Consider the following 56,148-nt stretch of genomic DNA (forward strand, 5'->3'; position numbering starts at 1 on the left):
GCGCAAGCCCGATTGTTCCAGGATGGTTGCGAGGATCATTTCGCCCCAGGCGCCTTGCGTCTGGGAATTGCCCTTAAGCGCCCGGGTCAGGTTCTGCGCTTCGGTGGTGATCTGCAGATTGCTTTCCGCCAAGGCGCGGATGCGCTCGGCCATGGCGGAGCGATCCTCGATCAGGCCGCGATGAAATTCGCCGATCTTTTCCTGCAACGGCTTGAGCAGCACATCGACCTGTTCGCGGTTCTGCTTGCTGAAGGTCTCGCTGTGAGAGCGCAGGACGTCGCCGGCAATGGCCTTGAATTCGTCGGTCATCTGCTGGCGCGCCTCGAGGAAGCGCTTAAGATTGAGCTCGTTCTGCCGCCCCTGTTCGTCAAGCCGGGTGCGCATGGCGGCCAGTTCGGATTGCAGCTCGGCACTCTTGTCGCGCTCGCTGCCGAGCAGGTCGGCGGCGCGCTCGCGCTCCCGTTCGAGCTGCATTTCGAGATCGCGAATGCGCCCGTCGCGCAGGGCGACCTGCTCCTGGAAACTGCTCCGCAGATTGTCGGTCGCTTCCCGGGCGGCCGCGTCGGCCCGCCTGGCACTGGCCCGCGCCGCGGCCACCAGCAGCCCGACCAGACCGGCCAGGATCAGCGCCCCGCCGATCAGCAGGGCCAGGGCGAGGCTGACGGGGATGTCGCCCAGCGTGAAAAGGGTGCGGTCGAGTTCATTCATTCCTCCAGTCTAACCCGATTCTGATGTTCGCAAAATGTTCTTGTTCAAACCGGATTGAAACCGGCCGGAGTTGACCGGAAGGCCGGAAATCGCCATATCGGGGGCAAATCCTTTCCTCGCCGGACTTTCTGCCATGGCTATCCGCCCGATTCTCATCATTCCCGATGCCCGCCTGCGCGCCGTTGCCGACCCGATCATCGAGGTCGACGACGAGATCAAGACGCTGGCCAAGGACATGCTGGACACCATGTACGACGCCCCCGGCATCGGCCTGGCCGCGCCGCAGATCGGGGTGATGAAGCGCATCGTGGTGATGGACCTGGCCGGCGAAGGCGAGCCCCCGGCGCCGCTGGTGATGATCAATCCCGAAATCACCCATTTCGGTGAACAGATGCAGGTGACCGAGGAAGGATGCCTGTCCATTCCCGAGCTCTATTACGAGGTCGAGCGGCCCAATGAGGTCACGGTGAAATATACCGATCTCGACGGCAAGGACGTGACCAAGGCGGCCGAGGGCAAGCTCGCCGTCTGCATCCAGCACGAACTCGATCACCTCGATGGCGTACTCTATATCGACTATCTCAGCCGGTTGAAGCGCGACCGGGTGATCAAGAAGTTCGACAAGGCCGCCAAGCGGGCGGCTGGTTGATACCGCACATTACGTCTTCCCGCTCCTTCGTCATCACCGGGCTTGTCCCGGTGATCCATGCGATGCCCAGAGTGGATTGCCCGGACAAGCCGGGCAATGACGATCATAGGGGCATCCAGACTTAGCGAGGCTCCACATGCGCGTCGTCTTCATGGGTACGCCCGAATTTTCCGTCCCGACGCTGACCGAGATCGTTTCGGCCGGCCATGACGTGGTGGCCGTCTATACGCGCGCACCCAAGCCGGCGGGGCGCGGGCAGGCCGAGCGCAAGAGCCCGGTGCATGAAGCGGCGGAAGCTTTCGGCATTCCGGTCTTCACACCGCGCTCGCTCAAGGGCGCCGAAGAGCAGGCCGTCTTCGCCTCGCTCGGGGCCGACGTCGCCGTGGTGGTGGCCTATGGCCTATTGCTGCCCGCGCCGATCCTCGATGCGCCCGAATATGGATGTCTAAATCTTCATGGCTCGCTGCTGCCGCGCTGGCGGGGCGCCGCGCCGATCCAGCGGGCGATCATGGCGGGCGACAAACAGACCGGCATCGTCGTCATGAAAATGGATGAAGGCCTCGATACCGGCGCCATGGGGCCGACCGAGATCATCCCGATCGGGCCGGACATGATTGCCGGAGAACTGCACGACCAGATGATGCGCCTGGGCGCCGATTTGATGGGGCGGGCGCTGGCCGCGCTGGAGCGGGGCAGCCTCGATTTCACGCCGCAGCCGGACGACGGCGCCACCTATGCCGCCAAGATCGACAAGGCCGAGGCGCATATTGATTTCTCGCAGAGCGCCGAGCAGGTGCATAATCTCATCCGCGGCCTGTCGCCCTTTCCGGGCGCCTGGTTCGAACTGGAGCTTGGCGGCAAGACGGTGCGGATCAAGGCATTGCGCTCCGCCCTGGTGGAGGGGTCGGGTGAGCCCGGCGCCTTGCTGGGCGACGGCCTGACCATTGCCTGCGGCACCGGCGCGGTGCGGCTCGTGCAGGTGCAGCGCGAGGGCAAGGGGGCGATGGACGCGGCGACCTTCCTGCGCGGCGCCGGCCCCCTGCCCGCCAAAACTGTCTGATGGCCCGCTTCAAGCTCATTGTCGAATATGACGGCACCCCGTTCTGCGGCTGGCAGCGGCAGGCCGACCGGCTGAGCGTGCAACAGGCGCTGGAAGAGGCGATCCTGCGCTTTTCGGGAGAAACGGTGACCACCCAGGCCGCCGGGCGCACCGATGCCGGCGTGCATGCGCTGGGCCAGGTGGCGCATTTCGATCTGGGCAAGGACTGGGACCCGTTCCGGGTGCGCGAGGCGCTGAATTACCATTTGCGGCCGCACCCGGTCGTGGTGATTGCCTGCGAGGCGGTGGGGCCCGATTTCGAGGCGCGATTCTCGGCCAAGGCGCGCCATTACGAATATCGCATTCTCAATCGCCGGGCGCCGGCAGCCATCGAACGCAATCAGGTCTGGCATGTGCCGGTGCACCTGGATGCGGAAAGCATGCATGCCGCCGCGCAGCTCATTCTCGGCCGGCACGATTTCACCACCTTCCGCTCCGCCGAATGCCAGGCCAAGTCGCCGATCCGCACGCTGGACGTCCTCGACGTCAGCAGCGATGGCGAGGTGGTCGCCATCACCGCCAGCGCCCGCTCGTTCCTGCATCATCAGGTGCGTTCGATGGTGGGTTCGCTGAAACTGGTGGGCGAGGGCAAGTGGAGCCCGGCCGATTTCCGCGCGGCGCTCGACGCCGCCGACCGCGCGCGCTGCGGCGCGATGGCGCCGGCGAGCGGGCTTTATCTCACCGGGGTCGATTACTAGATCGCCGCCCCCAGGATCGGCTGCAGCATGAAGGCCGCGCCGAGCTGCACGAAGACGAACAGCGCCACATGCGCAGGCCGCAGCGTCAGGATCAGCCGGGCGATATTGACCCAGACGATCATGGCGACGATGCCCAGCGCCAGGAACGGGATGCTGCCGCTGGTGAGCTCCACCATCTGCCCATCTTCCGACAGGGCCATGGGGTGACCGAAGATCACGATGATCGCGACGGCCAGGATGCTCTGGAACAGCGTCACCCAGTTCTGCACCACAACGAAGGGGATGAAGCCATCGCTTCGGCCGAGCAGGCGCAGGACGAGATAGCCGACGCCATATTGCACGCCCAGCGCCACGCCGCCGAGCATGATCGCGCCCGCAGCCGCGCCCGCCGGCGCGCCGCCCCCGATGCCGAACAATTGCGGCACGAAAGCCTGAACCGCCATGCCCACCAGAATGGCGATGAACGAACCGACAAGCCCGACCTGGCGGAAATCGAAAAAGCTCGACGCCTGGCGATTGCCGATGACGAGCGCCAGGCAGCCGCGCGCGGCGCTCAGGAACTCATCGAGGAAGGTCGTGGTCGCTTTGGCCAAGGGCTTTCCTCAATACCTCAGTTTGAAACGTTGCTCAGCATGTAGAGGCTCATCGGCAGACCGACAAGCAGAACCACGGACAGAAATGCAAAAGCCGCGGAAACACCGATGGTCCAGCCGCCGGCCATGCGCCCCAGCCGGAACAGGAAATAGACCAGCCCCACCCAAAGCAGGGGCAGCGCCGGGCCGAGGATCAGCGAGACCAGCGACCCCAGCACCAGATAGGCGATGAGCGCATAGATGCCGGGGACCAGGATCGGCAGGGGCGAACCGGAACTGCGGACCGCAAAGCGGGTGGCGTAAAGCCCCGCCAAGAGGGCCACGAGCCAGAGCGACTGCACCACCATGATATCGAGGAACCCGACCAGGGTGGGTACCCCAACCTCGAAGGAGGCCAGCACGACTGCGAGGAAAGCGAAGACGTAAAACAGCACCAAGGCCGTGACCAGGCCCGCGCTGGTCAGCCGGAAATGCTCTTCCCAGCCGGTCTCGCCGCGCAGGATCATCCACCAGCCGGCAAAGGCCTCTTGCAGGTTCTGCCAGGTCTTCATGCCGGGTTCCCGGCGAAGAAGCGGCGCATGAAGCCCTCGTAGATCTCGGCAAGGCCGGTGAGGTCGCTGAGGGCGATATGTTCGTCGGCCTTGTGCATGGAGGGGCCGACAAGGCCGCATTCCACCACGGGGCCATATTGGGCGATGAAGCGGGCATCGGAGGTGCCGCCGCCGGTCGAATAGTCCGGCGCCTTGCCATTGCGCTCGGCGATGACGGCGGAGAGCGTCTCGATATCGGCGCCGAGCGGGGACAGGAAGGATCGGGACGGCACGCCCGCAATCTCGAAATCCACGCGCGTGCCATTGGCCTCGACCTGCGCGATGCGGCCGCGCACCCAATCGGCCAGCGTCCCGGGCGTCCAGAGATCGTTATAGCGGATATTGAACCGCAGGACGCCGCTCATCGGGATGACGTTGGAGACCGGATTACCGACATCGATGCTGGTCAATTCCAGATTGGAGGCCGGAAAATGCGCGCTGCCGCCGTCGAGCGGTTCGGACGAGAGTGCGGTGGCGACGGCGGCCAGCACCGGCAACGGATTATTGGCCTTGTGCGGATAGGCGACATGGCCCTGAGTGCCGGTGACGGTTACGCTGCCGGAAAAGGAGCCGCGCCGGCCGATCTTGATGCTGTCGCCCAAAGTCTCGGCGGAGCTGGGTTCCCCAACGATGGCGAAATCGAAGTGATGGCCATTTTCCGCCATCCAGCGCACCAGCTTTTCGGTGCCGTTGATGGCGTCGGCCTCCTCGTCATTGGTGATGGCGAGCTGGATGATGCCGGCCTCGGGCGGAATGGCGGCGCAGGCGGCGACGAAGGCGGCGATGCCCGATTTCATGTCGGCGGCGCCGCGGCCATAAATCCGGCCATCGGCAATGCGGGGCTGGAACGGATCGGCGGTCCAATGGGCCGCGTCGCCGGGCGGCACGACGTCGGTATGGCCGGCAAAGAGCAGGCGACGCCTGCCCTCCCCGCGCGTGGCGAAGAGATTATCGACCGGATAGGAGCCATCGCCCTCGAAACGCAGGCGGGTAACGGCAAAGCCGAGCCCTTTAAGCTCGGCTTCCAGCAGGTCGAGCGCCCCGGCCTCCTCGGGCGTGACCGAGGGGCAGGCGATGAGGCGTTCGAGCAGCTTTACCGGATCGATGGCCAAGGCAGGCTCCTTGCTAGTCCCGCAGCAGGTCGTTGATGGCGGTCTTGGAGCGGGTCTGGGCGTCGACCGTCTTGACGATGACGGCGCAGTAAAGGTTGGGGCCCGGCGTGCCGTCCGGCAGGGGCTTGCCGGGCAGGGAGCCCGAGACCACCACTGAATAGGGCGGCACCTTGCCGATATGGACTTCGCCGGTGGTGCGATCGACGATCTTGGTGGAGGCGCCGATGAACACGCCCATGGAGATGACCGCGCCTTCGCCCACGATCACGCCTTCGACGATTTCCGAGCGGGCGCCGATGAAGCAATTGTCCTCGATGATGACCGGGCCGGCCTGGAGCGGCTCGAGCACGCCACCGATGCCGACGCCGCCGGACAGGTGCACGTTCTTGCCGATCTGGGCGCAGGAGCCCACCGTGGTCCAGGTATCGACCATGGAGTTTTCATCGACATAGGCGCCCAGATTGACGAAGCTGGGCATGAGGATAACGCCCTTGGCGATATGGGCGGAATTGCGCACGATCGCCCCCGGCACGGCGCGGAAGCCGGCCTCGCGATAGCGGTTCTCTCCCCAGCCCTCGAACTTGGAGGGCACCTTGTCCCACCAGGACGAGCCATGGGCGCCGCCGGAGATCAGCTGATTGTCGTTGAGGCGGAAGGACAACAGCACGGCCTTCTTCAACCATTGATTGACCTGCCAGGTACCATCGACCTTTTCGGCCACGCGCGCCTCGCCATTGTCGAGCAGAAGCAGGGCGGCATCCACCGCATCGCGAATCTCGCCTTTGGTGGCAAACGTCACCTCGGCGCGGTTCTCGAAGGCAGCGTCGATGATCTGGGCGAGTTGGGCGTGCGACATGGCGGGTCCTCTATGATGTCGCGCGGACCATAGCGGGGACGGTTTGCGTGTCAACGGGGCGTGATGATGCACCGGCCGGCCTCTCGGTGGGCAGGCGCACGTTTGGCAAGCACGATGCGGCACCCTCCCCCTTGCGGCGAAGGGCTGGGGTGGGGGATGGGCGGTAGGATGCCCGCTGGGCAACCAGTGCGCCGGCTCCCCCTCCCAGCTTCGCTAGGCCTTTCGCCAAGCTGCGCTACCTCCCCCGTCAAGGGGGAGGTGAGGGGCCGGCGCCCGCCTACCGCAGGTCCGATGCCGGGTAGACGCCGAGAATGCGGAAATAGTCGGTGAAGAATTTGAGCTCGTCGAAAGCGTGCTGGACGCCGATATCGTCGGGATGGCCTTCGATGTCGGCATAGAACTGGGTGGCGGTGAAGGCGCCGCCGACCATGTAGCTTTCGAGCTTGGTCATGTTGACGCCATTGGTGGCGAAGCCGCCCATGGCCTTGTAGAGCGCCGCAGGCACGTTGCGCACGCGGAACACGAAGGTGGTCTTCACCTTGTTATCCTGTTGCGGCGCATTCTGTTCGGTGGGAGAGAGCACGAGGAACCGGGTGGTGTTGTGGTCGGCATCCTCGATATTTTCGGCCAGCACGTCGAGACCGTAAATCTCCCCGGCAAAGCGCGAGGCGATGGCGGCAACGGACTTGTCCGCCTTCTGCGCGATCTCGCGGGCCGAACCGGCCGTATCCACCGCATTGATGGTTTTCAGCCCATGCCGGGCGATGAAGCGCCGGCACTGGCCCAGCGCCACGGACAGCGACTGAACCGATTTGACATCCTCGAAACGGGCGCCGGGCACGCCGAGCAGCGTCATTTCCACGCGCAGATAGGTCTCACCGATGATGAACAAGCCGCTTTCGGGCAGCAGGTGATGAATATCGGTGATGCGGCCATAGAGCGAGTTTTCCACCGGCACCACGGCGAAGTCGGCGCGGCCGGACTGCACGGCGCTCAGCGTCTCCTCGAAGGTGACGCAGCCGACGAATTCCTCCCCCGGAAACACATTGGCCGCCGCCGCATGGCTGAAGGCGCCGGGCTCGCCCTGGAAGGCAATCTTTTTCGTCATGGCGTGAAAATCCGTTGAACAATGGCCGGGCCGGTTCTTGCGCGAGCGGAGAGAGGTGTCAATCGTGGCGAGGCGTGGTTCTTTGCCCGTGCCATTCGAGCGCAGCTCTCATGGCCTTCGAGCCTAAAATCTCCCCAGCGGAGAGATTTTCCCGCTTTGCGGGCGGCTCGAAGTGTCGCACCGGGGTTTGAGCTGTTGCGCCCCAAGGGGCTTGATACTATCTTCCGCGCGCGCCGGGTTGGTCGGTTGAGGCAGATTCCCTCATGGGAATCGGAATTTTGGGCCAGCGGCGCTTAATGTCCGCAGGGGATGGACCGGCAGAGAGACCAAATGGATTCGTTCGAGCTAAACAAGATTCTAGGCGCCGTCCTCGGCACGCTGTTGTTTGTGATGGGTGTCGGCTTTCTGGCCGAAGCCATCTATCATCCGATTGAAGGCCGCGGCCCCGGCTATGCCCTTCCCGAGCCGGAAGTGGTCGCCGATGCCGGTGCGGTGGAAGAAGAGCCCGCCGTGCCGATCGCCGCGCTCCTGGCCAGCGCCAGCGTCGATCGCGGCGCCGCTGCCGTGCGCAAGTGCCAGTCCTGCCACAATTTCGGCGAGGGCGAGCCCAACAAGCAGGGCCCGAACCTCTACAATATCGTCGGCGCGCCCAAGGCGCACATGCCCGATTTCGCCTATTCGGACATCCTGCTGCAGCAGAAGGCCGAAGGCCAGGTCTGGTCCTATGACAACCTGAACGCCTTCCTCGAAAACCCGCGTGGCTATGCCCCGGGCACCAAGATGGCCTTTGCCGGCGTGCGCTCGCCTGAAGAGCGCGCCGATATCCTGGCCTATCTGCAGACGCTCTCGGGCAGTCCGGTGCCCTTCCCCGAGGCCGACGCCGCAGCGGCGCCCGCCGCCGACGAGCCGGCCGAGGGCGATGTGCCCGCCGCCGCGCCTGCTTCCGAATCGCCGGACAATACCGTTCCGGCCGAAGTGACGACCCCTGCTGCCGGCGGCAGCGAGGTTGAGGAACCCACGGCGCCCGAAGGCGCGGTGGACACCCCCACCACGACGCAGTCCGAAACGCCCGTGCAGGGCACCCCGGTGCAGGAAACCACGCCGGAAGCGCCGCTTTCGGGTGACGAAACCGCACCGACCAGCGGGCAGTAAGCCCTAGACGACGTGAATTACGGAAGGGCCGCGCCAAAAGCGCGGCCCTTTGCTTGAGGACCATGAGAATGCTGCTGCTCCACCTTTCCGATGTCGATGAAGCAAGCTGGGCCAAGGCCTTTGCCGAAGCGCTGGCGCCCTATCCCGTGGTGCGGCGGGGCGACGATTTCGATCCGCGCCAGGTGCGCTACATCTTTGTCTGGAAGCCGCAGGCGGATGCCTTTGCGGGCTTCGACAATCTCAAGGCGGTGTTCTCGCTGGGCGCGGGCGTCGATGCGCTGATGAAGCATCCCGACCTGCCGGACGTGCCGGTGGTGCGCTTCGTCGACAACGATCTCAGCCAGCGGATGAGCGATTACGTGGTGGCCCATGTCACCATGCATCATCGCCAGTTCACCCGCTTCCGCGCCGACCAGAAGGCGCGCCGCTGGAGCCAGTTCTATCCGCCCTCGGCGCAGGAAAGCACGGTCGGCGTCATGGGCATGGGCGTTCTCGGGCAAGATGCGGTGCGCCGGCTCAAGCCGCTGGGCTTCACCCTGCGCAGCTGGAGCCGGACGCCGAGGCCGGTCGAGGGCGTCACCGGCTTTGCCGGCGACGGCGAATTCGACGCCTTCCTGTCAGGCACCGATATCCTGGTCAACCTGCTGCCGCTGACGCCGGAAACCGCCGGCATTCTCAATTACGAGACCTTCACCAAGCTGCGCCGCGGCGGGCTGGCAGGCGGCCCGGTGATCATAAATGCCGCCCGGGGCGGACATCAGAAAGAGGCTGACATCGCCCGGGCGCTGGGCGATGGTGTGCTGGGCGCGGCGAGCCTGGACGTGTTCGAGGTCGAGCCCCTGCCCTCATCCAGCCCGCTCTGGGATATCGAGAACTGCTATATCACCCCGCATATCGCCGCCATTTCGGACATTGCCAGTGGAGTGCGCTATTTCTCCGGCATCCTGCGCGATCACGAGGCCGGCAAGGCGCTGATCAATGTGGTGGACCGCGCCCGCGGGTACTGACACGCAAATTTCACTGGCAGGATCGCCGAATTTGTTCAACCTTAGCGTCCCAACCGTCACCCCTGAGACTGCATGACCGATAGCGCCGCTCCCGCCAAGCTCAGTTTCTACGATCGACTGAAGCTGGCTACCAAGCATCGATTTGCCGAACCGATCCTGGCGGCCCTGTGTTTCCTCGAAGCGATGATCCTGCCGGTCTTCCCGGAAATCATGCTGGCGCCGATGATCATCGCCGACCGCATGCGGGCCTGGCGGCTGGCCACCATCTGCACCGTGGCCTCGGTCACCGGGGGCCTGGCGGGCTATGCCATCGGCTATTTCCTGTTCGACAGCATCGGCCGGCCGATCATCGATTTCTACGGCGCGGGCAATGGCTTTGAAGCGCTGCGCCACAGCTTCAACGAGAACGGCCCGCTGATGATCCTGATCGGCGCGCTCTCGCCGATCCCCTACAAGGTCATCACCATCACCTCGGGCGTGGCGGGTCTCGATATCTGGACCTTCGTGATCTACGGGCTGATCGGGCGCGGCCTGCGCTATTTCGTGCCCTGCGGCCTGTTCTACTTCTTCGGGCCGGTGGCGGGCGAATTCATCGAGAAGCACAAGAAATGGGCCGGCTGGGGCATGATCGTGCTGGTCATTGTCGGCTTCGCCATGGCGCCGCTGCTGTTCCCCAAATCCCATGGCCCGGCCACCGAGATCGCCGTCGAGCAGATGACGGCGGTGGACGAGGTGGTGCCGCGCGAATTGCTGCCCAATCCCGGTGAACTGCTGACCGATACCGAGACGGCCCCGGCCACCAATCCGGGCAACTAGAGCTCGAGCACCCAATATTGGCCATTGAGGTCGGCGCCGAAGGAATGGTGCCGCTCCTCCCGCGCCAAGGTGAAGCCGGCTCCCTCATAGATGCGACGGGCCGAGACCAGGCAATCCTGGGTCCAGAGCATGATGCGGCGATAGCCGGAAGCGCGGGAAAAGGCCACCGCCTCCGCCACCAGGCGCTTGCCCACGCCCTGTCCGCGATGGGCCGGCTCGGTATAGAGCATGCGCAATTGCGCGGTCCCTTCGGGCTCGCCGGCCGCCGGGATGATGAAGATCGAACCGGCGATCTCGCCCCCCTGTTCGGCCACCCAGAGTGATTTGGGCGGGCTGGCGGGGGCCGCCTCATATTCGGCATAGATCGTGGTGATCAGCGTTTCGAATTCACCGTTCCAGCCCTGTTCGAGATGGTAGAGCAGGCCCTGGCGGTGGATCAGCCAGCCGATATCGCCGATCCGGGGTGGCCGCAGGATCAGCGGCGCGGACGGCTCGGACGGCGCCAGCACAGTGCGGATACGTGCCATGGAGCCCACCAGATCGCGACGACGGATTTCGTCCAGCGGGGCGATCAGGGCGTCTATGGCCGCATCGCTGGCTCTGTCGAAACCCTCATAAACCGCCTGGCCGCGTGGCGTCAGCGCCATGTTGTTGGCGCGCCTGTCGCCCGGATCGGGGGTGATCGCGAGCAAGCCGAACCCATCCAGACGCCGCACCATCCGGCTCAGCTGGCCCGGATCCATGCCGAGCTCGCGCGCCAGTTCGCTGGCGGCGGTGACCGCGCCGCGCTTGCCCAGTTCGTAGATCACCCGCGCATCGCCCAGCGAGAAGGGACTGTCATGCATGCCCTCGTCGAGCAGGCCGATGATCTTGGTATAGAAGCGGTTGAAAGCACGGATATGGGCGATGTCGTCGGCGCGTATGGCCATTTCCGGCTCCGGGGAACAATTGTTGACACCGTCAATCATTTGATTGACTGTGTCAACTACATTGTTCAGCGCCCATAACGCTCCCGGATCAGCGCGTGCAGCGCGCGGATACCCTGGTCGGTGGCGCCGATAGGGCGGCCCGGCCGGGCTTCAGGCGCCCAGCCGAAAATGTCGAGATGCAGCCAGGTATTCGCCTTCTTGACGAAGCGGCGCAGGAACAGCGCGGCCGTCACGGAACCGGCATAGCCGCCCGAGCCGGTATTGTTCATGTCGGCGATCTTGGAGGAGAGCTGGCTGTCGTAATTGCCCCAGAGCGGCATGGGCCAGAGCGGGTCTTCGACCCCGGCGCCGAGTTCGGCCAGGCGTCCCGCCACGGCGGCCTGGTTGGAATAGACTGCCGGCAGGTCCGGGCCCAGGGCCACGCGGGCGGCGCCGGTCAGCGTCGCCATGTCGACCAGGAGGTCGGGCGCTTCCTCATCGGCCAGGGCCAGGGCATCGGCCAGGATCAGCCGGCCCTCGGCATCGGTATTGCCGATTTCGACCGTGAGCCCGGCGCGGGAACGCAGCACGTCGCCCGGGCGAAAGGCCGCGCCGGCAATGGCATTTTCCACCACCGGCAGCAGCACCCGCAGGCGCACCGGCAGGTCGGCCGACACGATGGCATGGGCCAGGCCCAGCACATTGGCGGCGCCGCCCATGTCCTTTTTCATCATCAGCATGCCGGCGGCCGATTTGATGTCGAGCCCGCCCGTATCGAAGGTCACCCCCTTGCCCACCAGGGTGACCTTGGGATGGGCGGGATCGCCCCAGGCCAGATCGACGAGGCGCGGCGCCTGCATGCTGGCGCGGCCCACGGCATGGATCATCGGGAAATTGGCGCCGAGCAGCTCGTCGCCGGCAATGACGCGGATATCCATGCCATTGCGCCGGGCAAAATCCTGCGCCGCCTGTTCCAGCGCATCGGGGCCCAGATCGTTGGCCGGTGTATTGATGAGGTCGCGGGCCAGACTGGCCGCCTCGACCTGGCGATCCACCTCGGCCGCGTCGGCGCCGGCCGGCAGCACCAGCGTCGGCGCGAGCTTGGCCTCGCGATAGCGGTCGAACCGATAGGCGCCCAGGCGGAAGGCGATGGCGGCCAGCGTCGGATCGCCATATTCCCCCTCCAGCCTGTAGCTGCCTTCTGGCAGCGCGGCAGCGGCAAGGCCCGCCAGGAAGGGCGCACGTCCCTCGACGGGGCCGGTGCCGAAAAGCCAGACCGAAAGCCCGCCGTCCTCATCGGGCACGGCCAGGAGCCGCCCGCGCTGGCCGGAGAAATTCTGCGCCGCGGCCCAGGCGGCGCCCCGGGCATCCAATCCCGCCCCGTCCAATCCGCCTTCGGCGACGAATTTGAGGGGAATGGTAACGGGATTGGCCATGATGAACTCCTTTGTCTCGACGCCGGTTCTAGTGCGTTTCGCGCCGCCACGGAAGCGGCAGGACGCCAAAGCGCCCCGGCCTGTCGGCAGGAGGTGGGGGGCGTTCCCGGCCGGGCCGGTTTAACCGGACGTTAGGGTTAATGATCTATTGCTTCGGGGTCGGCGGCGCGGGCAAAAGCGCTGTCCGGCGGGAGTCCAACGTGTCGCAGCTTCGCCGCCTTTCCTGGATCCTGCGCCCCCTGCTTCTGGCAGGCGTGGCCGCCATGGCGCTTTCCGCCTGTGCTTCCAATCGCGCGCCGGCGGGCGGTTCGGATTATACGGCACTGGCGGGCGGCAAGGGCCAGGTCAGCCTGGCGGAACTGACCGAGCGCTATCGGCGCAATCCGCGCGACCGCGCCGTGGTCATCCAATATGCCAGCGCCCTGCGCGCCGTGGGACAGCCCGAACAGGCCATTGCCGCGCTCGAACAGGCCATGCTCGCCTATCCCGACGATAAAGCCATTCCGATCGCCTATGCCAAGGCGCTGACCGCGGCCGGCCGGTTCGACCAGTCGCTAACGGTGATCGGCAATGTGCTGCGCCCGGATGCCCCGGACTGGAATGCGCTTCTGGTGCAGGGCGCGACGCTGGACCAGATGGGCCGCCACGAGGAAGCGCGCCGCATCTATGCCCAGGCCGCCATCATCGCGCCGGGCGAAGCCTCGATCGAGACCAATCTGGGCCTCTCCTATGCCATGACCAACGATCTGGGCCGGGCCGAGCAGCATCTGCGCCGCGCCGTGCAGATGCGCGGCGCCTCGGCCCAGACCCGGCAGAACCTGGCCCTGGTGGTCGGGCTACAGGGAAGGTTCAGCGAAGCCCGCGCCCTTTATGCCGCCGAATTGCCGACCCAGCAGGTCGAATCCAACATGGCCTATATCCGCGCCCTGCTGACCCAGCAGAATCGCTGGGACCTGATCGAGAAAAGCTGAGGCGGGGGTTGGCCCTGATCGTCACCTCGAGCAGGTATGCCGGATGCACGATGATGGACAGACGTTGATGGACGAAGCCGGCCTTATAGAGCGCACAAAGAATCCAGCCACGCGGGAAAGCCTGCGACGCGACCTCGAAGGCATGGGCATCGGGGCGGGTGACGTGGTTCTGGTCCATTGCTCGCTGCGCTCACTGGGTTGGGTCAGCGGCGGACCCGTTGCTGTCATACAGGCCCTGCTCGATGCGGTGGGAATTGCCGGCACCATAGCCATGCCGGCCCATTCTGCGGGGCTGACAGACCCGGCGAACTGGGGACAACCGCCTGTGCCGCCGGCCTGGATTGAGATCATTCGCTCAAGTATGCCGGCCTATGAACCGGCCACGACGCCAACCAGCAATATGGGCGCGGTAGCCGAAATCTTCCGCACCTGGCCAAAGGCGCGGCGTAGCGCACATCCCGCAACATCCATGACCGCTTGGGGCCGACAGGAGGACGAGATCACCGCTCGTCATGATCTAGGCGACCCTCTAGGACCCACATCGCCATCGGGCGCGCTCTATCGTTCAAATGCAAAAATCCTGCTAATCGGTGTGGGCTTCAACCGCTGCACGGCCCTGCATCTTGCAGAGCACATTCGCTGGCCCGATCGGCCCAGTGTTCGGGAAGGGGCTCCGATCCTCGTCGACGGTGAACGTCAATGGGTGGAGTTCGAGGTTCCACAGATCATGGATGACGACGAGTTCCTACCCGTAGGCGATGCCGCTCTGGCGTCGGGCGTGGCGATTTCGGGCAATGTCGCGCTGGCCCCGTGCATAATTGCCGGCATGCCGCAGCTTGTCGATTTCGCTGTCGATCACTGGCGCGCGGCAAAGCATCCGGCCACCCCTCGATAGCACATCGTCTGGCAATCACCCGTTGATGTCCGTCGGCACCCGAGGCTGCCGCAGCCGTTTCAGCTCGACGCTGAAACGCCTAATCTCGACTGGCTATTGCGGCCTTCGCCTGGTCAATGAAGCCTCGTTTCAGCTCGTTATATTGCGCCCGCCCCACCGGAGCCGCCGCAATCGCCGCCTCCTTTGCGGCAATGTAGCTTTTGCGGAGACGTTCATCCCGCCTCAGAGCGTCCCGCAATTGCAGGTTCGAGGTCCAGGATGGCCCCTCGAATTCAACGACATGGAGCAGGTGCGTCCGCTCGCTGCTGTCCCGGCCTCTTCCGAAAATGTAGTGCCCCGGAACGCCCGCATGCGCTGCATAGTCATACCCCAAGCCTCCCAGCGGCTCGGCGCATTCCTCCCAGAGCGCCAGCGGAGACACGCCGACCAGAATGTCGATTATCGGCTTTGCTCTCATACCCTCGACGGCGGTTGACCCGTAATGCTCGACGCCCCTGGCGAGGGGGCCAAGGGCGGCTTGGATCCGGTCACGTTCCGCCTCAAATTCCAGCTTCCAACCTGGTTGGAAATCGACCAGATAGTTTATCCCGTGCTTCAGCCCAAGCATTCGGCCCTCGTGGTGGCTGCAACCCACCCCCATAACTATCGCCGCTGCCCCGGCAGCCCCAGCCGCGCCCTCAACCGCCCCCGATGGTCGAGGCCACCGAGCCGGTGAACACCTTGATCATGGCCGGGGAGAGGATGACGATGAACAGCACCGGCAGGAAGAAGACGATCAGCGGCACGGTGAGCTTGGGCGGCAGAGCGGCGGCCTTCTTTTCGGCTTCCATCATGCGCGCCTCGCGGCCTTCCTCGGCCATGACGCGCAGGGCCTGGCCCACCGAAGTGCCGTAGCGATCGGCCTGGATCAGCGCGGTCATCACCGCCTTGACGCCATCGAGGCCGGTGCGGCGGCCCAGATTTTCATAGGCGCGGGTGCGGTCCTCGAGGAAGGACAGTTCCGCCATGGTCAGGGTCAGTTCCTCGGCCAGTTCGGGGCTCTGTCCGCCGATCTCGCGGGCGACGCGCTTGAAGGCGTGTTCCATCGACATCCCCGCCTCCACGCAAAGCAGCAGCAGGTCGAGGCAATCGGGCCAGGAGCGGCGAATGGAATGCTGGCGCTTCTGGATGCGGTTCTTGAGCAGCAGGACCGGCAGATAGGCGCCCACCAGCCCCGCGCCGATGGCATAGACGAGGTTGAGATATGCCGGGCGGCCGCCGGGCGCCAGGACAAGAAAATAGAGCGCGGCCAGCACGAAGATGACGATGGGCGTGGCGAAGCGCTGGAAGAGATAGGTGGTCAGCGCCCCCTGCCCCCGCTGGCCGGCCATGGCCAGCTGGTCGACGGTATTCTCGTCCTGGAACGCCTTCTTGAGGTCGAAGCGGTCCACCGCGTTCTTCATATAGGACTTGGTTTCGGAGCCGCGGCGGATCGAGGCGCGGGCATCCTGCGGGCCGGTGCCGCGCAGGCGGGCCATTTCCTCGGCCCGCATCTTGTCGCGCTCCAGCGCCACGCGCTTGATGCGGCCCTTCATCTCCTGGCGGACGATGAGCGAGGAGCCGAAGGTGAAAACCACGGCGGCCGCCGAGATGGAGGCCAGGACGGCGATGAGGAAATCGCCGCGGGTGAGAAGATCGACGATGTTCATATATCCATCCCCCCGGCCATCAGAACTCGAAGCGCACCATGCGGCTCATGACGAAAATCCCCGTGGCCAGCATGATCACCCCGACGGCGAGGCAGACCTGGCCGATGGGCGTGGCGATGAGCGGCAGCAGGTAGGCGGGCGAGACCAGCGAGACCAGCACCGCCACCACGATGGGCAGCGAGCCGATAATGCCGGCCGAGGCCTTGGCCTCGGAGGACATGGCCTTGACCTTCTGCTTCATCTTGCGGCGATTGCGCAGCACGCGGGCCAGATTGCCCAGCGCCTCGGAGAGATTGCCGCCCGATTGCTGCTGCACCGAAATGACCACGACGAAGAAATTGACTTCCGGCAGCGGCACCCGGTCGAGCAGGATCTGCACCGCATCGGTCATGGAAAAGCCGAAGCTCTGCTGGTCCAGCACGCGGCCGAATTCGGATTTCACCGGCTCCTTGGTGTCCTTGGCGACCACGCGCATGGAATCGTTGAGCGGCAGGCCGGTCTTGACGCCGCGCACGATGGCTTCGATGGCATTGGGCAATTCGTCCAGGAACCGGTCCTGATATTTCTTGCGCTTGCGCGTGACATACATGCGCGGCAGCAGGTAGCCGCCGGCGACCGCGAAAATCGCGGCGAAATAGAAGGGCATCTGTGCCAGGATCAGGACGAGGAACAGGCCGGCGCCCAGGATCACGCTGTTGCGGATGAAGGCCGCCGGGCTGATGGTCATGCCGGCCTGGAACAAGAGATCGGCAATGGTCAGGCGCTTCTTGGCGTTGAGTTCGTCCGCCTGGGCCTTGAGCACGTCCTGCACGTTCTTGCGGCGGGATTCGCGCGTGCGGTTGGCGTCGGCCTCGCGACGATTGGCGCGCAGGTCGCCCTGAAAGGCCTTGCGGCGCTGATCGGCGCGCTTGTTGCCCAGGGCCGAGGGCACCAGCGCGAAACCGGCGGCGCCGATTGTGACCATGGCGAGCAGCGCGAGCAGCAGGGTGTTCATCGCCGCTACATCCCCAGGATTTCGTGCTGCTCGGTATTGGCCCGTTCCAGGGCCTCGACCAGGTTGGCTTCTTCGTTGAAATAGCGGGCGCGCTCGGTGAATTGCGGCTTGGTGATGCCGGTGGAGCGGTGCTTGCCGATCAGCATGCCACCCGAATCCTCGCCCAGGATGTCGTAGACGAACACGTCCTGGGTGACGATGACATCGCCTTCCATGCCCAGCACTTCGGTGATGTGGGTGATGCGGCGCGAACCGTCGCGCAGGCGGGCGGCCTGCACGATGACGTCGATGGAGGAGACGATCATCTCGCGGATGGTGCGGCTGGGCAGGGCATAGCCGCCCATGGTGATCATGGATTCGAGACGGGAAAGGGCTTCGCGCGGGCTATTGGCGTGCAGCGTGCCCATGGAGCCGTCATGGCCGGTATTCATGGCCTGGAGCAGGTCGAAGGCCTCCGGGCCACGGACCTCGCCGACGATGATACGCTCGGGACGCATGCGCAGGCAGTTCTTGATGAGATCGCGCATGGTGATCTCGCCCTCGCCCTCGAGATTGGGCGGGCGGGTTTCCAGCCGCACCACATGGGGCTGCTGGAGCTGAAGTTCGGCCGAGTCCTCGCAGGTGATGACGCGCTCGTCCTTCTCGATGAAGGCGGTGAGGCAGTTGAGCAGCGTGGTCTTGCCCGAACCGGTACCCCCCGAAATCAGCACATTGGCGCGCACCCGGCCCAGCACGCGCAGCACCTCGGCCCCCTCGGGCGAGATGGAATTGTATTTGACCAGCTGCTGGAGGGTCAGCTTGTCCTTCTTGAACTTGCGGATGGTGAGCGCGGCGCCGTCGATGGCGAGAGGCGGGGCGATGACGTTGACGCGGGAGCCGTCGGGCAGGCGCGCGTCGCAGATGGGCGAGCCTTCGTCGACCCGGCGGCCGACCTGGGACACGATGCGCTGGCAGACATTCATCAGATGCGCGTCATCGCGGAAGCGCACATTGGTCAGCCGCACCTTGCCGCCGACTTCGATGTAACATTTCTGGCTGCCGTTCACCATGATATCGGCGATGTCGTCGCGCGCCAGCAGCGGCTCCAGCGGGCCGTAGCCCAGCACGTCGTTACAGATATCCTCGAGCAGGTCCTCCTGCTCGGAAATCGACATGACGATGGATTTGAGCGCGATGATTTCCGAGACGATGTCGCGGATTTCCTCGCGCGCCGCCTGGTTCTCCATGGTGGCGAGCTGGCTGAGATCGATCGAGTCGATCAGCGCGTTGAAGATGGCGGACTTGGTCTGGAAATATTCCTTGGCGCGCTGGGCGTCGGCGGGGGCGCGCACATCGAGCACCTCGTCGGTGGTGCGCATGCGGGCGGCCATGGCGTCGCCATCGCCGGCGCGCCGCTGGGTCGGCTGGGCCGCCGGCATCGCCACCGGGGCGGGCGGCGGGCTGGCGACGGGCCGGGGCGCTTCGCCGATCCCCGGCGTATTGCCTCCGAATGTGGTGCGCTTGCCAAACATCTCTATCCGTCCTCGGTGCGTTCCTGGACCGCTCAGGCCCGCTTCTTGAACAGGGTGGGCAGCTTGAGCAGGCTGGCGGCCCTGCCCGCGCCATGGCTGACCTGCCGGCCGGTGACCTGCATGCCGATGGCGGCAAAGGCCTCGTTGGCCTTGTGATTGGCCGAGACCTCGGCAATCATCTGGCCGTTATTGGCGGCGGTGCCGAACGTGGCCGCGTCGAAGCCGATCTGCCCGATCAGCCGGCATTCCACCGAGGAGGCGAATTCGGCGGCGCCGATTTCGGGCCTTCGGGGCAGGCCCTGCTTGTTGAGCACCAGGCTGATGGCGTTGTCGACCGGGCGCAACGCCTTGATGGCATCGACCAGGTTCTTGGCATTGCGCAGATTGGCCAGGTCCGGCTCGGCCACGATCACCACCTCGTCGAGCGAGGCCAGGGTCTGGCGGGTCCAGGCATTCCAGGCATGGGGAATGTCGAGCACGATCACCGGCACGCTCTTCTGGCAGATTTCGATGATCTGCTCGAAATCGCGCTCCTCGAAATCCCAGGTCCGGTCCAGGGTAGCCGGCGCGGTCAGCAGGTTGATGTGATTGGCCGCCTTGCTCATCAGGCGGTCGAGCATGGTCTGGTCGACCTTCTGGCTGGCCAGCACCGCATCGGCCAGGCCATGGGGCGGGTCCTGGTTGAAGTTGAGCCCGGCCGTGCCGAAGGGCAGGTCCATGTCCACGATCAGGCAGTCCTGCCGCAAATTGGTGGCTATGGCCCAGGCGACATTATGCGCCGTGGTCGAGCCCCCTGCCCCGCCCTTGGCCGAGACGAAGCCGATGGTGCGCCCGATGGGCGCGGCCCCTTCGGCGACATAGAGTTCGGTGATGGCGGTGACGATGTCGGCGGTGCTGGCGGGCAGCACGATATATTCGGAAATGCCCGAGCGGATCAGGTCGCGATAGAGCAGCACGTCGTTGACATGGCCGAGCACGATCACCCGCGTGGAAGCGTCGCACACCTCGGCCAGCCGCTCCAGCGCCTTGGGAATGTCCCCGGGGGGCAGGACGGTCTCGATGATGATCAGATTGGGCGTGGGATTGGACTTGTAGGTCTCCACCGCCCCCTCGATGCCGCCATTATGGGTGGTCAGCGCCACCTTGGACATGCGCCGGTCATGCAGGGCGCTCTCGACCAATTGGGCGGTCTGGGAATGCTCGCAGAAGGCCTGGATGGTGATGCGGGGAACCAGGCGCGCGCCCGAGGCGATCTCGGAACCGGGTTCTTCAACCTTGGGAGGCTGGTCGGGAGTGAGGAAACGCATGGAAGAACTGCTCCTGATCCGCGATCAATCCAGGACGAAACCGACCGAGCCGGAATAGCCCGAGCGGAATTCGCCGGTGGCGCCGACGCCGTAGATATGTTCGAGCCGGCCGAGGAAAACCGCTTCGGCATCGCCGCCGATCAGCACGCTGTCGGTGGGCACCGGGATGGAATTGGCCGGGCTGGGGCTGACCAGATAGGGGGTTACCAGAACCACCAGTTCGGTCTGCTGGCTGCGATATTCGTTGGACCGGAACAGCGCGCCCAGGATGGGAATATTGCCCAGGCCGGGAATCTGGTTCATGTCCCTGCTCGAGGTTTCGCTCAGCAGGCCGCCGATCGCCAGGGTCGTGCCCGGCGCCAGTTCCACCGTGGTCTTGACGTCGCGCCGGCTGAGGCTGGTGGTGCCCGCCTGCAATTCGGAGACGCCGGTATCGACTGCCAGGCCGATGGCGCCGCTGGATTTCACCGTCGGCGTGAAGTTCAGCCGCACGCCATATTCCTTGAAGGTGGTGTTGATGGCGCCGTTGGAATCCCGGGTGCTGATGGGGAATTCGCCGCCAACCAGGAACGAGGCCATCTGGCCCGAAATGGCGGTCAGCACCGGCTGAGCGAGAAGGCGCAGGGCATTGCGGTTTTCCAGCGCCTTGAGCGTGGCGTTGAGCTGCACGTCGCCCATGGGGAAGCTGCCCGTGCCGGTAAAGGCGGTGGTATTGGTGTTCGGGGTGCTGTTGAAGCCCAAAGCCACATTGCCGATGGTCGCCGAGCCGGACAGATTGATGCCGAGCTGCTTGGCGACATCGCGGCGGATTTCGGACACGGTGACCTGCAGCATAACCTGCTGGGCGCCGGCGACATCGATGATATTGGCGACATTCTCCGCGCCGCCGGCAAACTGCACGGCGATGGCGCTGGCGCGCTCCCTGTCCTCGGCGGTCCGCACGTTGCCGGTCAGCACGACGCGATTGGTATCGCCCAGGGTGACCGATTCAACGCTGATGTGGGAACCGGGAATGACGCGGGTCAGCGCCGCCTCGAGCGCATTGCCGACCTGGGAGGGCTGCTCGATGACGCGCAGGTCCAGCACCTGGATGGTGCGGCCATTGTCGTCCAAGAAGAAGATATTGGTGTCGCCGCCGGTAATGCCCTGCACGATGGCGCGGGTCCGGGTCCGCATAATGGCCGCCGCCACATTGGGCTGGGAGACGATGACCTCGGCCACCCCTGCCGGCAGGTCGACGATCATGGATTTGTTGAGTTCCACATCCATCTTGCGCACCGCCCCATAGGCGGTGCCGGCTATGGTCACCTGCGCCTGGGCCTGGGCGAGGGCCGGCATTGCCGGCAGAGCCGGCGCCAGCATCGCGGCCAGCAGGGCCGGGAGCAGCGCCATCCGGATCGGACGAGCGAGCATAAAGGCTTTTGCGTTCTGCATCTTCACGCCCCTATTGCGGCAGGACCTGCGGCATTTCGACTGCCGGCTGGAACTGATTGTCTGCGGAATAGCCGGTTTCTTCGGCGGAATGGAAAGAGCCGTTCGGCTGCTGGCCGGAGCTGGCGCCGGTGATGACGCTCTGCTCCCGGCCGGCGCGAATGATGCGCACGGCCTGGTTCGAGGCAGTGGCCAGGCCCGGATCGGCGCGGTTGAAATCGGCGACCGAGCGCAGGGTCAGGCTCAATTGCCCACGCGTCGAGGCGTTGATCAGGATTTCGGCCTGGGCCGGATCGAGTTCGAGCGTGGCGATGGTGCTGCTGTCGAAGGTGACCGGCTGCGGGCTCGTGCCGTCGCCCTCGGTATTGCCGCCGCTGGTGCCCATTTCGCCCAGGCGCTTGCCGATGGCCAGCACGCGCACGTCCGACAGGATGACCTCGGAGCGCTGCCCCATCGCCGAAGCGCTGGTCAGGACCACATCGACGTGATCGTTGGGAACGATGAAGCCGCCAGCGCTGGAGGCCGCGGTGACGCCCACCGAGACCCCGCGCTTGCCCTGAGCCAGGACGGCGGAGAGATAGCCCTGGTCGGAGCGGACCAGCTTGGCCTCGCGGATCGGTTCGCCGGGGAAGAATTCGAACCGCGCCACGGCGTCGGTCAATTGCGCCGGCGCATCGGGCATGGCGGCCACGGTCACATATTCGGGGCGCAGCGCGCCTTGCGGCCAATCCTGCCATTCCACCGAAGCCGGGCCGAGCCGCTCGCCGATGCCGATGGCCGCCTTGGCCACCAGGATCTGGGTCTTGGCTTCCTCGACCACCTGGGTGACGACCTGCGGCTGGGGCGCAGGGGCGCCGCCCCGGGTAACCAGGAAGGCGGCGAGCCCCCCGGCCAGAACGGCCACCAACAACAGGATAATACGTGCCGGCCTCATGACCCACTCCGGTTGCATGTCGGGCCCATGCCCAATTCCACCGGCTGGACTATGAAAGCAAACGGTCAAGTTTTAGTTAATCAGCGCTTTTCAAGAAGCGTTAACAACTGATGAATACTCGCGATTTGCGAGTAATGACTAAAGGCCGCCAATAGCTTTGACGAGTGAGATAGACCGTATAAGCAGAGATCCCATGTTCTTAGTGCTTCTGGAGGTTCGGACTTGACGAAAGCGACGCCGGCGCCCGCCCTATCCCGACGTTCGCTGCGCTGGCCCAGAACGATCTAGATCGTTTCACGTTTAGACGGACACGGCTGAATGTGGACTGCTTTACGGGCATCTGACCCAATCAGGATCGTCACCCTCGGGCCTGACCCGAGGGTTCTTTGTTTTTGGCCCTATCGCAAACGCCCTCGGGGCGAGCCCGAGGGTGACGATCAGTGGGTAGGGTGGCTCAGCTGTCCACCGATGCCCCTCCCTCAAACCCTCCTCTTTAGGGTGAGGGAAGCAAAAGAGCCGCGGTTCCAGCTGAATGAACCGATCTAGGCGGCGAGGCGCTCGAAGATGGCGGTATTGGAATAGGTGAGCAGCCCGGCAATGGCCATGGCGATGCCATAGGGCACGCCCTGCTTGGGATCGTGCAGGCGGTTGAGCCATTCGAAGCGGGCGATGAGGGGCGTCAGCGGCATGCGGCGCAGAATGAGGATGATCAAGGTCAGCGCGCCGCCGAGCAGGGCCGTATAGGCCAGGTAGGGCAAGGTCAGGCCGAAGCCGAGCCAGAGCGTCGTCGCGGCCGCCAGCTTGGCGTCGCCGCCACCGATCCAGCGCAGGGCGAACAGCCCGAAGGCGACAACCAGGACAACCAGGGCGCAAAGCACATGCATGGCGAATTGCTGCAGGGGCAGTTCGACCGCCAGCGCCATGACCACGAAGCCGGCCGCCAGCAGCAGCACGAGCTTGTTGGAGATGCGCATGGTCAGCAGGTCGGACGAGGCCGCGAAGGCCATGGCCAGAGGAAAGAACAAAAGCGCAAGCGTGGACATGATGATGATTCCGACAATCCCTGCCCCCAGATTGCCCGGCCGATCTTAAGAAACGTCAAATAAAAAGGGAAGGCCGATGGGCCTTCCCTTTCATATCCACCGTAAGCAGAATATTAGGTACCGCTGCCGTCCGGAACGGTAACGTTCAGCGTGTTGGCGATACCGTTGAAGAGGTTACCGAGATTGGTCCCCAGCAGCGAGGCGGCGGCGATGATGCCGACGGAGATGAGCGCGGCGATCAGGCCGTACTCGATTGCGGTCGCGCCCGACTCGTCCTGCGCGAAACGTGCGAAAATGTTCATTCCCAGGCTCCTTTTTACACGTTCTCGAGTGACGGCTATGTCGGACACGTCACACAACGAACATGTCGCGAAGCTAGCCAGCACCTATTGAAATAGCGTTAATCGAGACCCCGCCCTTCAACTTCAGGCGCCGCATATTTTTCTTAGTAATCAAGACGTTAAAAAACAACTTTGCATTCTATACATTCGTGAGCGGCCCGCGCCTATGTAATATAGAAGCGTATTCTTTCTGCGCAGCACCCTCAGCAACCTCAGCCGTATTATTACCCGGCCCGCCCTTAACGCATCGGCGGGATTGGCGCGTTTGCCAAGTATTTACCATTCTGGCGGATCGTAAAGCCAGTATCGCCCTGTTCCCGGAAAGCCCGCCATGTCCCGAATTGCCGCCGCCCTGCTGCTTGCCGCCGGCCTCTTCGCGCCATTGCCCGCCCTGGCGCAGGACGGGGGGCCGATCAATGTCAATGTGAACATGGCCCGGGTGCTGCGCATCAGCGCCCCGGCCGCCACGGTGATCGTGGGCAATCCGGGCATCGCCGATGTGACCATCCAGGACCCGACCACGCTGATCCTGACCGGCAAGAGCTATGGCCAGACCAATCTGATCGTGCTGGACGGGCGCGGCGAGCCCATTGCCGACACCATGGTGGAAGTGGTGCAGATGCAGGCCGGCGTCATGACCGTCTATCAGGGCCAGGCCCGCACCACGCTTGCCTGCGCACCCACCTGCCAGCCGGTGGTGATGATGGGCGACGACAACGCCTTTGCCGGGCAGACCCTGGCCTCCTCGCAATTGGTGCAATCGGCCGCCAATTGAGGCGCAAGCCTTTATTCACCATGACACGGATCGAGCGCTTTTCGCGCCGTTCCGCTAACTCGCCATTAGCGCTCTGCCCCTAGGGTCGCGCGGTACGCAATTCCGCTTGGGCCATGAGCAATCCTTTCGCCAGCTTTATCGACGGGGTCCGGAGCCGCGGGCGCGCCCTGCGCCGCGACGAGCGCGCCGTCACGGCGGTGGAATTCGGCCTTTTGGCCTTTCCCTTCTTCCTGATTATTGCCGGCATCCTGCAGACTTCGGTGATATTCCTGTCCAGCCAGGTGCTGGAAAGCGCCGTGCACGACGCCTCGCGCCAGATCCGCACCGGGCAGGTCCAGCAATCGGGCGGCACGATCGAGACCTTCCGCCAGCAGGTCTGCGACCGGCTTTTCGGACTGTTCCCCGATTGCGCGGGCCTGCATATGCGGGTGGTGGAAGTCACCAATTTCCAATCGGCGACCGTGGTGGTGCCGGTGGACCCCGCCTGCGCGTCGGAATGCCAATGGACGGTGCCCGAGGCCTGGACCCCCGGCACGGGCCGCAGCGTGGTGCTGGTGCAGGTGCATTATCGTTATCCGGTGCTGCTGCAATTCGGCCCCCTGGGCATGGCCAATCTGGCCGATGGCAAGCGGCTGATGGGCACGGCGGCCGTGTTCCAGAACGAGCCTTTCCCCTCATGAGCACGCTTTGGCGCCTGGCCGGGTCGCTCCTGGCGCGGTTCGTCCGGGCCGAGCGCGGTGTCGCGGCCATCGAATTCGCGCTGATCCTGCCCTTCATGCTGGTGGTCTATCTCGGCTCCATGGAGGCCAGCACGCTGATCTCGGTGGACCGCAAGGTGCAATCGGTGGCCGGCACGATCGGCGACCTGGTGGCGCGCGCCGACGGGACGCTGACGGCCACGCAGATCCAGGATTATTTCCGCGCCGCCAGCGGCATCATGACCCCCTATTCGTCCGATCCGGTGCTGCAGGTGGTGACGGCGGTCAATGTGGACGACTCTGGAACAGCGACGGTTGCCTGGTCGCGGCAATATCAGGATGGCGTCTATTCGGCCATCACGCCCCATGCCGACAATGCCCCCTATCCGCTGCCGGACGAGATGATCGCCATTTCCAGGGGCCGCACCGTGATCGTGGGCGAGGCCAGCTATTCCTTCACCCCGCTCTTCGGCATGATCTTCAATCAGCCGGTCAATCTCTACCGGTCGAGCTTCTACCTGCCGCGCTTCGGCGGCTCGATCACGGTCAACTAGCAGCGGCGCTTGCTCCCCCCGCTGGCGCATGCCACAAGCCGCCGAACATTCCTCCCACCCGGCAGGCCAGCATGCACGATACTATCATCCCCGTTTTCGATCTCGGCGGCGTCTTCGTCGATTGGAACCCGCTCTATCTGTTCCGTAAGCTGTTCGAGACCGAGGAAGAGGCGCTGTGGTTCCACCAGAACATCTGCACCAGCGACTGGAACCTCGAATTCGACGCCGGAGAAATCTACGCCGAGGGCGTGGCCAAGCTGGTGACGCGCTTCCCCAAATATTGGCGTGAAATCCAGGCCTTCGACCAGCGCTGGACCGAGACCTTCGGCCCGCTGATCCAGGGCACGATCGATATCCATAACGAGCTGATCGAACAGGACATACCCACCTTCGCCATCACCAATTTCTCCTGGGAGAAATGGATGACCCGGCTGGGCGAATGGCCGTTCCTGGAAAAATTCGACGGCGTCATCGTCTCCGGCCTCGAAGGGTTGGTGAAGCCCGATCCGCGCATCTATCGCGTGTTCTGCGAGCGCTATGGCATGGCGCCGGAATCCTGCGTCTTCATCGACGACAGCGAGCCCAATATCGTGGCGGCGCGCAAATTCGGCATGCACGGCATCCATTTCAAGGACCCGGTGCATCTGCGCGCCGACCTGATCGCGCTGGGCCTGCCGCTCAAGGCGAAATAAGGCGCCTCAATTGCGCACCGCCTGGCTGGGCGGCGGATCGGCTTCCAGCCGGTCCAGCGCCGCGCCGACCCTTCGGGCCACGTCGAGGTCGAAGTCCTCGTCGGGGCTGGTCAGCTCATATTTGCGCAAATCCTCGGTGCTGATGCCGGCCAGCGCCGCGAAGCGATCCGGATCGATGCCCAGGGACAGGCGGCGATTGTGATCGCCCTTGGGTTCGCGCATGGCGGGATCGATTTGGGTCATGGCATTTCTCCTTTGGAGAGAAACTTGCCAGGCTGGACTTGGTTCATGCCTCACCTCTCCCTTGGGGGAGAGGTCGACCCGAAGGGGCGGGTGAGGAGGCCTCTGCCGCCAAACAGCAAGGCCCCCTCACCCGTCGGCTGCGCCGCCGACCTCTCCCCCAAGGGAGAGGTAAGTAGATCACCCGAACCGCCCGCCCTTCTGGATGACCTCGATCTTGTAGCCATCGGGATCGGTGGCGAAGAAGAACCTGGCCACCGGAACGTCGCCATTCCTGAAATCGACCAGCTTGCCCACCGTGAGGCCTTCGGCCGAGAAGCGGGCATGTTCGGCCTCGACATCCGCCACCACCACCGCCAGGTGCCCATAGCCGTCGCCGAGGTCATAGGGCTCGGTGCGGCCCTTGTTGATGGTCAGTTCCAGCTCGAACCCAATTTCGTCGCCCTTCATATAGACCAGGGTGAACGTGTCGAAATCCAGCCTGTCGACGATCTCGAGCCCGAAGGCCTTTTCGTAGAAGGCTATTGAGCGGGCTTCATCGAGCACGCGGATCATCGAATGAACGAGCTTGGCCATGATTATCTCCTATTGCGCCGCCACGCCCTCGTCCTTCGACAGGCTCGGGATGAGGTCCACCGGGGATTTCGAGTAGACCTCATGGTGAGCTTGTCGAAGTGATAAGCCGCCTATGCAAAGGTCCGGTGGACCTTTGCCGGAAGAACGCCCGTAGCGCTACGCGCGAAGGGCTATGGTCGTGCCTTCATCTCGTCCCATACATGCGGTCGCCGGCATCGCCCAGGCCGGGCACGATATAGCCCTTCTCGTTGAGATGGCTGTCGATGGCGGCGGTATAGACCGGTACGTCGGGATGGCTCTCGGTGAAGTGTTTGATGCCTTCCGGCGCGGCGAGCAGGCAGAGGAAGCGGATATTGTTGGCGCCGCGTTCCTTGAGCTTTTCGATGGCCGCGGTGGCCGAATTGGCGGTGGCCAGCATGGGATCGACGACGATGATCAGCCGGTCTTCGAGGCTCGAAGGCGCCTTGAAGTAATATTCCACCGGCTCCAGCGTCTCATGGTCACGATACATGCCGATATGGGCGACGCGAGCGGCGGGGACCAGGTCGAGCATGCCGTCGAGCAACCCATTGCCGGCGCGCAGGATGGAGGCGAAAACCAGCTTCTTGCCCTTGATGGCCGGCGATTGCATCGGCGCCATCGGGGTTTCGATCTCCACCATTTCCAGTTCGAGATCGCGCGTCACCTCATAGCACATGAGATGGGCGATCTCGCGCAGCAGCCGGCGGAACCCGGCAATGGAGGTTTCCTTGTTCCGCATGATGGTGAGCTTGTGCTGGATCAGCGGATGATCGAGCACCGTGACATTACCCGCAAATTCGCTCATCTCGATGACCTCGGCGCTGGGACTTCAAAGGAAGGATTTGCCGTGGCGGCCGGGGGCCAGGCCCAGCCAGGCGGCAATGCTTTCGCCAATATCTGCGAAGGTGGAGCGAATGCCAATCTCCCCGGGCCCGAGGGCTGGGGAAAAGACCAGGATGGGCACCTGTTCGCGCGTATGGTCGGTGCCTTTCCAGGTCGGATCGTTGCCATGGTCCGCCGTCAGCACCAGCAGGTCGTCATGGCGCATGGCGGCGATGATTTCGGGCAGGCGCGCATCGAAGAGTTCGAGCGCGGCGGCATAGCCCGGCACGTCGCGGCGATGGCCGTATTCGCTGTCGAAATCGACGAAATTGGTCATGATGAAGGCCCGGTCCGCGGCCATTTCCATGGCTTCCAGCGTCCGGTCGAACAATTGCGGAATGCCGGTGCCCTTGAGCTTGTGGGTGACGCCGGAGCCCGCATAGATGTCGGAAATCTTGCCGATGGCGAAAACCGGGTGGCCGGCCGCTGCATTGCGATCCAGCAGGGTGGGCTCGGGCGGCGCAATGGCGAAATCGCGGCGATTGCCGGTGCGCTTGAAGCTGTCCGGGCTATCGCCAATGAACGGCCGGGCAATGACGCGGCCGATTTTCAGCGGTTCGGTCAATTCGAAGGCGATCCGGCATAGCTCGTAGAGCCGGTCGAGCCCGAAATGAGTTTCGTGCGCCGCGATCTGGAACACCGAATCCACCGAGGTGTAGCAAATGGGCTTGCCGGTGCGGATATGCTCCTCGCCCAGTTCGGCGATGATCTCGGTTCCCGAGGCGTGCTTATTGCCCAGAATGCCGGGCAGGTCGGCGCGGCGGATCAGTTCTTCGGTGAGTTCGGGCGGAAAGGCCGGAACCGCCTGCGGGAAATAGCCCCATTCGAAGGGCACCGGCACCCCGGCGATTTCCCAATGGCCGGAGGGCGTGTCCTTGCCCTTGGAAATTTCACGGCCGACGCCGAAGCGTCCGCCCCTGGGCCTGTCGGAAAAGCCCGGCGGCAACCTCCCGGTCGAGAGCTGCATCGCGGCGCCGAGACCCATGGCGTCCATATTGGGCAGGCGCAGCGGTCCGGCGCGCAGCCCGGGCCGGTCGGCCTTGCCGGCAGCAGCCCATTCGGCGATATGGCCGAGCGTATCGGACCCCACATCGCCATAAGCATCGGCATCGGGCGCGCCGCCGATCCCGACGCTGTCGAGCAGGCAGATTATGGCGCGGGGCATTTTCGTCTCCTATCCCACCAGCTTTAAAGTCGGCGTCATTGCCCGGCTCGTCCGGGCAATCCATGGCGCGGCGCACGGGAATGCATCGGCTGGATCACCCGGACAGGCCGGGTGATGACGCAGAGGAGAGATCGCGCTCATGTGGGTTCCACCCGCCCCGCAATCAGGGCGTTTTCCACCACCTCGCCGCCCAGGCCATAGGCGCGCACCAAACGCGCCTCGGCATCGGCCGCACTCGCCTCGTCGGCGGCGTGAATCCGCGCGATCGGCGTTTTCGCATCGACCTTGGCGCCCAGGCCGGCCAGCCGGTCGAACCCGACGCGATGGTCGATGCTGTCGCTGGGCGTCGCCCGTCCGCCGCCAAGCGCCACCACCGCCATGCCGACGCCGCGCGTATCGATGGCCGATATCGTCCCCTGCCCCGGGGCGAACACGTCGCGGACAATGGGCGCGGGCACCAGATAGGCGTCCATGTTCTCGATGAAATCCCCCGGGCCACTCAGGCCCGCGACCATCCGGCCGAAATGGTCGGCGGCGCGGCCCGAATGAAGAGCCTCCTCCACCTGGCCGCCGGCGCTTTCGATGGAATCCGCCTTACCGGTCATCAGCACCAGTTCGGCACAAAGCGCCAGCGTCACGATTTCCAACCGCGCATCGCGGTGCGCGCCGGTGAGGAAATCGACGGCGTTGCGCACTTCGAGCCCATTGCCGGCGGCGCTGGCCAGGGGTTCGTTCATGTCGGTGATCAGCGCGCCGGTCTTGAGGCCGGCGCCATTGGCGACCGCGACGAGGCTTTCCGCCAGACTTCTCGACTTTTCCAGCGCCGGCATGAAAGCGCCCGAGCCGGTCTTCACGTCGAGGATCAGCGCATCGAGGCCCGCCGCCAGCTTCTTGGACAGGATCGAGGCGGTGATCAGCGGAATGGATTCAACCGTCCCGGTGACGTCGCGGATGGCATAGAGCAGCTTGTCGGCCGGGGCGAGGTCCGCCGTCTGGCCGATAATGGCGCAGCCGGCCTCGCGCACCACCTGGCGGAACAGGGCATTGTCGGGGCTGGTGCTGTAGCCGGGAATGGCATCGAACTTGTCGAGCGTTCCGCCGGTATGGCCAAGGCCGCGCCCGGAAATCATCGGGACATAGATGCCCAGGGCCGCCAGGATCGGCGCCAGCATCAGGCTCACATTGTCGCCGACGCCACCGGTCGAATGCTTGTCGGCCACCGGCCCGTCGAGGTCTGACCAGTCGAGCACAGTGCCGCTGTCGCGCATGGCCAGGGTCAGCGCCACGCGCTCGTCCATGTTCATGTCGCGGAAATAGATCGCCATGGCCAGGGCCGCCGCCTGGGCGTGGGAGACCGACCCATCGGCAAAGCCGGCAATGAAAGCGGCAATATCGTCGCCCGCCAGCGCCTCGCCGTCACGCTTCCTGATGATGACTTCTTGCGGCAGGAAGACCATGGGCTAGCGCCGATAGAGCCGGACGGGCGGCTTGTCGGCGCGGGCGATGACTTTCTTGGCTTCGAGATCGAGCTGCACGGACTTGACCCACCAACCGGCCTTCTCTCCGCCGGGGAACAGGTCCGCCGGCAGCCTGGGCTTTACCCCGGCGATGAGATCTTTGACCAACATGCCCGGCGCCTCGCCCGGCAGGGTGGCGAGCACCGCTTCCTGCATCGCAGCGAACTTGCTGGCATCGACGCGGTAAGTCTTGCCCGGCTGGCCGACATTCTCGATTTCAATCTTTTCGGCCATGATTCACGCTCCGTACGGAATCCAGACATTCTTCACCTGCGTCGCCCTGGACAGGAAATAGTCCCCGGCAAAACGCGGATCGCTGAGATCGTAATCCAGCCCGCGGCTGGTCCAGGTCTGCTTGAGATTGCCGGTCGAAGCCTTCTCGACCATGGCCGAGCCTTCCGCCGATCCCATGAACCAGAGCCCGTCGACGCCATCATGCTCGGCGAGCGTCCTGGCCAGGGTCAGGCTGTCGCCGGTGACGACATTGACGACGCCGGATGGCATGTCGGAGGTTTCGAGCACCTGGTAGAAGTCGGTCATCGACAAAGGATGACGCGAGGACGGCACAAGGACCGCCGTATTGCCCATGGCGATTGTCGGCGCTAACAGGCTGACAGCATTAAGCAGCGGATTGTTATCACTTGCTACAATGCCGATCACGCCCAGGGGCTCGACCATGGCGGCGGCAATGGCCCGCATCGGCGGGTTGTGCACCGCGCCATCGAACTTGTCCGCCCAGCCGGCAAAAGCGAACAGCCGCTCGACCGATTGGGCGACTTCCAGGGCCCCGTCCTCACCGGTCTGGGCCTTGATGCGGGCGGCGAATTCGTCGCGGCGGTAATCGAGATTTTCTGCAAGGAAATAAAGCACTTGCGCGCGCGAATGGGCGGCCGTACTGGCCCAGCCGGAGGCGGTGCGAGCCGCTTCTACCGCGTTGCGGATATCCTTGCGATTGCCCTCGCCGACCTCGCCGATCAGCTCGCCCTTGGGGCCAAAGACCGGGCGGTTATAGCCCGAATCCGGCCGCGCCTGCTTGCCGCCGATATACATTTTCGCCGTCTGGTCGAGATGGCCGCCATCCAGCGGATTGGCGGACTTGGCCGCAACCGACTTGGCAACGGCGGCAGGCTTTAAATCCTTTTCCCACAAGGGTTTGAGATAGGCCGCCATGCCCTCGCGGCCGCCTTCCCGCCCATAGCCGCTTTCCTTGTAGCCGCCGAAACCCACCGCTGCATCGAACTGGTTGGTGCCGTTGACCCAGATCACGCCGGCCTTGAGCTTTGGCGCTATGTCCAGGGCCAGATTGATGTTTTCGCTCCAGAGCGTGGCGGCGAGGCCGTAGCGGGTATTGTTGGCCAAAGCCACTGCTTCCTCGGGGGTTCGGAAGCTCATGGCGACCAGCACCGGGCCGAAAATCTCTTCGGCAACCAAGGTGTTAGCGGGCGAGACATTGGTGACCAGCGCCGGCTTGAGGAAACAGCCATCGGCCGGAACCTGGCCATCGGGCTCATAGACCATGGCGCCTTCGGCGACGCCCTTCTTCATCAGATCGCGAATACGCTCGACCTGCACCGGGGCGACCAGGGCGCCGATATCGATAGATTTATCAAGGGGATCGCCGACCCGTAGCTTGGCCATGCGCGTCCTGACCTTGGCGAGGAAACGTTCCTCGATGCTTTCCTGCACCAGAAGGCGCGAGCCGGCACAGCAGACCTGGCCCTGATTGAACCAGATCGCTTCCACCAGGCCTTCCACGGCGCTGTCGAGATCGGCGTCCTCGAAGACGATATAGGGCGACTTGCCGCCGAGCTCGAGGCTCAACCCCTTGCCGGAACCGGCTGTCGCGGCGCGGATGATCTTGCCCACTTCGGTGGAACCGGTGAAGGCGATTTTATCGATATTAGAATGGTTTACGATGGCCGCGCCGGTATCGCCCTCGCCGGTGACGATATTGACCACACCCCTGGGCAGGCCGACACGTTCGCAAATCTCGGCGAACAGCAAGGCGGTGAGCGAGGTGAATTCGGCAGGCTTGAGCACCACCGTATTGCCGGCAGCCAGGGCCGGGGCGATCTTCCAGGCCAGCATCAATAGCGGGAAATTCCAGGGGATGATCTGGCCGCAGACGCCATAGGGCGCCATGCCGGGAAACTGGCTTTCGATATGGGTGGCCCAGCCGGCATGATGATAAAAATGCCGTGCCACCAAAGGGATATCGGCGTCGCGGCTCTCGCGGATCGGCTTGCCATTATCCATGGTTTCGAGCACCGCGAACAGCCGGGAATGCTTCTGGATCATGCGGGCAATGGCATAAAGATATTTGCCGCGCTCGTAGCCGCGCAGGGCGCTCCATCCCTTGAACGCCGCGCGGGCGGCCTGCACCGCGGCATCGACATCGGCCTCGGTGCCATCGGTGACATCCGCGAGCTTTTTGCCATTGGCCGGGTTGGTGGAGACGAAGGTTTTGCCGGGCTTGGTCCATTTACCGTCGATGAAATGGCCGAAAGCGCGCCCCCTGCCGTCGAGCCAGGCATTGGCCTGGTCCGCCGCTTCCGGGGCCGGACCGTAGTCGAGCGTCTCGAAGATTTGCGCGATCTTGTTCATGTCTTCCTCCGGGGTGCGTTCACCCGCTGGGTCATTCCCGCGAAAGCGGGAACCTTTGTTCTTGGCGTCCACCGAACGGAGGTCCCCACTTTCGCGGGGATGACGTCACGGTGGCGAGCAGGCATCACACCATGGGTTGGCGGTAATCCGCCGCATAATGGCCGGTCAGACCATGTTCCAATTGCCGCTCGATATCGGTCAGTAGCGATGACGCACCGAAGCGGAAGAGGTGCGGCTGCAGCCAGTGCGTGCCCAGCTCTTCCTTCATCAGCGCCATATATTTGAGCGCGTCCCCCGCCGTGGCGATGCCGCCGGCGGGCTTGTAGCCGATCTCGATGCCGGTTTCCTCGGCGAACCAGCGGATCATGCGGATCATGGTCAGCGAGGTGACGAGATTGGCATTGACCTTTTCCTTGCCGGTCGAGGTCTTGATGAAATCGGCGCCGGCCAGCATGCAGACCAGGCTCGCCTTGGCGATATTGGTTTGCGTCGCCAGCTCGCCGGTGCCCAGAATGGTCTTGATATGAGCATCGCCGCAGGCCTTGCGGAAGGATTTCACCTGGTCGTAGAGCGCCTGCCAATCGCCGCGCAGTACCATGCCGCGCTCGATGACGATGTCGATTTCCCTGGCGCCGTCCTTCACCGAGGCCTCGATCTCGGCGATCTTGGTTTCGACGGGCGCCAGGCCATGCGGGAAGGCGGTGGAGACGGCGGCGACGGGAATGCCGGTGCCTTCCAATGCATCGACGGCGGTTTTGACGAAGGTGTGGTAGACGCAGACGGCGCCGGGGAGGATGCGGAGGTCCCCTACCCCGAGCTTTTCGACGATGTCACTGCGCAAGGGATTGCGGGCCTTGGCGCAGAGGCGTTCGACGCGGCGGGGGGTATCGTCGGCATTTAGGGTCGTCAGATCGATCAGGGTGATGGCCTTGAGGAGCCAGGCGAGCTGGTAATCCTTCTTCACCGTGCGGCGCGCGCCGATGGAGCCGGCGCGACGTTCGAGAGCCGAGCGGTTCATGCGCACGCGTTCGACCCAATCGAGGTCGAGCGGGTAGCCAGGATTGCGCTTGTGAACGGCTTCCGAATGCGAATTGTCGACGATCTTGAGACTCATCTGTTCCTCCACCGTGGCGGATGGCCGGTGCCCCGGCTCTTATTTGTTCAGGAATTCCGGGCCGAAGCTATGGGGAAGAAGCTGCCCCAGAGTTTGGACCAAAGGTTGGCCGTCGACGCCGTGGGAGATCACTTCGACGTCTAAATCGGCAAATTCGCGGATGCGCTGGCGACAGCCGCCGCAGGGGGTAACCGGCATCGTGCCCGGCCCGGTGACATAGATGCGCCGGATGCGCTTACCGCCGCCGGCCAGCATGGCGGCGATGGCGCTGGGCTCGGCGCAATTGCCCACCGGATAGGCCGCATTCTCGACATTGCAGCCCGCATAAATCTTGCCGTCATCGGCGAGAATGGCGGCACCGACCTGGAAGTTCGAATAGGGCGCATAGGCGTTTTTGCGCACGGCCTCTGCGGCGGCGAAGAGGGCAGCGTCTTGGTCAGTCATAGTCGTCATGAGCTATCGGCTCCTTTGCATCCCTCCCCCTTGAGGGGAGGGAATGAGGGAGGGGGCCCTTCGGCAGTACACCGCATTACCCCCTCCCCAGCTTTGCTACGTCCCTTCGGTCCTAGCGGCGCTACCCTCCCCTCAAGGGGGAGGGTGGGCGGAAAAAAGGCTAGCGCTCCTTGGTATAGGGAATGCCCGAAGCCTTGGGCGCCACAGCGCGGCCGATGAAGCCGGCGAGCAGGATGACCGTCAGGATATAGGGCAGCGCCTGGATGGCCTGGACCGGCACTTCCCCGATCAGCGGGAAGGACTGGCCCTGGATGCGGAACTGGAAGGCATCGAGGAAACCGAACATGAGGCAGACCAGCAGCGCCGGACCCGGTCGCCATTTGGCGAAGATCAGCGCCGCCAGCGCGATATAGCCGCGACCAGCCGACATGTTGTTGTTGAAGCCGGCCGACTGGGCGATCGAAAGATAGGCCCCGCCGATACCCACCAGCACGGCGGTGATGATCAGCGCCTGATAGCGCAGCAGCGTCACCGAAATGCCGGCCGTATCGATGGCCTTGGGATTTTCGCCCACGGCGCGCAGGCGCAGGCCGAAACGGGTGCGGAACAGCACCCAGGCGGTAACCGGCACGGCGATGAAGGCGACATAGGTGATGATGTTGTGGCCCGAGATCAGCTCCCAATAGATCTGGCCCAGGATCGGCACTTCGCGCAACTCATTGGCGAAAGGCAGGGTGATCGGGTTGAAGCGCTGGTCGCCGGAGAGCTGGGGCGTATAGCCGCCGCGATGGAACCAGGACTGGCCGAGAAAGGTGGTGAGCCCGGCGGCGAGGAAATTGAGCGCCACACCGGAAATGGTCTGGTTCCCCTTGAAATTGATCGAGGCCAGGCCGTGGATGCCCGAGAACAGGAGCGCCGCGCCGATCCCGGCCAGCAGACCCAGCCAGGCCGAACCGGTGACCGCGGACATGGCCGCGGCGGCGAAGGCCCCGGCGAGGAGCTTGCCTTCGAGACCGATATCGACGATGCCGGCGCGCTCCGAATAAAGACCGGCCAGGCACGCCAGGATCAAGGGCACGGCCAGGCGCACGGTGGAATCGAGGATGAGGGTGATGTCGACCAGAGCCTGTTCCATCACTTGCCTCCTGCCACAGGGTCGGGCTGGGTGAATATTCGACCCAGCGGGCCGCGCAGCATGTCGCCCATGGCCCCGGTGAAGAGGATCACGAGCGCCTGGATGGTGACGATCATTTCGCGGGTAATGCCCGGCATCTGGAAGGCCAGTTCCTGCCCGCCCTGATAGAGAATGCCGAAAAGCAGCGCCGAAAGGCCGACGCCCACCGGGTGGCCCCGGCCCATGAAGGCCACGGCGATGCCCACGAAACCGGCGCCGTTGACGAAATTGAGGATCAGCCGCCCCTGCACGCCGCCCACATTGTTGACCGCCACCATGGCGGCGAAGGCGCCGGCCAGGGCCATGACGATCATGATCATCTTCTGGTTGGAAATGCCGGCATAATTGGCAGCCACCGGGTTATTGCCCAGCGCCCGCACGGCATAGCCGAACTTGGTGCGCCAGATCAGCCAATAGACGAAGATCAGCGCGGCAATGGCCAGGAAGAAGGTGAGGTTGACCGGCGAATTGCGGAACAGCTCGATGAAGCTGCGCAATTGCGGCACGCGGGTAATGGCTTCGAGCGGGGCGCTTTCGTCGGAATTGACGCCGGCCGGCTTGAGGATGCGGCTGATGATATAGCCCATCATCGAGGCGGCGATGAAGTTGAAGAGGATGGTGGTGATAACGACGTGGCTGCCGCGCTTGGCCTGGAGATAGCCGGGGATGAAGGCCCAGGCCGCCCCGAACAATGCACCGCAGACGATCATCAGCGGGAAGACGATGGCCCAATGGGTGCCGTTGAGCGCCAGCCCGATCAGGATGACGCCGAGCCCGCCGACATAGGCCTGGCCCTCAGGGCCGATATTGAACAGGCCCGCATGATAGGCCAGCGACACGGCCAGGCCCGCAAAGATGAAGTCGGTGGTGTAATAGAGCGTGTAGCCGAAGCCCGAACCATAGCCGAAGGCGCCATAGAGCATGATGCCCACGGCTTCGATGGGGTTCTGGCCCACGGCGAGCACGATGAGGCCGCCGACGAGAAACGCCAGGACGACATTGAGAACGGGCAGCAGGATCACGTCGGCCCAGCGCGGCAAGGCAGTCATCAATTGGTCTCCCTGCCGGAATTGTCCTTGGGACTCATCTGCACCATGGTCTGCTGTGCCGGGGTCTCGTGCGCGGGCAGCGTGCCCGGCTCGGTGACGGCCCGGTCCGGATGCGAACCGGTCATCAGCAGGCCCAGTTCGGTTTCGTCGGCGCTGGCCGGATCGGCCTCGCCTACGATATGGCCGTCGAACATCACCAGGATGCGGTCGGCCAGCGAGCGGATTTCGTCCAGCTCCACCGAGACGAGCAGGATCGCCTTGCCGGCATCGCGCATCTTGATGATCTGGTTATGGATGAACTCAATGGCGCCGATATCGACGCCGCGGGTCGGCTGGCCGACGATCAGCACGTCGGGATCGCGCTCCATTTCCCGCGCCAGCACGATTTTCTGCTGATTGCCGCCGGAGAAATTGGAGGTCTTGAGGTCGAGATTGGCCGGACGGACGTCGAACTTCTTCATGTATTCGCCGGCAATATCGCGCGCCTTGGCGATATCGAGACCGGGGCCGTCGCCATATTTGTCCTGGTAGCCGAGAATGGCGTTTTCCCAGGCAGCGAAATTGGTGACCAGGCCCATGCGCAGCCGGTCTTCGGGCACGTGGGCGAGGCCGGCAAGGCGCGCGCGCGCGGCGCCATCATCGCCGGCCAGCGAGAGCGGGCGGCCATTGACGCGGATGGTGCCGCCCAATTGGTCGCGCATGCCGGCAATGGATTCGAGCAATTCGGACTGGCCGTTGCCGGCAACGCCGGCAATGCCGACGATCTCGCCGGCGCGGACCTGGAAGCTGATATTCTTGACGCGCGGCACCTTGAAATCGTCGGTGACGATCAGGTTCTCGACATCGAGCAGGACGTCGCCCGGATTGGCCGGGCCCTTTTCGACCCGCAGCAGCACGCGGCGGCCGACCATGAGCTCGGCCAATTGCTCGGGGCTGGTCTCAGCGGTCTTCAGCGTCTGCACCATAGCGCCTTGGCGCATGACCGAAACCTCGTCGGTAATGGCCATGATCTCGCGCAGCTTATGGGTGATGAGGATGATGGTCTTGCCTTCCTCGCGCAGCTTGCCGAGGATGCGGAACAGATGGTCGGCCTCGGCCGGCGTCAACACGCCGGTGGGCTCGTCGAGAATAAGGGTTTCGGCGCCGCGATAGAGCGCCTTCAGGATTTCCACGCGCTGCTGCTGGCCGACCGAAAGGTTCTCGATGATGGCATCGGGGTCCACTTCCAGCCCATAATCGCGCGCCAAAGCCTTGAGCTGGTCGCGCGCCTTGTTGAGCGTGGGGCGCAGCAAAGCGGAATCCTCGGCGCCGAGCACGACATTCTCGAGGACGGTGAAATTATCGACCAGCATGAAGTGCTGGTGCACCATGCCGATACCGAGCGCCAAAGCGTGGCGGCTGTCGGTGATGGTCTGGGGGGCGCCGTTGACGCGGATTTCGCCGCTATCGGCGGTATAGAAGCCATAGAGAATGGACATCAGCGTCGATTTGCCGGCGCCGTTTTCGCCCACGATGCCATGCACCGTGCCGCGCCTGACGGCCAGGTGAATGTCGCGGTTGGCGTGAACCGGACCGAAATGCTTGTTGATGCCGATGAGCTCGATGGCGAGCGGTGCGGCAGCGGCCCCTTCGGGCCGCTGCGCGTTTTCCGGGTTCAGACTCGTCATTGCTAAGTCCTGACCCCTTTCGGTTTTAGAGTGCAGGGCACTGCTTGTCTTCGCGGAAGTCGTGGACGGTCACCGCGCCGGAGATGATGTCGGCAGTGGCCTTTTCGACCGCGGCCGTCATCTCGGGGGTGATCAGCGAAGCATTGTTGTCGTCGAAGGCAGCGCCGACGCCACCTTCAGCAAGGCCCAGCACGACCAGGCCCGGCTCCCAGGTGCCATCTTCCACGCCCTTCATGGCGTTGTAGGTGGCGACGTCGACCTGCTTGACCATCGAGGTCAGGACCGAGCCGGGGTGAAGGTGGTTCTGGTTGCTGTCGACGCCGATCGAGAACTTGCCCGCATCGGCCGCGGCCTGGAGCACGCCCGCGCCAGCACCACCGGCGACCTGGAAGATCACGTCCACGCCCTGGTCGAGCTGGGACTTGGCCACTTCGGTGGCCTTGACCGGGTCGTTGAAGGCTTCAAAGCCGGTGCCGACATAGGTTTCGAGCACTTCGATATCGGGGTTCACCGACTTGGCGCCCTGGGCATAGCCACAGGCAAAGGCTTCGAGCAGATCGAAATTGAAGGCCGGCACCACGCCGATCTTGCCCGATTCCGACTTCATCGCGGCCAGAATGCCGACGAGATAGGAGCCTTCCTGCTCCTTGAACACCACCGACTGGACATTGGGGAGGTCCACAACGGTGTCGATGATGGTGAACTTGGTATCGGGGAATTCCGGGGCCACGGCGCGCAGGGCGGTTTCCCAGGAGAAGCCCGGCAGCACGATCGGGTTATTGCCGCGCGAGGCGAACTGGCGGACAGCCTGCTCGCGCATGGCGTCGCCGGAGATTTCCAGGTCCTGATAGGCGCCGCCTTCGGCCTTGAAACGCTCGGCACCGTTATAGGCCGCTTCGTTGAACGACTTGTCGAACTTGCCGCCGCCGTCATAGACGAGCGCGCCATCCGCAAAGGCCGCGCCGGCCATCAGGGCGCTTGCCGCGACGCCGCCGGCAATAGCCTTGGTAAGGGTCGAAATTTTCATTGATTAGTCTCCCTGTCTCGCACCCAGCGCCGGAAACGCGTCCCCGGGCAACTGCGTGCGCTATCGCGCGATAAAATCGTGCAATGGCGCTGCCCGCAAGAGGGATGACGCGATATTTTTCCATATGGTCAAAATCTGCGCGGCGTGCCCGCCGGACGGCAGGATCGGCGCAGGGACAGGGACCGGCTACCAGCGCGCCAGCACGAACTGGAACATCTGTCCCAAATCCAGACCGGAATCGGCATAGAGCGTGCCCAATATGGCCAAGGCGGCGATGGCGTAAAGGGTGAGGGTGTCGCGGGTCTGGGAGGACATGGATGATTTGAGACAAATTGCGTGGATCGCCTGTCTCTAGCGCATCCGGCGCGGCGGAATCGTGGCATCTCGGCGGCGGCTGGGGATGTGGTTAAGGCCCGGTTAAGGTCGGTCGGGACCCAGGGGCGCGATCTCGGCGCCCATGGCCGTGGCGAAGCGCTCGAAGAAGCCGTCGATGATCTTCTGAGCCGAATTGCCGACTATGGCCTTGCCCAGTTTCATGATCTGTCCCGACGCGCCGCCATGGGCGGTGAAGGCCAGGAGCGTCGCCTCTTCATCATCGGCGAGCGTGATATCCGCCGCCCCTTCGGCCAGGCCCATAATGCCGCCCTTGCCGCGCCCGGACAGGGTATAGCTCTCTGCCGGGCTTACATCGGACAGCATCAGCTCGCCTTTGAACACCGGCTTGACCATGCCCAGATTGACCGTGATTTCGAGATCAAGCCGATCGGGGCCCGACCAGGCGATGTGGCTGCATCCCGGAATGGCGGCCTTAAGCATTGCCGGATCGTTGAGCGCGGCCCAGACGGTGCTGCGGGGCGCGGCGATGCGATAGCGTCCACCGAACTCCATCAGCGAGCCCTGATGCGCGGCTTCCGCCCGGAAACCGGGGCCGGTGAGGGATTGGACATTTCGGCGACCCCTGTTCTTTACCTGCGGCTTTTTCGCACCAATATGAGCTAAATAGTTGGCCATACGCGCACTTGCAATTGTCAGGCGGCACGGCAGACGCAATCTAGAGCCTGGTGCAATGCCAGATTGGGCCCGTTCTACAGGGAGACAGGGATGACCGACCAAGTGACCACGACCGCAACGCCCGCCGCAGCCGGTGTGACCACGCTGGCCGAAAAGCCGCTGCAATATCTCGACAAGGCGGTCAACGCCATCCGCGACCTGGGCATCTGGCCCGAGCAGCAGGGCGAGCAGCCGATCACCGGTCTGTTGAGCCAGATCACCGAACTGGACGAAACCCGCGTCATCCTGATCGGCCGGACGCTGAGCCAGGCCAGCGCCTTCAACGAAGTGGTGCGCGAACAGGTCGCCGCCATGAAGATCGGCGAGCGCTACGAGGACATCACCAAGGGCTTCGATTCCATCCGCGACGACGCCAAGATGCTGGTCGACCAGTTGCAGGACAACAAGATCGACCTGATGGAGCGCGTCTCCAATGTGTGGATGAAGGTGAGCCGCGGCGACATCTCCACCCGCTTCAACAGGATCCGCGACACCTATCTCGAGGTCACCCGGGACACCAAGGACCAGATCGACCGCGAGCACACCATTCTCGAAGCCTATCGCGATTTCCGCGGCGCCCTGAAGCAGGCCGAGGTGATGGCGCTGGAATTGCTGCAGGTTGCCGAAAAGCGCCTCGCCGACAAGAAGAACATCCTGCAGAAATCGGCCGACGAACTGGCCGCCTATGCCGGGGACGTGCCGGCGGACCGGGCGCGGCTGGAAATGGCCCGCGACGAACGCCTGCGCGAGATGCAGAACGAGGAAAAGCGCTACCAGATCGCCAAGGACCTCTCGGACAATCTCACCATTTCCTACAACACCTCGGAAGTGGTGATGGCGCGGCTGATGCAGACCACCAATGCCAAGGAGCGCGTCTATCAGCAGTCGATCTCGTTCTTCTCCACCAACGAGACGGTGCTGACGGCTCTTTCGGCCTCCTTCACCGGCATGTTCGGCCTGCACGAATCCACCGAGACGCTGAACGCGATGAAGGAAGGCATGTCCAAGAGCCTGGAAACGCTCAGCGAGATCGGCGACAAGGTACAGGAAGAAGCCATCAAGGCCGGCTACGGCCCGACGGTGCGCGCCGACGCGGTCAAGAAGCTCGTGGATTCGGTGGTCAATTTCCAGGAAAAGAGCCGCGGCATCATCAACGAGATGCGCGTCGCCTCCACCAAGAATTCGGCGGAAATCCGCGACGCGGTGGAAGACGGCAAGCGCCGCCTGGCGACGCTGGCCGCAGAGGGCAATGCCCTGCTGCTCGAAACCAAGAATTGAGGCCGTGAAGATCGGGGCAAAGGCTGGGCATGAGTGACGCGACGGCGAAGCCCGCTGCACCTCTGGACGAGGTCATGCTGGCGATGGACGTGGTCGACACGCTTCGTCACCGGCAGGATCTGGTGACGCGCGAACTCGATGGGATCGCGCGGGAAAAGCAGCTGATCGAGCGGCTGCGCAATATCTATCACCAGCAGGGCATCGAGGTGCCTGACCACATCCTCAAGGAAGGCGTTTCGGCTCTGGCCGAAAGCCGCTTCACCTATGAGCCCCCTGCCCCCGGCCTGGCGACCAGCCTGGCCTGCCTCTATGTGAGCCGCAAACGCTGGGGCCGGCCGGTCATGGCCGCCCTGGTCGCCCTGGCGGTACTCGGCATCGGCTATTTCGGGGTGTGGCAACCCTATCAGCGCGGCCAGGCCGAGCAGGCCCGGATCGAGCTCAGCCAGACCCTGCCGGCGCAGATGGATGCGCTCTACCAGACCATCTACGAAGAGACCAAGGTGCAGCAGGCCGTGGTGCAGGCGGACGGGCTGATCGCCCGCGGCAAGGCCATGGCCGCCGAAGGCGATCGGGCCGGCGCCGAGGACGCCATTGCGCGCCTGACCGCGCTGCGCGACCAATTGCGCCAGCAATATACGCTGCGCGTGGTCAATCGCGAGGGCGTGCAATCGGGCTTCTGGACCTTCCCCGAGATCAATACCGACGCGACCAATTACTACATCGTGGTCGAGGCGCTGGACCCGGACGGCAACGCGCTGTCGCTGCCCATCCTCAACGAGGAGAACGGACAGACCGAGACGGTGTCGATGTGGGGCGTGCGGGTGCCCGAGAGCATCTACAATGCCGTGGCCGCCGACAAGCAGGACGACGGCATCATCCAGGGCAATATGGTGGGCCGGAAATCGGATGGATTTCTCGAGGTGGAATATCTGATGCCCGTCATGGGCGGCGCGGTGACGCAGTGGTGATGGCATGAGCATTCGTGGACCCCAGGCCCTGGCCAGCCTCGAGGAAGCCATGGGCGACATCCGCCGCGAGGAGGACGAGCTGTCCAAACGGCTGGCGCGCTCGGCCGAGCGCGTCACCAAGATCAAGGAAAGCGAAGCCGAGCTGTTCCGGCAATTGGCGCAATTGCGGCTGGACCCGGCCATGCAGGGCGAGCTGGACGGGCGCATTTCCAGTGCCGAGGCCAAGGCCCGCGACATGCTCAAGGACCATGCGCGGGACGTGGGCGCGGCCGAGCAGGCGCTGAGCGACCTGGACGCCAGGCGCGCCGCCCTGATCGAGAAACGCACTGAAGCCGTGGCGCGGCTCGACGAGCAGCAGAAAAAGCTCGACGCGCTGACCGCGAGCTTGCGGGGCCAGCTGGCCGGCGATGCCGAATTCCAGGCCAAGAAGAGCCAGACCGAGGAACTGGACCGCGTCGCCGAACAATCGATGCGCAAGACCGAGCTGGCCGAGACCGACCGCGAGGAAAAGGGCCGCCCCTACCGGGACGATCCGCTGTTCATGTATCTGTGGGATGCCGGCTATGGCACCAGCAGCTACAAGGCCGGCAATCTGACGCGCTATTTCGATGCCATGGTGGCCAATCTGATCGGCTTCCAGAAGGCGCGGCCGAACTACGCCATGCTCAACGAAATCCCGCTGCGTCTGCGCGAGCATGCAGAGCGCCAGGAACAGCTGGTGCAGGAGGCCGAGGCCGAACTGGCGGCGCTGGAAGTCGCGGCCGTCGATGGCGCGGGCGGCAAGCCGATCCGCCAGGCCATCGCGGCTGCACAGGCGGAAATCGAGCGGCTCGACGCCGATATCCTGGCCGCCGAGGACCAGCGGGACGCGGCCGCCGGCCGGCTGCAGGAACTGGCGGACGGCAAGGACCCGGCGTTCGAAACGGCGACGGCGGAGCTGGCGGCGGCGCTGGGCCGGGAAGATATCCAGACCCTGCTGGCAGCGGCGCGCCAGACGCGCACCGGCCAGGACGATACCATCGTCGCCCAGATCGACGATGCCCGCACGCGGCTGCGCGAGGAGGACGAAGAGGGTCGCGAATTGCGCGAGCGGCTGAAGACGCTGGCGGCAAGGCGGCGCGAGCTGGAAGACATCCAGTGGGAATTCAAGAAGCAGCGCTTCGACGATCCCACGTCCAGCTTCAAGGAGGACCGGCTGGTCGGCGACCTGCTGGACCAGTTCCTGCGCGGCGGCATTTCGGCCGCGAGCTATTGGGATCAATGGCGGCGCAGCCAAAACTGGGCGCCGGGCAGCGAATGGGGCGCGGGCTATAAGAGCACTCGCCAGAGCCGTAGCAATGCCGGCAGCAATCCCTGGCCCCCGAGCGGCGGCGGCTTCAATTGGCCCGATGGCAGTTTCGGCGGCGGCGGGAGCGGCAGCCGCAAGAGCAGACCCAGCGGCGGCTTCGGTGGCAGCTGGGGGGGCGGGTCGTCCTCAGGCGGCGGCGGCTTTTCGCGCCCGCGCACGGGCTCCTCGGGCACGCGCAAGCATGGCGGGTTCAAGACCGGCGGCGGGTTCTAGGGCGGTCCTGTCTACCACCGCTCGTCACCCTCGGGCTTGACCCGAGGGCGTTTTCGGCGTCGCAAGAGCCCTCGGATCAGGCCCGAAGGGATGGCGATCTGTGCGGGAACGCCCCGAACCGCCCTTGGCCTCAATTCACCGCTGGCGTGGCCATCACTTCCCAGACATTGCCCTCGCTGTCCTCGAAATAGGCCGAATAGCCCCATTCCGATTGCGTGCCGGGAGTGATGACGGCGCCGCCCGCGACCAGGACGCGGTCGAGAATGGCGTCCACGGCTTCGGGGCTTTCGGCGCGGTGGCTGAGCACGAAACCGGGCGTGCCGGCAATGGCCTCCGGCTTGCCGGCGGTCTGGGCGATCGCGGCACGCGGGAACAGCACGAAGGAGAACTTGTCATCGAAAAAGAAGGCAACATGGTCCTCGCCGGCGCCGATCTGGTCGTCGGCGATATCGAAAAGGGCGCGGTAGAAGGCAAAGGCCCGCTCGAGATCCTCGACCCCGATGGTGATGATCGAGATTTCGGGTTTCATCGTCACACCTTCTCGGCGCCGGTGGAGAACAGGGCCTCGAATCGCCCGTCCTCGATGCGCGCGGCGGCGATCACCGCCTGGGTGCGGCTGTCCACGTCGAGCTTCTGCAGGATGGCCGAGACGTGCGCCTTGACCGTGGCTTCCGAAATGGACAGCTCATAGGCGATCTGCTTGTTCATCAGCCCGTCGCTGAGCATCATCAGCACCCGCACCTGTTGCGGCGTCAGCGTGGCGAGCCGCTTCATCAGGGCGCTGTGATCGTCCTCGCCGCCCAGGCTGGTGCCGGCGGGCACGAAGACCTCGCCGGAGAGCACGGTTTCGATGGCGCGGCGGATTTCCGTGGGGCCGACCGATTTGTGCAGGTAGCCGGCGGCGCCCAGCTCGAAGGCGCGGCGGATGACGGTGCCGTCCTCGACCGCGGAAATGATCATCACCGGAATATCGGGATATTGGGCGCGCAGCAGCAGCAGGCCCGAAAAGCCCCTGACCCCGGGCATGTTGAGATCGAGCAGGACGAGGTCGCAATCCCGGTCGGCATCGAGCGCGGCGCTGAGGCCATTGAGGTCGCCGGCCTCCTCGACGCTGATCGTGGCATCGCCCCCGGCCAGCGTCTGGCGCAGGGCCGCGCGGAACAGGGGATGGTCGTCGACGATGATGATGCGGCGGCGCGTCATGGACAAATACCTATATTCTCGTCCGTAATAACCCAAATTGGTCGGGTTTTCTGCGGGGCAGGCTTGCATATTGCGACAATGCTTAACGGCTTCTTTACCATGTTTTCCCAAGAGTGGGCCTCATACCTTCGTGTTGAATCGCGAGGGGTCCGTCTATTTGTGACAGGTACCCGACATGGCGCGCGCTTACCCCTTATCGGACCATCCCGACCTGGACCGCGATGCCGGCGCCGGCGAATGGCAGGCCTTGCGCGGCGAGCTGGTCGCCCTGCTCGACAAGGTTGAAAGCCATTATGGCCAGGCCGAAATCGAGCCGGAGCAGCCGGCCATCAGCGGGCTGGCGCAACGGGTCAGGCATTTGCGCGACCAGATGAGCGGCACCGAAAGCGCCTCGCGCCGGCAGGAGGCCCTGCGCACGGTCAAGCGCGCGGTGGACCGGTTCAGCGACCGCGACAGAGCCATCTTTGCCGAAGACGAGGACGACCTGTCCGAGGCCATCGCCGAAATCCGCAGCCGGCAGGGCGCGGCCATGCCGGGGCGGCGCCTGGACATGCCGGAAATCCGCGAGCTGGGACAGCTCGTGGGCGGCATGAGCCAGCGCCTGGAGCGGCTCGAAGGCGAACTCAAGGCGCAGCGCTCCAATTCGGGCCATGTGCGCGAGGTGGCCGGGCAGGTGGAGCAATTGACCCAGGTGGTGGAATTGCTGGCCGGCGCCATCGGGGAGACCGGGCAGGTCAAGCGCCTCGAAACCCAGATCGCGGCGCTGGCCGGCATGATCGAGAATTCCCCCCAGCCCGACCTCGCCGCCATCAATGCGCGCCTGGACGATGTCTCCGGCACGGTCGGCAAGCTGGCCGAATTGCAGGCCGAACAGATGGAACGCGAAGTGGCGCGGGAAAAAAAGCGCGCCACCAAGGCCGATCCGTCGGCCAAGATCGCCCCGGCAATGCAGGCCATCGAAGAGAGCGTGCGCAACGTCTACGACCGGATCGACACGATCGAGAAGAATGTCGCGCTCTCCTCGGGCGATTTCGAGAAGCTGACCGGCGAATTGGCTGCCTTCACGCAGGCGATGAAGGACAATGCCGGCGCGCCCAAGCTGCTGGCGGGCCGGGTCGAGGCGCTGGCCGAGCGGCTGGAAGGGCTGGACAATGGCAGCGGCGAGGTCGCCGCGCTCAAGGCCGATATCGCCGCCCTGCGCGATGCGGTGCTGACGGGCATGGAGCCACGCTTTTCCCGCATCGAAAGCCAGATCGAGGCGCTGAGCGGGCGGATCGACACCGGCGCGGTGGAAAACCAGCTCAAGGCGCTGATGGCGCGCATGGACGATGCCGGCGCGCAATTGGACGGGCTGGCGCGGCTCTATGCCAGCGCCGAGGACCGCCCCGATTTCGAGGCCCTGGCCAATATGGTGGCCGAGCGGACGGGCGAAATGGTGAGCCGCAAGGCGGTCGCGCCAGTGGCCGTGTTCGGCCCCGAAAGCCTCAAGAGCATCGAGGACCGGCTGACCGGGCTGATCAAGTCGGCCGGCAAGACGCCCGATTACGACGTTCTGGCCGACATGATCGCCGCGCGCGCCTCCGAGGCTGTGACCCGGTCGGCGCCGGCAGCCGATGGCGAAGGCATGCAGGCGATGGAAAAGCGCATGACCGCGCTGCTCAACACCGCCGGCAAGGAAACCACCGACCGCCTGGCCCGGCTCGAAGCCCTGCTGTCGCAGCGCGACGCGTCCGACAAGGTGGCGGCTCCTGCTCCCACCCTGCCCGGCAAGCCGGAGCCGGCGACTGCCGAGACCAAGCCTGCCGAAGCCCCTGCCGACGCCTTCCGCGAAGCCATGCGGTCGCGCCGGCCCAGCAGCGACAGGCTCGACGCCATTCTGGCCAATCTCAGCCGGGAGCATGGCGACGTCATGCCCACCAATCCCGCCGACGAGGCGCCGCTGGTCGATCCCGGCTTCAAGCGCGACACTGGCGCCGCGGCGCCCAAGGCCGTTGTGCCGGCCCGCGTGAAACCGGAAACCGCCCCGCTCAATGCGCCGCCGCGCGGCTTCGATCCCAGCACGGCGGAAAAGCCGCCCCGCCCGCAATCGAGCCTGGCGCCCGACGAGCCCGATCCCTTCGCCGATCGTGCCGCGCCGGAAGCGGTCCCGGAGCCCAGCGCTCCCGTATCCAGCACCAGCACCTTCGTCGCCGCCGCGCGCCGGGCCCAGCGGCTGCGCCAGGAGCAGGCGGAAAGCACGACCAGCAATTCCATTATCGGCCGCGCCCTGGCCCGGGTGCGCCCAGCCAAGGACGAGACCGCCGAGGCCCCCACGGCCCCGCCCGCCGTGGCAGCCGAGGAGCGGCCCGCCAGGAAGGCCAAAAAAGACAAGATAGAGGCGCCCAGCCTGGCCACGGACGCGGTCGAAGAAGCCGGCGAGCCCGGCTTCCTGACCCGTCACCGCCGGCCGCTGCTGCTGGCGGCGACGCTGGTGGCCGTGTCCATGCTGGCGCTCAACCTGGTGCTGCAGCGCATGAACGCGCCGGTAACCGCCGCCCCGGCCCAGGCCAGCGCCACCATGGCGCCGGCAGCGAACAATCCGCCGCCATCGGAGGATCAGTCCGCCACCATCCCGCCCCGCGTGATCGACCTGGTCGATACGGTGGCCACCGGCTCGATCAATCCGGGCGAACCGATGCGGTTCTCGAAATCGCCGGTCGCGGCAGTCTCGACGCCGGCCCCGCCCGATCTGGCGGCCGCGCCGTCCGTCGCGACCGAAGCGGAAATCACTGGATCGATTGCCGAGAACCCCGCCCTGCCCGAGGCCTTCGAGCTGCCGCCCGAAGCCATCGGCCCGGCGGAGCTGCGCGAGGCGGCCGCCAAGGGCAATGCCCAGGCACAATTCGAAGTGGCCGCGATCTTCAGCGAGGGCGGCCCGCTGGACAAGGATTTCGAGGAAGCGGCCAAGTGGTATGAACGCGCCGCCGCGCAGGGTTTCGCCCCGGCGCAATACCGGCTGGGCAATCTCTACGAGGTCGGCTCGGGCGTCGAAAAGGACCTCGAACAGGCCCGGCTCTGGTATCAGCGCGGCGCCGAGGCCGGCAATCGCATGGCGATGCACAATCTGGCCGCGCTCTATGCCGGCGGGCAGTTGGGCGAGCAGCAATTCGAGCTGGCCGCCGAATGGTTCGAGCAGGCGGCCAATCACGGCATGACCGACAGCCAGTTCAATCTGGGCATGCTGCATGCGCGCGGCCTGGGCGTCGAGCAGAGCTTCGAGCAATCGTTCAAGTGGTTCTCGCTGGCGGCGCAGAGCGGCGACAAGGATGCGGGCCAGGCGCGCGACGACATCGCCAAGTCCCTGTCGGCCGAAGCGGTGAGCCGCATCGCCGAGGAAGTGAAGGCCTGGAAGGCCGAGCCGGTGGACCTGGCGGCCAATTTCGCGCCCATCGGCACCTGGTCGTCCGGCTTCGATCCGGGCGAAACGCTGGCCGACCGCGATATCACGCTCAAGGTGCAGCAGACGCTGGCGCGGCTCGGTTTCGATATCGGCACGCCCGACGGGGTGGCCGGTCCTAAGACGGCCGACGCCATCAAGGCCTTCGAGCGGGCGACGGGCATGAGCGAAGTGGGCCGAATCAATCCCCGCCTGCTGGCCGTCCTGGGGAGCCAGCCGGTCTAGCGCGCTTCCCGCTCCACGGCCCGCCGGGCTGGATTTGACACCCCGCCGGCCTGGGCCTATGCCCGGGCCATATTTTTTCGCGTGAGGCCCCAGGGCTTTGACCTCTTGTTGACGGACCGTCCCTTAGGATGGGCCGCGAACCATATTACGGGATTTCAGATCTTGCAGGTCTATCTGCCGATCGCCGAGCTTTCCGTGAACCTCTTCTTTCTCGTGGGGATCGGAGGGGCGGTCGGGTTTCTGTCCGGTCTGTTCGGTGTGGGCGGCGGGTTCCTCTTGACGCCGCTCCTGATCTTTTCCGGTGTGCCGACGGCCGTGGCCGTGGCCTCCGTCACCGGGCAGGTGGTGGCCGCCTCGACCTCGGGCGCGCTGAGCCATTACCGGCGCGGCGGCATCGACCTGCATCTGGCGCTCTACCTGGTCCTGTCCGGCATATTGGGCGCCTTTGGCGGGGTGGCGGCCTTTGCCCTGCTGCGCGATGCCGGCCAGCTCGACCTGGTCATCGCCGTCGGCTTCCTGGTGCTGCTGGGCTTTGTCGGCATCATGATGCTGCAGGAATCAGTGCGAGCCCTGCTCAAGCGCCGGCAGGGCATCGTGGTGCGCGAGCGCATGCCCCATCAGCACACCTGGATGCATGGCCTGCCCTGGCGGGTGCGGTTCAAGAAGAGCCGGCTCTATATCAGCGTGCTGCCGGTGCTGGTCATCGGCCTGTTCATCGGCTTCGTCGGCTCGCTTCTGGGCATTGGCGGCGGCTTCATCATGGTGCCGGCTTTGGTCTATCTGCTGCGGGTGCCCGGCAATGTGGTGATCGGCACCTCGCTGGCGCAGGTGGTGGCCATGATGGCGGCGACGACGGTGCTGCATGCGGTGCAGAGCCAGAGCGTCGACATGCTGCTGGCCTTCTGCCTCATGGTGGGCGGGGTGGCCGGCGCCCAGTTCGGCGCGGCGGCGGGCAAGCATTTGCGCGGCGAACAATTGCGCGGCCTGCTGGCCCTGCTGGTGCTGGCGGTGGCCATCCGTTTCGGGCTCTCGCTGGTGCTGACGCCGAGCGATGTCTATTCCATGGCCGTCACGAGTATCGCGCGATGAGCCGCCTCGCCCTGATCCTGCTGCTCCTGCTCGCCCTGACCCTGCCCACCCAGGCCCAGCGGCTCATCTCCAGCCTCTCCAATGACAGCGTGCAGATCACCTCCAGCTTCGACGGGGAAAGGCTGACCTTTTTTGGCACGATCGCCCCGGCGGCGGGGGCCGAGCAGCGCTTTGTGGAAGGGCCGTTCCAGGTGGTGGTGGTGGTGCTCGGACCGGCCCAGGACCGGGTCGCGCGGCGGAAAACCAACAATTTCGGCATCTGGCTCAATACCGAGCAGGTCGCCTTCCGGCGCTTTCCGAGCTATTTCCACGTGCTCTCGAGCCGGCGCCTGCTGGAAATCGCCGATATCAACCTGCTCAACCAGAATTTCATCCTGCCCGAAGCCTATGCCATGGCGCCCAATCCCGCCGGCTTCATGCGGACACTGACCTTCGGGCGCGAGCTGATCCGCATCATGTCCGAGGAAGGCCTGTTCGGGGTGCAGGAAAACGGCGTGCAATTCCTGTCCGACACCTTCTATTCGGCGCAGCTGACCCTGCCGAGCAGCGCCCCGCCGGGGCCCTATATCGCCCAGACCTATGTGTTCAAGGACGGCCAGATCATCGCCCGCAAGTCGGAGGGATTTTCGGTGCGCAAGATCGGCTTCGAGCGGTTCCTGGCGCAATCGGCCGCCCAGTCGCCGCTGCTCTACGGTCTGGCTTGCGTGGTCCTGGCCTTGGTCACCGGCTGGCTCGGCGGCGTTATTTTCAGGCGTTGACAGATATTTAGCCACCGACCAGGCGCTTGACCGGCACGGGATAGAGCCGGTCTCGGCCCAGCATGGTGACTTCCAGGGCCGGGAGGTGGAACAGGCCGAAAAAGGCGGGCGACAGGATGTTGATGGCGCCGGTGGAGCTGCCATAGGCGGGCAGGATCATCAGGCGATTGTCGTGGACGAAGCAGGGCCGGCGGGTCGAACGGCCATTGATGGCAACGCGGGCGGCCGGGTGGAGATGCCCGGAAATCAGGCCGTTTCGACCCTTGGCCGGCTCGTGGGCGAACAGGAGCCCATCCAGTTCCAGCTCGGGCAGGCAGGTGCCGCCGATGGCATGGGGGAGCGGGTCGTGATTGCCCGAAAGCCAGATGCAGTCCACCGCATCGACGATAGCATCGAGGCGCATCCGGTCCGAATTGGTTAGCAGACTGCTAGCGTCGACACGATGAAAAGTGTCGCCCAGCGACAAAAGCGTCGTCGCACCGGTCCGGCGCAGATCGGCTTCGAGCCGGGTGAGGGTCATGGCCGTGTCGTAGGGGGGCAACATCTGACCGCGGCGGGCAAAGCTGGCCATCTTTTCGAAATGCAGGTCGGCGACCAGCAAGGTCTGCCGCGCGCGCCAAAAAAGAGCGCCGGAGGGGAGCGGTTCGAAATTGTGGCTGGCGAAACGCAGCACGGGAGTGTCCGGAATGGGATCAGCGAGGGCGGCGTTGTTCATATGGTCTTTGTGTCGTCCAAAACGAAGGCCCCCTCATCCGCCCTTCGGGCACCTTCTCCCACGAGGGGAGAAGGGAAGGGTTCAGTGTTCGCCAACGGCTTCTTTCAGAAGTTCCTCGGCGGCATCAGCCATAGCTGATTCCCGGCCTTCCCCGAAAATGGGTTCCTTGCCGATATCGAGCATGACGGGGACGGCGAGCGGTGAAATCTGCGTGAGCGGCTTGTGCACGATGTGGGAGCGGATGCGGGCCAGCATGTGGCCGAGCCGTTCGATATCGAGCAGCCCCCGGGCGGCATCGTGCCGGGTGGCCTGGATGAGGATGTGGTCGGGCTCGTGCTGGTAGAGCACGTCATAGATGAGGTCGGAGCTCATGGTGATCTGGCGGCCGGTCTTTTCCTTGCCGGGATGCCGCCGCTCGATGAGGCCCGCGATGATGGCGCAATTGCGGAAGGTGCGCTTCATCAGGGCGGATTCGTCGAGCCAGGCTTCGAGATCGTCGCCCAGCATGTCCTGGGAGAACAGTTCGTCGAGGCTGAGCCGGTCGGTGCGGATGAGGGCGGAGAGATCGCCCAGGCCCCAGATGGCCAGCGCATATTCGGAGGCGACGAAGCCGAGCGGGCGGGCGCGCATGCGTTCGAGCCGGCGGGTGAGCAGCATGCCCAGGGTCTGGTGGGCCAGCCGCCCCTCGAAGGGATAGCAGACCAGGTAATTGTGGGTGCCGCGCGGGAAGGTTTCGACGAGCAGGCTGTCGCGGCGCGGCAGGACGGAGAAATCGCGCTGCAGGCGCAGCCAGTCGGCGACCTGGTCCGGCAGGCGGGACCAATCGGCGGGGCTGTCCATGATGCGGCGGACGCGCTCGGCCAGATAGGTGGAGAGCGGAAACTTGCCGCCGTAATAGGAGGGGATTTTGGGGTCCTTGGCATAGGCGCGGGACACGAAGGCCTCATTGTCCTTCATGCCCTCGAAGGCGACGATCTCGCCGCCAAAGGCGAAGGTGTCGCCGATGGAGAGGGTGCCGAAGAAATATTCCTCCATCTCGCCCAGCACGCGCCCGCCGGCGCCGATGGGGCCGGTGGTGCGGCCCTGCTTTTCGCTCCTGGAGCGCACCAGGCGCACCCGGACCATGGGCTCTTCCACGATGGTGCCGATATTGAGCCGGTATTGCTGGGCCACCTGCGGATGGGCGATGCGCCATTTGCCCTCGGGCGTCCGCCGCAGGCGGGCATAGCGCTCATAGGCGCGCAGGGCATAGCCGCCCGTGGCCACGAAATCGAGCACGCGGTCGAACTGGGCGCGCGGCAGGTCGCGATAGGGCCAGGCGCGGGTGATCTCAGCATAGAGATCGTCGGCGTGGAAGGGCTCGGCACAGGCCATGCCGAGCACGTGCTGGGCCAACACGTCATAGCCGCCGGGCTGGGGGTCCTCGCTGTCCTGATGCCCCTCGGCGACGGCCTCCACCGCCGCTTCACATTCGAGCACTTCGAAGCGATTGGAGGGCACGAGCAGCGCCTTGGAGGGATCGTCCAGCCGGTGATTGGCGCGGCCGATGCGCTGCAGCATGCGCGACGACCCCTTGGGCGCACCGACCTGGACCACCAGATCGACATCGCCCCAGTCGATGCCGAGATCGAGGGTGGAGGTGCAGACCACCGCCTTGAGCTTGCCCGAGGCCATGGCCGCCTCGACCTTGCGGCGCTGTTCGACCGAGAGCGAGCCATGGTGGAGGGCAATGGGCAGCATGTCCTCGTTGATGTCCCAGAGGCCCTGGAACAGCATTTCCGCCTGGGAGCGGGTATTGACGAAGAGCAGCGTGGTCTTGTGCCGCTTGATGATGTCGTAGAGTTCGGGCCGGGCATAGGCGGCCGAATGGCCGGCCCAGGGCAGGCGCTGCTCGGTCTCGAGGATGGCCAGCTCGGGGGGCGCGCCGCCCTGCATGCGGAGCAGCTCGGTATTCCGGCTCGGCAGGGGGCGGGCGATCCAGTCGGCCAGCAGATCGGGCCGGGCCACGGTGGCCGAAAGGGCGGTGATGCGCATGTCCGGCGCGAGAGCGGCAAGGCGGGCCAGGCCGAGAGCCAGGAGATCGCCACGCTTACTGGTGACCAGAGCATGAAGCTCGTCGAGGACGACGCGGCGCAGGGAGCCGAACATGAGCTCGGCATGGGGATGGGAGATGAGCAGGGCCAATTGCTCGGGCGTGGTCAGCAGCACCTGGGGCGGCTTGACCCGCTGGCGGGCCCGCTTGGCCGCCGACGTATCGCCGGTGCGCGCCTCGACGCGGATGGGCAGGCCCATTTCGGCAATGGGGGTGGAGAGATTGCGCTGCACGTCCACCGCCAGGGCTTTCAGCGGGGAAATGTAGAGGGTGTGGAGGCCGTCGAACCGGCCGTCCACCAGATCGGCCAAAGTGGGCAGGAAGCCGGCCAGGGTCTTGCCGGCGCCGGTGGGGGCGATAAGGAGCTGGCTGGCGCCGGACTGGTAGGAGGCCAGCACATCGAGCTGGTGCCGGCGGGGGGACCAGGTGCGGGCGGCGAACCAGGAGGCGATGATGGGGGGGAGGTTTGGAGTTTTGGCCATGGCACCCCCTCACCCGTCTCGGCCTTCGGCCGATCCACCCTCTCCCCAAGGGGGAGAGGAACAAGAGGCGAGCGCAGGACCATTCTTCTCCCCCTCGGGGAGAAGGTGGCCCGAAGGGCCGGATGAGGGGGATGCCGGCAAAGTTGACAAGGCGCACCTAACACAAATCAGCCAGGAGCCTATATGATGGTCAGATTCCTGCCAAACGGAGTGGACCGATGACAGAAGACTATCGCCCCGAGCCGCGTTCCGCATTGGCGCGCTTCATGGGAGGCAGCCCGGTTTCGGTACTGATCAGGCTGGTGCTGATCTCGCTGATGGTGGGGTTCGTCATGTCGGTCTTCGGGTTCAATGCGGGCGACCTGGTGCGCGGCGCGGTCGAGATGGTGCGCGAGGCCATCCGCGACGGGGCGGGCCTGTTCCGGCAATTGGGCTCCTATGCGCTGGCGGGCGCGGCCATCGTCGTGCCGATCTGGCTGCTGCTGCGGCTGACGCGGGCGCGCTGAGCCATGCCGGAGGTGATCCGGCTGGCGCCGCAGGCGGCCCTGGCAAGGCTGGTGCCGCATATTCTGGAAATGGAAAGCGCCGCCGATGGGCGACGCATCGCCATCGGGCTGGCCGGCGGGCCGGGGGTGGGCAAATCCACCCTCGCCGTGGAACTGGTGGCCATGCTCAACGCGGTCAAGCCCGGCAGCGCCGCCTATGTGCCCATGGACGGCTTCCATATGAAGCACGAGAAGATCGAGGCGATGGGACAGGCCGATTTCAAGGGCGCGCCGCATACTTTCGAGGGTGCCGCCTTTGTCGGCTTCCTGCATCACCTCAAGCACGCGAGCGGGCCCGTAAGCGGGCCGGGCTATAGCCGCAAGATCGAGGACGTGGTGGAAAACGCCTTCACAGTGTCGCCGGACGTGCGGGTGCTGGTGGTGGAGGGCAATTACCTGCTGCTGACCGAGGGGCCCTGGGCCGGGGTGAAGGCGCTGCTCGATTATGCGGTGTTCCTGCATGTGAAGCGCGACCTGGTGCGGGCGCGGCTGATGCAGCGGCACGGGGAGGAAGGGCTGTTTTCCGAAGCGCGCAACAGGGCCCATATCGAGCGCAACGACCTGCCCAATTACGACCTGGTGGAGCAATCGCGGGACCGGGCCGATGTGGTGTTCGAGATGATGGTGGCGGAATAGGCCCGTCCGTAGCGGAGGCAGTTCCGCAAAAGCGGGAACCCCTGTTTGCGAAACG

55 protein-coding genes and 1 pseudogene (1 of these 56 only partly in view) are annotated in these 56,148 nt (G+C 64.9%); 20 read left to right on the forward strand and 36 right to left on the reverse strand.

The annotated features are described in order from the left end of the window. Positions 1-708: the 5' end (the start) of a DNA recombination protein RmuC gene (locus A3840_RS07055; protein WP_082903707.1), read on the reverse strand. The gene continues 717 nt to the left of window position 1, outside the view; the window shows 708 of its 1,425 coding nt (coding positions 1-708); its start codon is at positions 706-708; its stop codon lies beyond the left edge, outside the window. Positions 709-841: 133 nt separating this feature from the next. On the opposite strand from A3840_RS07055, the gene def reads away from it, so the two are divergent. The 3 genes from def (at position 842) to truA (ending at position 3,154) form a co-directional block, all read left to right on the forward strand. Continuing rightward, on the forward strand, positions 842-1,357 hold the full coding sequence (gene def, locus A3840_RS07060) for a peptide deformylase (protein WP_067453996.1): 516 nt from the start codon (positions 842-844) through the stop codon (positions 1,355-1,357). A gap of 136 nt (positions 1,358-1,493) precedes the next feature. Beyond that, positions 1,494-2,417 (forward strand): methionyl-tRNA formyltransferase, encoded by a 924-nt coding sequence (gene fmt, locus A3840_RS07065; RefSeq protein ID WP_067453999.1) that lies wholly within the window; start codon positions 1,494-1,496, stop codon positions 2,415-2,417. Continuing rightward, positions 2,417-3,154: a tRNA pseudouridine(38-40) synthase TruA gene (gene truA / locus A3840_RS07070; RefSeq protein ID WP_067454002.1), complete on the forward strand. Its 738-nt coding sequence runs from the start codon at positions 2,417-2,419 to the stop codon at positions 3,152-3,154. The genes fmt and truA overlap by 1 nt, the downstream gene beginning before the upstream one ends. Here truA and A3840_RS07075 read toward each other — a convergent pair. From A3840_RS07075 to A3840_RS07095, 5 genes are all read right to left on the reverse strand, one after another. Beyond that, entirely contained in the window at positions 3,151-3,747 is a 597-nt protein-coding gene (locus A3840_RS07075) for a hypothetical protein (RefSeq protein WP_067454005.1), read from the reverse strand. The genes truA and A3840_RS07075 overlap by 4 nt on opposite strands. A 17-nt stretch (positions 3,748-3,764) precedes the next feature. Further along, positions 3,765-4,298 (reverse strand): hypothetical protein, encoded by a 534-nt coding sequence (locus tag A3840_RS07080; RefSeq protein WP_067454008.1) that lies wholly within the window; start codon positions 4,296-4,298, stop codon positions 3,765-3,767. Further along, complete coding sequence (dapE, locus tag A3840_RS07085; protein ID WP_067454011.1) at positions 4,295-5,449, reverse strand: succinyl-diaminopimelate desuccinylase; 1,155 nt, start codon at positions 5,447-5,449, stop codon at positions 4,295-4,297. Before dapE ends, A3840_RS07080 begins: the two co-directional genes overlap by 4 nt. 13 nt (positions 5,450-5,462) lie before the next feature. Then, positions 5,463-6,305, reverse strand: a complete 843-nt coding sequence (gene dapD, locus A3840_RS07090; protein WP_067454014.1) for a 2,3,4,5-tetrahydropyridine-2,6-dicarboxylate N-succinyltransferase — start codon at positions 6,303-6,305, stop codon at positions 5,463-5,465. Between the two features lie 277 nt (positions 6,306-6,582). After that, positions 6,583-7,413 (reverse strand): prephenate dehydratase, encoded by an 831-nt coding sequence (locus A3840_RS07095; RefSeq protein ID WP_067454018.1) that lies wholly within the window; start codon positions 7,411-7,413, stop codon positions 6,583-6,585. Positions 7,414-7,743: 330 nt separating this feature from the next. Between A3840_RS07095 and A3840_RS07100 the strand changes: the two genes are divergently transcribed. The 3 genes from A3840_RS07100 (at position 7,744) to A3840_RS07110 (ending at position 10,388) form a co-directional block, all read left to right on the forward strand. Continuing rightward, the gene (locus tag A3840_RS07100) at positions 7,744-8,565 is read left to right on the forward strand and encodes a c-type cytochrome (RefSeq protein WP_082903721.1); all 822 of its coding nucleotides are present in this window, start codon (positions 7,744-7,746) and stop codon (positions 8,563-8,565) included. 68 nt (positions 8,566-8,633) lie between these two features. After that, positions 8,634-9,572: a 2-hydroxyacid dehydrogenase gene (locus tag A3840_RS07105; protein ID WP_067454025.1), complete on the forward strand. Its 939-nt coding sequence runs from the start codon at positions 8,634-8,636 to the stop codon at positions 9,570-9,572. A 72-nt stretch (positions 9,573-9,644) separates the two neighbouring features. Then, positions 9,645-10,388, forward strand: a complete 744-nt coding sequence (locus A3840_RS07110; RefSeq protein WP_067454028.1) for a YqaA family protein — start codon at positions 9,645-9,647, stop codon at positions 10,386-10,388. Here the strand turns inward: A3840_RS07110 and A3840_RS07115 are convergent. After that, positions 10,385-11,317, reverse strand: a complete 933-nt coding sequence (locus tag A3840_RS07115) for a bifunctional helix-turn-helix transcriptional regulator/GNAT family N-acetyltransferase (RefSeq protein WP_067454031.1) — start codon at positions 11,315-11,317, stop codon at positions 10,385-10,387. The two genes, A3840_RS07110 and A3840_RS07115, sit on opposite strands and share 4 nt — an antisense overlap. A gap of 65 nt (positions 11,318-11,382) precedes the next feature. After that, a complete protein-coding gene (locus tag A3840_RS07120) occupies positions 11,383-12,732 on the reverse strand; it encodes a leucyl aminopeptidase family protein (protein ID WP_067454034.1) in 1,350 nt (449 codons plus the stop codon). Between the two features lie 200 nt (positions 12,733-12,932). Here A3840_RS07120 and A3840_RS07125 point away from each other — a divergent pair, with 200 nt between their 5' ends. Both A3840_RS07125 and A3840_RS07130 read left to right on the forward strand, forming a co-directional pair. Beyond that, positions 12,933-13,703, forward strand: a complete 771-nt coding sequence (locus A3840_RS07125; protein ID WP_165603138.1) for a tetratricopeptide repeat protein — start codon at positions 12,933-12,935, stop codon at positions 13,701-13,703. Positions 13,704-13,770: 67 nt separating this feature from the next. Continuing rightward, positions 13,771-14,598, forward strand: a complete 828-nt coding sequence (locus tag A3840_RS07130; RefSeq protein WP_067454161.1) for an AAC(3) family N-acetyltransferase — start codon at positions 13,771-13,773, stop codon at positions 14,596-14,598. A 79-nt stretch (positions 14,599-14,677) separates the two neighbouring features. Here the strand turns inward: A3840_RS07130 and A3840_RS07135 are convergent, their stop codons facing one another. The 9 genes from A3840_RS07135 to A3840_RS07175 all read right to left on the reverse strand — a co-directional run bounded on the left by A3840_RS07135 (position 14,678) and on the right by A3840_RS07175 (position 23,808). Beyond that, on the reverse strand, positions 14,678-15,205 hold the full coding sequence (locus tag A3840_RS07135) for a GrpB family protein (RefSeq protein ID WP_067454039.1): 528 nt from the start codon (positions 15,203-15,205) through the stop codon (positions 14,678-14,680). A 70-nt stretch (positions 15,206-15,275) separates the two neighbouring features. Further along, complete coding sequence (locus tag A3840_RS07140) at positions 15,276-16,286, reverse strand: type II secretion system F family protein (RefSeq protein WP_067454042.1); 1,011 nt, start codon at positions 16,284-16,286, stop codon at positions 15,276-15,278. A gap of 19 nt (positions 16,287-16,305) precedes the next feature. Continuing rightward, positions 16,306-17,280 carry a type II secretion system F family protein gene (locus tag A3840_RS07145; protein WP_067454045.1) on the reverse strand — a complete coding sequence of 325 codons (975 nt, stop codon included), beginning with the start codon at positions 17,278-17,280 and terminating at the stop codon, positions 16,306-16,308. 5 nt (positions 17,281-17,285) lie between these two features. Continuing rightward, a complete protein-coding gene (locus tag A3840_RS07150) occupies positions 17,286-18,791 on the reverse strand; it encodes a TadA family conjugal transfer-associated ATPase (RefSeq protein WP_067454049.1) in 1,506 nt (501 codons plus the stop codon). Positions 18,792-18,823: 32 nt separating this feature from the next. Beyond that, positions 18,824-20,098 (reverse strand): CpaE/TadZ family protein, encoded by a 1,275-nt coding sequence (locus A3840_RS07155; RefSeq protein ID WP_067454052.1) that lies wholly within the window; start codon positions 20,096-20,098, stop codon positions 18,824-18,826. 24 nt (positions 20,099-20,122) lie between these two features. Then, positions 20,123-21,532, reverse strand: coding sequence for a type II and III secretion system protein family protein (locus A3840_RS07160; protein ID WP_082903712.1), 1,410 nt, complete (start codon positions 21,530-21,532; stop codon positions 20,123-20,125). A gap of 10 nt (positions 21,533-21,542) precedes the next feature. Then, the gene (gene cpaB / locus A3840_RS07165) at positions 21,543-22,463 is read right to left on the reverse strand and encodes a Flp pilus assembly protein CpaB (protein ID WP_067454059.1); all 921 of its coding nucleotides are present in this window, start codon (positions 22,461-22,463) and stop codon (positions 21,543-21,545) included. A gap of 542 nt (positions 22,464-23,005) precedes the next feature. Further along, a complete protein-coding gene (locus A3840_RS07170; RefSeq protein WP_109442295.1) occupies positions 23,006-23,506 on the reverse strand; it encodes an A24 family peptidase in 501 nt (166 codons plus the stop codon). A gap of 113 nt (positions 23,507-23,619) precedes the next feature. Next, a complete protein-coding gene (locus A3840_RS07175; protein WP_067454066.1) occupies positions 23,620-23,808 on the reverse strand; it encodes a Flp family type IVb pilin in 189 nt (62 codons plus the stop codon). Between the two features lie 370 nt (positions 23,809-24,178). Here A3840_RS07175 and A3840_RS07180 point away from each other — a divergent pair, with 370 nt between their 5' ends. The 4 genes from A3840_RS07180 (at position 24,179) to A3840_RS07195 (ending at position 26,566) form a co-directional block, all read left to right on the forward strand. Continuing rightward, positions 24,179-24,622 (forward strand): pilus assembly protein N-terminal domain-containing protein, encoded by a 444-nt coding sequence (locus tag A3840_RS07180; RefSeq protein WP_067454069.1) that lies wholly within the window; start codon positions 24,179-24,181, stop codon positions 24,620-24,622. Positions 24,623-24,735: 113 nt separating this feature from the next. After that, positions 24,736-25,302 (forward strand): TadE/TadG family type IV pilus assembly protein, encoded by a 567-nt coding sequence (locus A3840_RS07185; RefSeq protein WP_067454071.1) that lies wholly within the window; start codon positions 24,736-24,738, stop codon positions 25,300-25,302. Continuing rightward, entirely contained in the window at positions 25,299-25,874 is a 576-nt protein-coding gene (locus A3840_RS07190) for a TadE/TadG family type IV pilus assembly protein (RefSeq protein WP_067454074.1), read from the forward strand. The genes A3840_RS07185 and A3840_RS07190 overlap by 4 nt, the downstream gene beginning before the upstream one ends. Before the next feature lie 71 nt (positions 25,875-25,945). Next, complete coding sequence (locus A3840_RS07195) at positions 25,946-26,566, forward strand: HAD family hydrolase (protein ID WP_067454077.1); 621 nt, start codon at positions 25,946-25,948, stop codon at positions 26,564-26,566. A 6-nt stretch (positions 26,567-26,572) separates the two neighbouring features. On the opposite strand, the gene A3840_RS07200 is transcribed toward A3840_RS07195, so the two are convergent. The 15 genes and pseudogenes from A3840_RS07200 to A3840_RS07265 form a co-directional block, all read right to left on the reverse strand. Further along, the gene (locus A3840_RS07200) at positions 26,573-26,809 is read right to left on the reverse strand and encodes a hypothetical protein (RefSeq protein WP_067454080.1); all 237 of its coding nucleotides are present in this window, start codon (positions 26,807-26,809) and stop codon (positions 26,573-26,575) included. Between the two features lie 177 nt (positions 26,810-26,986). Continuing rightward, positions 26,987-27,382 (reverse strand): VOC family protein, encoded by a 396-nt coding sequence (locus A3840_RS07205; RefSeq protein WP_067454083.1) that lies wholly within the window; start codon positions 27,380-27,382, stop codon positions 26,987-26,989. A gap of 184 nt (positions 27,383-27,566) precedes the next feature. Then, positions 27,567-28,208, reverse strand: coding sequence for a uracil phosphoribosyltransferase (gene upp, locus A3840_RS07210; RefSeq protein ID WP_067454086.1), 642 nt, complete (start codon positions 28,206-28,208; stop codon positions 27,567-27,569). A 24-nt stretch (positions 28,209-28,232) separates the two neighbouring features. Further along, the gene (locus A3840_RS07215; RefSeq protein ID WP_067454089.1) at positions 28,233-29,450 is read right to left on the reverse strand and encodes a phosphopentomutase; all 1,218 of its coding nucleotides are present in this window, start codon (positions 29,448-29,450) and stop codon (positions 28,233-28,235) included. Positions 29,451-29,587: 137 nt separating this feature from the next. Further along, a complete protein-coding gene (gene deoA / locus A3840_RS07220; protein WP_067454091.1) occupies positions 29,588-30,907 on the reverse strand; it encodes a thymidine phosphorylase in 1,320 nt (439 codons plus the stop codon). Positions 30,908-30,910: 3 nt separating this feature from the next. Continuing rightward, positions 30,911-31,201 carry a DUF6958 family protein gene (locus tag A3840_RS07225; protein ID WP_067454093.1) on the reverse strand — a complete coding sequence of 97 codons (291 nt, stop codon included), beginning with the start codon at positions 31,199-31,201 and terminating at the stop codon, positions 30,911-30,913. A 3-nt stretch (positions 31,202-31,204) separates the two neighbouring features. After that, positions 31,205-33,571: an aldehyde dehydrogenase family protein gene (locus A3840_RS07230; protein ID WP_067454096.1), complete on the reverse strand. Its 2,367-nt coding sequence runs from the start codon at positions 33,569-33,571 to the stop codon at positions 31,205-31,207. 124 nt (positions 33,572-33,695) lie between these two features. Beyond that, positions 33,696-34,685, reverse strand: a complete 990-nt coding sequence (gene deoC, locus A3840_RS07235) for a deoxyribose-phosphate aldolase (protein WP_067454098.1) — start codon at positions 34,683-34,685, stop codon at positions 33,696-33,698. 39 nt (positions 34,686-34,724) lie between these two features. Continuing rightward, positions 34,725-35,129, reverse strand: a complete 405-nt coding sequence (locus A3840_RS07240; RefSeq protein WP_067454101.1) for a cytidine deaminase — start codon at positions 35,127-35,129, stop codon at positions 34,725-34,727. Between the two features lie 169 nt (positions 35,130-35,298). Further along, positions 35,299-36,273 carry an ABC transporter permease gene (locus A3840_RS07245; protein WP_067454104.1) on the reverse strand — a complete coding sequence of 325 codons (975 nt, stop codon included), beginning with the start codon at positions 36,271-36,273 and terminating at the stop codon, positions 35,299-35,301. After that, complete coding sequence (locus A3840_RS07250) at positions 36,273-37,361, reverse strand: ABC transporter permease (protein WP_067454107.1); 1,089 nt, start codon at positions 37,359-37,361, stop codon at positions 36,273-36,275. Before A3840_RS07250 ends, A3840_RS07245 begins: the two co-directional genes overlap by 1 nt. A gap of 116 nt (positions 37,362-37,477) precedes the next feature. Beyond that, a pseudogene (locus A3840_RS07255) lies at positions 37,478-39,028 on the reverse strand (ABC transporter ATP-binding protein); the annotation flags it as partial. A gap of 25 nt (positions 39,029-39,053) precedes the next feature. Continuing rightward, the gene (locus tag A3840_RS07260; RefSeq protein WP_067454112.1) at positions 39,054-40,055 is read right to left on the reverse strand and encodes a BMP family lipoprotein; all 1,002 of its coding nucleotides are present in this window, start codon (positions 40,053-40,055) and stop codon (positions 39,054-39,056) included. Between the two features lie 186 nt (positions 40,056-40,241). Continuing rightward, on the reverse strand, positions 40,242-40,370 hold the full coding sequence (locus A3840_RS20130; RefSeq protein ID WP_281180555.1) for a hypothetical protein: 129 nt from the start codon (positions 40,368-40,370) through the stop codon (positions 40,242-40,244). A 102-nt stretch (positions 40,371-40,472) separates the two neighbouring features. After that, entirely contained in the window at positions 40,473-40,943 is a 471-nt protein-coding gene (locus A3840_RS07265; RefSeq protein WP_067454115.1) for an SRPBCC family protein, read from the reverse strand. A 213-nt stretch (positions 40,944-41,156) separates the two neighbouring features. Here A3840_RS07265 and A3840_RS07270 point away from each other — a divergent pair, with 213 nt between their 5' ends. The 3 genes from A3840_RS07270 to A3840_RS07280 are packed head-to-tail and all read left to right on the forward strand — an operon-like array spanning position 41,157 to position 44,912. Beyond that, positions 41,157-42,383: a cell surface protein gene (locus A3840_RS07270; RefSeq protein WP_067454118.1), complete on the forward strand. Its 1,227-nt coding sequence runs from the start codon at positions 41,157-41,159 to the stop codon at positions 42,381-42,383. 29 nt (positions 42,384-42,412) lie between these two features. Beyond that, entirely contained in the window at positions 42,413-43,351 is a 939-nt protein-coding gene (locus A3840_RS07275) for a DUF6384 family protein (protein WP_067454120.1), read from the forward strand. A gap of 4 nt (positions 43,352-43,355) precedes the next feature. Next, positions 43,356-44,912: a coiled-coil domain-containing protein gene (locus A3840_RS07280; protein WP_067454123.1), complete on the forward strand. Its 1,557-nt coding sequence runs from the start codon at positions 43,356-43,358 to the stop codon at positions 44,910-44,912. Positions 44,913-45,042: 130 nt separating this feature from the next. Here the strand turns inward: A3840_RS07280 and A3840_RS07285 are convergent, their stop codons facing one another. Both A3840_RS07285 and A3840_RS07290 read right to left on the reverse strand, forming a co-directional pair. Beyond that, positions 45,043-45,441 carry a VOC family protein gene (locus A3840_RS07285; protein ID WP_067454164.1) on the reverse strand — a complete coding sequence of 133 codons (399 nt, stop codon included), beginning with the start codon at positions 45,439-45,441 and terminating at the stop codon, positions 45,043-45,045. Between the two features lie 2 nt (positions 45,442-45,443). Then, positions 45,444-46,115: a response regulator gene (locus tag A3840_RS07290; RefSeq protein ID WP_067454125.1), complete on the reverse strand. Its 672-nt coding sequence runs from the start codon at positions 46,113-46,115 to the stop codon at positions 45,444-45,446. A 175-nt stretch (positions 46,116-46,290) separates the two neighbouring features. On the opposite strand from A3840_RS07290, the gene A3840_RS07295 reads away from it, so the two are divergent. The 3 genes from A3840_RS07295 to A3840_RS07305 all read left to right on the forward strand — a co-directional run bounded on the left by A3840_RS07295 (position 46,291) and on the right by A3840_RS07305 (position 51,623). Then, positions 46,291-49,776 (forward strand): peptidoglycan-binding protein, encoded by a 3,486-nt coding sequence (locus A3840_RS07295; RefSeq protein ID WP_067454128.1) that lies wholly within the window; start codon positions 46,291-46,293, stop codon positions 49,774-49,776. 162 nt (positions 49,777-49,938) lie between these two features. Continuing rightward, positions 49,939-50,865: a sulfite exporter TauE/SafE family protein gene (locus tag A3840_RS07300; protein ID WP_067454131.1), complete on the forward strand. Its 927-nt coding sequence runs from the start codon at positions 49,939-49,941 to the stop codon at positions 50,863-50,865. Beyond that, positions 50,862-51,623 (forward strand): TIGR02186 family protein, encoded by a 762-nt coding sequence (locus A3840_RS07305; protein ID WP_067454133.1) that lies wholly within the window; start codon positions 50,862-50,864, stop codon positions 51,621-51,623. The genes A3840_RS07300 and A3840_RS07305 overlap by 4 nt, the downstream gene beginning before the upstream one ends. A 7-nt stretch (positions 51,624-51,630) precedes the next feature. On the opposite strand, the gene pdeM is transcribed toward A3840_RS07305, so the two are convergent. Both pdeM and A3840_RS07315 read right to left on the reverse strand, forming a co-directional pair. Beyond that, the gene (pdeM, locus tag A3840_RS07310; protein ID WP_067454136.1) at positions 51,631-52,338 is read right to left on the reverse strand and encodes a ligase-associated DNA damage response endonuclease PdeM; all 708 of its coding nucleotides are present in this window, start codon (positions 52,336-52,338) and stop codon (positions 51,631-51,633) included. Positions 52,339-52,419: 81 nt separating this feature from the next. Continuing rightward, positions 52,420-54,912, reverse strand: a complete 2,493-nt coding sequence (locus A3840_RS07315; protein ID WP_067454139.1) for a ligase-associated DNA damage response DEXH box helicase — start codon at positions 54,910-54,912, stop codon at positions 52,420-52,422. A gap of 218 nt (positions 54,913-55,130) precedes the next feature. On the opposite strand from A3840_RS07315, the gene A3840_RS07320 reads away from it, so the two are divergent. Then, positions 55,131-55,418 (forward strand): DUF6460 domain-containing protein, encoded by a 288-nt coding sequence (locus A3840_RS07320; protein WP_067454142.1) that lies wholly within the window; start codon positions 55,131-55,133, stop codon positions 55,416-55,418. A gap of 3 nt (positions 55,419-55,421) precedes the next feature. Next, positions 55,422-56,093, forward strand: coding sequence for a nucleoside/nucleotide kinase family protein (locus A3840_RS07325; protein ID WP_082903718.1), 672 nt, complete (start codon positions 55,422-55,424; stop codon positions 56,091-56,093). The last annotated feature ends 55 nt before the right edge of the window (positions 56,094-56,148 follow it).

Origin of the sequence: Devosia elaeis (assembly GCF_001650025.1) — a bacterium.
GTDB classification, from domain to species: Bacteria; Pseudomonadota; Alphaproteobacteria; order Rhizobiales; family Devosiaceae; genus Devosia; species Devosia elaeis.

Coding starts and splice junctions, on each gene's coding strand:
- def (WP_067453996.1), top strand. CDS start 842: ATGGCTATCCGCCCGATTCTCATCATTCCCGATGCCCGCCTGCGCGCC.
- fmt (WP_067453999.1), top strand. CDS start 1,494: ATGCGCGTCGTCTTCATGGGTACGCCCGAATTTTCCGTCCCGACGCTG.
- truA (WP_067454002.1), top strand. CDS start 2,417: ATGGCCCGCTTCAAGCTCATTGTCGAATATGACGGCACCCCGTTCTGC.
- A3840_RS07080 (WP_067454008.1), bottom strand. CDS start 4,298: ATGAAGACCTGGCAGAACCTGCAAGAGGCCTTTGCCGGCTGGTGGATG.
- dapD (WP_067454014.1), bottom strand. CDS start 6,305: ATGTCGCACGCCCAACTCGCCCAGATCATCGACGCTGCCTTCGAGAAC.
- A3840_RS07095 (WP_067454018.1), bottom strand. CDS start 7,413: ATGACGAAAAAGATTGCCTTCCAGGGCGAGCCCGGCGCCTTCAGCCAT.
- A3840_RS07100 (WP_082903721.1), top strand. CDS start 7,744: ATGGATTCGTTCGAGCTAAACAAGATTCTAGGCGCCGTCCTCGGCACG.
- A3840_RS07105 (WP_067454025.1), top strand. CDS start 8,634: ATGCTGCTGCTCCACCTTTCCGATGTCGATGAAGCAAGCTGGGCCAAG.
- A3840_RS07110 (WP_067454028.1), top strand. CDS start 9,645: ATGACCGATAGCGCCGCTCCCGCCAAGCTCAGTTTCTACGATCGACTG.
- A3840_RS07115 (WP_067454031.1), bottom strand. CDS start 11,317: ATGGCCATACGCGCCGACGACATCGCCCATATCCGTGCTTTCAACCGC.
- A3840_RS07120 (WP_067454034.1), bottom strand. CDS start 12,732: ATGGCCAATCCCGTTACCATTCCCCTCAAATTCGTCGCCGAAGGCGGA.
- A3840_RS07130 (WP_067454161.1), top strand. CDS start 13,771: ATGGACGAAGCCGGCCTTATAGAGCGCACAAAGAATCCAGCCACGCGG.
- A3840_RS07135 (WP_067454039.1), bottom strand. CDS start 15,205: ATGCTTGGGCTGAAGCACGGGATAAACTATCTGGTCGATTTCCAACCA.
- A3840_RS07140 (WP_067454042.1), bottom strand. CDS start 16,286: ATGAACATCGTCGATCTTCTCACCCGCGGCGATTTCCTCATCGCCGTC.
- A3840_RS07145 (WP_067454045.1), bottom strand. CDS start 17,280: ATGAACACCCTGCTGCTCGCGCTGCTCGCCATGGTCACAATCGGCGCC.
- A3840_RS07150 (WP_067454049.1), bottom strand. CDS start 18,791: ATGTTTGGCAAGCGCACCACATTCGGAGGCAATACGCCGGGGATCGGC.
- A3840_RS07155 (WP_067454052.1), bottom strand. CDS start 20,098: ATGCGTTTCCTCACTCCCGACCAGCCTCCCAAGGTTGAAGAACCCGGT.
- A3840_RS07160 (WP_082903712.1), bottom strand. CDS start 21,532: ATGCAGAACGCAAAAGCCTTTATGCTCGCTCGTCCGATCCGGATGGCG.
- cpaB (WP_067454059.1), bottom strand. CDS start 22,463: ATGAGGCCGGCACGTATTATCCTGTTGTTGGTGGCCGTTCTGGCCGGG.
- A3840_RS07170 (WP_109442295.1), bottom strand. CDS start 23,506: ATGTCCACGCTTGCGCTTTTGTTCTTTCCTCTGGCCATGGCCTTCGCG.
- A3840_RS07175 (WP_067454066.1), bottom strand. CDS start 23,808: ATGAACATTTTCGCACGTTTCGCGCAGGACGAGTCGGGCGCGACCGCA.
- A3840_RS07180 (WP_067454069.1), top strand. CDS start 24,179: ATGTCCCGAATTGCCGCCGCCCTGCTGCTTGCCGCCGGCCTCTTCGCG.
- A3840_RS07185 (WP_067454071.1), top strand. CDS start 24,736: ATGAGCAATCCTTTCGCCAGCTTTATCGACGGGGTCCGGAGCCGCGGG.
- A3840_RS07190 (WP_067454074.1), top strand. CDS start 25,299: ATGAGCACGCTTTGGCGCCTGGCCGGGTCGCTCCTGGCGCGGTTCGTC.
- A3840_RS07195 (WP_067454077.1), top strand. CDS start 25,946: ATGCACGATACTATCATCCCCGTTTTCGATCTCGGCGGCGTCTTCGTC.
- A3840_RS07200 (WP_067454080.1), bottom strand. CDS start 26,809: ATGACCCAAATCGATCCCGCCATGCGCGAACCCAAGGGCGATCACAAT.
- A3840_RS07205 (WP_067454083.1), bottom strand. CDS start 27,382: ATGGCCAAGCTCGTTCATTCGATGATCCGCGTGCTCGATGAAGCCCGC.
- upp (WP_067454086.1), bottom strand. CDS start 28,208: ATGAGCGAATTTGCGGGTAATGTCACGGTGCTCGATCATCCGCTGATC.
- A3840_RS07215 (WP_067454089.1), bottom strand. CDS start 29,450: ATGCCCCGCGCCATAATCTGCCTGCTCGACAGCGTCGGGATCGGCGGC.
- deoA (WP_067454091.1), bottom strand. CDS start 30,907: ATGGTCTTCCTGCCGCAAGAAGTCATCATCAGGAAGCGTGACGGCGAG.
- A3840_RS07225 (WP_067454093.1), bottom strand. CDS start 31,201: ATGGCCGAAAAGATTGAAATCGAGAATGTCGGCCAGCCGGGCAAGACT.
- A3840_RS07230 (WP_067454096.1), bottom strand. CDS start 33,571: ATGAACAAGATCGCGCAAATCTTCGAGACGCTCGACTACGGTCCGGCC.
- deoC (WP_067454098.1), bottom strand. CDS start 34,685: ATGAGTCTCAAGATCGTCGACAATTCGCATTCGGAAGCCGTTCACAAG.
- A3840_RS07240 (WP_067454101.1), bottom strand. CDS start 35,129: ATGACTGACCAAGACGCTGCCCTCTTCGCCGCCGCAGAGGCCGTGCGC.
- A3840_RS07245 (WP_067454104.1), bottom strand. CDS start 36,273: ATGGAACAGGCTCTGGTCGACATCACCCTCATCCTCGATTCCACCGTG.
- A3840_RS07250 (WP_067454107.1), bottom strand. CDS start 37,361: ATGACTGCCTTGCCGCGCTGGGCCGACGTGATCCTGCTGCCCGTTCTC.
- A3840_RS07260 (WP_067454112.1), bottom strand. CDS start 40,055: ATGAAAATTTCGACCCTTACCAAGGCTATTGCCGGCGGCGTCGCGGCA.
- A3840_RS20130 (WP_281180555.1), bottom strand. CDS start 40,370: ATGTCCTCCCAGACCCGCGACACCCTCACCCTTTACGCCATCGCCGCC.
- A3840_RS07265 (WP_067454115.1), bottom strand. CDS start 40,943: ATGGAGTTCGGTGGACGCTATCGCATCGCCGCGCCCCGCAGCACCGTC.
- A3840_RS07270 (WP_067454118.1), top strand. CDS start 41,157: ATGACCGACCAAGTGACCACGACCGCAACGCCCGCCGCAGCCGGTGTG.
- A3840_RS07275 (WP_067454120.1), top strand. CDS start 42,413: ATGAGTGACGCGACGGCGAAGCCCGCTGCACCTCTGGACGAGGTCATG.
- A3840_RS07280 (WP_067454123.1), top strand. CDS start 43,356: ATGAGCATTCGTGGACCCCAGGCCCTGGCCAGCCTCGAGGAAGCCATG.
- A3840_RS07285 (WP_067454164.1), bottom strand. CDS start 45,441: ATGAAACCCGAAATCTCGATCATCACCATCGGGGTCGAGGATCTCGAG.
- A3840_RS07290 (WP_067454125.1), bottom strand. CDS start 46,115: ATGACGCGCCGCCGCATCATCATCGTCGACGACCATCCCCTGTTCCGC.
- A3840_RS07295 (WP_067454128.1), top strand. CDS start 46,291: ATGGCGCGCGCTTACCCCTTATCGGACCATCCCGACCTGGACCGCGAT.
- A3840_RS07305 (WP_067454133.1), top strand. CDS start 50,862: ATGAGCCGCCTCGCCCTGATCCTGCTGCTCCTGCTCGCCCTGACCCTG.
- pdeM (WP_067454136.1), bottom strand. CDS start 52,338: ATGAACAACGCCGCCCTCGCTGATCCCATTCCGGACACTCCCGTGCTG.
- A3840_RS07315 (WP_067454139.1), bottom strand. CDS start 54,912: ATGGCCAAAACTCCAAACCTCCCCCCCATCATCGCCTCCTGGTTCGCC.
- A3840_RS07320 (WP_067454142.1), top strand. CDS start 55,131: ATGACAGAAGACTATCGCCCCGAGCCGCGTTCCGCATTGGCGCGCTTC.
- A3840_RS07325 (WP_082903718.1), top strand. CDS start 55,422: ATGCCGGAGGTGATCCGGCTGGCGCCGCAGGCGGCCCTGGCAAGGCTG.